Origin of the sequence: Burkholderia sp. 9775_39 (genome assembly GCF_015712225.1) — a bacterium.
Classification (GTDB): Bacteria; Pseudomonadota; Gammaproteobacteria; order Burkholderiales; family Burkholderiaceae; genus Burkholderia; species Burkholderia cenocepacia.
On sequence record NZ_JACCQC010000015.1, the window covers coordinates 1 to 55,551 of the forward strand.

The window sequence follows — 55,551 nt, forward strand, 5'->3', positions numbered from 1 at the left end:
GGCCCGCCCCGACCCCGCGCCGCACGACGGCGACGCGTCCGACGGCCTGCGCGTGCAGGATCTCGATCTCAACCTGTTGAAGACGTTTCGCGCGGTGTACGAGGAGCGGCACGTCGGCCGCGCGGCGCTGCGGCTCGGCGTCACGCAGCCGTCCGTCAGCTACGCGCTCGGCCGGCTTCGGCTGATGTTCCGCGACGCGCTGTTCGTGCGCACCGGCACCGGCGTCGAGCCGACGCCGCGCGCGCAACGGCTCGCGATCTCGGTCGACAAGGCGCTCGCGATCCTGCAGGACGTGCTCGACGAAGGCTCGCGCTTCGCGCCCGACAGCACGCAGCGCGTGTTCCGCCTGCACATGAGCGATTTCGCGGCGAGCGCGTTCCTGCCGACGCTGCTCGCCGCGTTCGACCGGCGCGCGCCGGGCGCCGTGATCGAGACACTGCACGTCGACGAATGCCAGCTCAACGTCGCGCTCGAATCGGGGCGCATCGACTTCGCGCTCGGGCATTTTGCCGATGCGTCGAGCCACTTCCAGCGCACCGCGCTGCTGCACGAGCGCTGCGTGCTGCTGATGCCGCGCCGCACCGCGCAGCGCGTCGGGCTGCCCGACGATTTCGTGCTCGACGGCACGGCGCCCGATGCGTTGCGCTTCGTCGCGGTCACGTCGCATCCGCAATCGATGCAACTGCTCGAACGGCACGAGCTGATGCCGCGCGTGCGCGCGGCGCTGCCCGATTTTCTGGTGGTGCCTGCCCTGCTGCAGGCCGGCGATTACGCGCTGATCCTGCCGGAGACGATCGCGATCACGTTCGCGGCACGCCAGCCGTGCGTGCTGTACGAGATCGCCGGCGCCGGCGAATGGGCCGTCAATGCGTACTGGCACCGCCGCTTCGACGCGGACCCCGGCCATCGCTGGCTGCGGGCACTGCTGCTCGAACTGTTCAATATCGGCGAGCAGGCGCCGTTCGACGCATGGCTCGCGCCGCAGCCGCCCGCCTGCGCATAGCGGCGCACGCGGGGCCGCCGCAACGCTCAGAACGACGTGAGGATGCCCGCGACGAGCGAGCTGGCGGTCGCCCCCGGCTTCGCCACCGCCACGCCGCCGCCCGCCGCGCCGTTGACGACGAAGCGCGCATGCGCGCCGTTGCGCACCATCGCGGCGCCCGTGTACAGCACCGTGCGCTTCGACAGCGGATAGTCGAAGCGGATGCCGTACGAATCGGCGTTGCCGTCGCTGTCGGCCACCTTCCGGTAATGGCCGATGCTCAGCAGCAGCGACGCGCGCCCGATCGGCACCGTCGCGCTGAGTTCCATGATGTCGCTGTGCGGATACGCGCTCTGGCCGTCGATCGCGGTCGCCACATCGGGGCCGCCGCGATGGCGCAGGTACAGCGCGGCCACTTTCACGACGCTGAAGTCGTACGAAATCGCGCCGAGCGTGTAGTTGCCGTTCGCGGCCGGGCTCGTGCTGCCGAGCGTGGACGACGCGACCGGACTGAACTTCTGCTGCATGTAGTCGACGTCGACCGACAAGCCGCCGCGCACGTAATTGATGCCGGCGCCGTACGTATCGCCGAGCGTCGCCGGCTGCCCGGCCGCGCCGTTGGCGCCGCGTGCAGCCATCGCGCGCAGCATGAAGCCCGCGTAGCGCGGCGACGTGTAGCGCATCGAGTTGCGCACGCGCAGGAACGCGGGCCCGACGAAATTGTTGGTCGCGTTGCCCCAGGCGAGCCCCGCGCCGAGCCCCGGCAGGCTGTACGTGACGAGCGTCGTATGCAGGATCGTGTAGAGCTCGCCGAACTGCACGCCGCCGAACGGCCCGGTGATGCCGACCCACGCTTCGCGGCCGAACAGCGCGCTGCTGTTCGACAACGCGCCGCTCGCCGCGTTGAAACCGTCTTCCAGCTTGAAGATCGTCGCGTAGCCGCCGCCGAGATCCTCGACGCCCTTCAGCCCCCACTGCGACGCCCACAGGTTGCCGCTGCCCATGCGCGTCACGTGGTTCGGCCCGGCGTTCGCGTATTCGATCGCGGTGTCGATGCGGCCGTAGAGCGTCACGCTCGATTGCGCGACGGCCGGCAGCGCGATGCATGCGAGCAGCGCGGCAAGCGGTACGGCAAGCCGGTCGGCCCGCCCGTTCGGATGGTTCATCTGCGTCGTCCCGTAGAAGTTGCGGCGCCTGTCGGCATCGCGCCGCTTGATGTGAAGCGCGTTCGCTTTCAGATGCGAACGCTGCCGATCAAAACCGGGCCGAGTCTAGGAACGACAATTTCGGACGTCGACGCAATGCGCTCTATAACGCTTATAGATGCGCCGCATGACGCGCGCGGGCCCCGCCGCACGCGCGCTGCACGGCGGCCCGTGCGCACGGTCTCGGTGTTTTCTTTATCCGGGTCGGTAAATGTCCGTGTGGCGCGGCTGTCACTCCGGCTATGGCGGCCGAATTTGGCCGACTACGCTGCTCTCCGATCGTGTCGATCGTGTCATCCGCACGCTTTCGCGCCGCGACGGCGCCCGGCCCGCCAGGCCGATGCCGCGCTTTTCCACCGCCCGCTCCTGGAGAACCCGCATGTCCGCATCCACGGCCCGCGCTGCCGACGGCAAGCGCTATACGTACGAATGGTATGTCGTCGTCATCTGCATGCTCGCGTACATCTTTTCGTTCGTCGACCGGCAAGTCCTCGTGCTGATGATCGAACCGATCAAGCGCGACCTGCACCTGTCCGATACGCAGTTCAGCCTGCTCAACGGCTTCGCGTTTTCGCTGTTCTATGCGGTGATGGGCTTGCCCGTCGCGTATCTCGCCGACCGCTATGCGCGCCCGCGCATCATCTCGCTCGGCATCGCGCTGTGGAGCGTCGCGACCGCCGCGTGCGGGCTCAGCCAGCATTTCGTGCAGATGTTCGTCGCGCGGATGGGTGTGGGCGTCGGCGAGGCCGCGCTGTCGCCCGGCGCGTATTCGATGCTCGCCGACTACTTCCCGAAGGAGAAGCTCGGGCGCGCGGTCGCCGTGTATTCGCTCGGCTCGTTCATCGGCGGCGGCATCGCGTTCCTGATCGGCGGCTACGTGATCGCGCTGCTCAAGCATGCGAGCGCATTCACGCTGCCGGTCGTCGGACAGGTGCATGCGTGGCAGGTCACGTTCCTGATCGTCGGGCTGCCGGGCATCCTCGTCGCGCTGCTGTTCGCCGCGACCGTGCGCGACCCGCAGCGCAAGGGGCTCGCGCAGGATCGCTCGGGCGCCGTGCGGCGCGTGTCGATGCGCGATTCGCTGCGCTTCGTCGGCACGCACCGCGCGACCTTCGCGTGCCACTACCTCGGCTTCTCGTTCTACGCGATGGCGCTGTACTGCCTGCTGAGCTGGACGCCCGCGTTCTATATCCGCCGCTTCGGGATGACGGCCGTCGAAGCCGGCTATACGCTCGGCATCGTACTGCTGGTCGCCAACACCGCCGGCGTGTTCTGCGGCGGCTGGCTCAACGACTGGCTGCTGCGGCGCGGCCGCGGCGATGCGCCGATGCGCGCCGGCGCGATCGGCGCCGCGTGCATGGCGATCCCCGCGACGCTGTTCACGCAGCTCGACAGCCTGCCCGCATCGCTCGCGATGCTGGTCGTCGCGATGTTCTTCGCGTCGTTCCCGATGCCGACCTCGACCGCCGCGATGCAGACGCTCGCGCCGAACCAGATGCGCGCGCAGATCTCCGCGTTGTTCCTGCTCGTGTCGAACCTGATCGCGCTCGGCATCGGCACGACCGTCGTCGCGCTGTTCACCGATCGCGTGTTCGGCGCGCCGGCCGCGGTCGGCCATTCGATGTCGATCGTCAACGTCGCGGCGGCCACGCTCGCCGCGCTGCTGCTCGCCGTCGGCTGCCGGCACTATCGCCGCAGCCTCGACCGTGAACGCGGTCACACGTCGGCCGCGACGCCGCAGGCCGCCGGCGCTGGCGACGCGATTGCCGCGCGCTGAACGCCGGGCACGACCGCGCGCCCGAGTATTATCCATCCGGCTGATTCAGGCATCGCTTTTTAATCGATTTGATTTATGCGATGCCCATCCCTATTCTCGATCGCATGAAGGCGCGGGCTCTACCGCGCCGCTTTCCTCTATCCCACGGAATTTCCCATGCAAGCGAACCGCCACCAGGTCCGGATCGACGCGCTGATCGACGCGGCGCAGGACATCCGCTGTTTCCGGGTCTCGCGCGTCGACGGCCAGCCGTTCGACGCGTACGAACCGGGCGCCCATATCGACGTCACCGCGCCGTCCGGCATCACGCGGCAATACTCGCTGTGCGGCAACCCCGACGAGCGCGGCAGCTACCTGTTCGCGGTGAAGAAGGAAGCGCGGTCGCGCGGCGGCTCGCGTTCGCTGCATGACGACGTGAGCGTCGGCGCCGAGTTGTCGATCGGCACGCCGCGCAACCTGTTTCGTCTGACTGATGACGCGAGCGAGCACGTGCTCGTCGCGGCCGGCATCGGCATCACGCCGCTGCTGTCGATGGCGTATGCGCTGCACAAGCGCGGCGCGCGTTATCGACTGCACTATTTCGCGCGCAGCCGCGACCATGCCGCCTTCGTCGACGAACTGTCGACCGGGCCGTTCGCGGCGCACGTGACGTTCCACTACGGCGTCGAGCCCGATGCGCTCGCGGCCGAACTCGGCCGTTGCATGGAATCGATCGACCCGACGGCGCATGTCTATACGTGCGGCCCCGGGCCGTTCATGGATGCCGTCGTCGCGGCCGCGGCCACGCGAATCCCGGAAGACGCGATTCATCTCGAACGCTTCGCGGCGGAACCCGTCGCCGCCGATGCGGGCAATGCCGAAGCCGGTTCGGGCCTGACCGACGGCTTCGAAGTGCGCCTGCAACGCAGCGGCCAGTCGGTGCGCGTCGCCCCCGATACGTCGATCGTCGACGCACTCGCGACGATCGGCATCGAGGTCGACACGTCATGCGGCGAAGGCGTGTGCGGCACCTGCATGGTGCCGGTGCTCGACGGCGAGCCCGATCATCGCGATCACTGCCTGAGCAAGGCCGAGCGCGCGAGCAATACGGTGATCTGCTGCTGCGTGTCGCGCGCACGTTCCGCCGTGCTGGTGCTCGATCTCTGACACGTCGGGCGCGCCGACATGCCGCGGCGCCGATCCAGCGATGGGCCGATGCGCTGGAAGCCGATGCAGGCCGACACCGGCGCGCCCCCTCGGCCGCCCATCGCGCACCACCCGAGCGTCACTCGTCGAAGCGCTCGACGATCTCGGCGAGCAGCGCACGCATCCACGCGTTGCCTTCGTCCTCGTGGAAATGCTCGTGCCAGTGCATCGTCACCGGCGCGGGCGGCAACGTGACCGGCAGCTCATACAGACGAAATGCGTTGTCGCGGTTCAGGATCTGCGCGAGCCGCTTCGGCAGCGTCGCATACAGATCGGTGACCGACAGCACGCTCGGCAGCGCGACGAAGTGCGGCACCTCGAGCGCGATGTTGCGGCCCACGCCCTGCGCGCGCAACGCGTCGTCGAGCGCGTGGTGGCTGTGCTCGACCGATTTCACGTTGACGTGCGCGGCGCGCACGAACTGGTCGAGGCTCAGCGCGGCAGCCGCCGGCAGCCCGCGCCGGCGCCCCGTCATGCACACGTAGGTTTCCTCGAACAGCAACTGGTGGCGCGTGCGCGGCATCAGCTCCGGCAGGTTGCCGATCGCGAAATCGAGCCGGCTCGCGCGCAGCGCCTCCTCGATCTCCTCCACCGGCAGCGGCTGCACGCTGAGCGTCACGCGCGGCGCGCGCTCGCGCAGCGCCTGGCAGATCGCCGGCAGGTACGCCATCTCGCCCGCATCCGACAGCGACAGCCGGAACGTGCGCGTGCTGGCGGCCGGATCGAAGCGCTCCGCATAGCGCAGCGCGACGCGGACCATGTCGAGCGCCTTGCCGACGATGCCGGCGAGTTCCAGCGCGACCGGCGTCGGCTGCATGCCCGAACGCGTCCGCACGAACAGCGGATCGTCGAACAGCGTGCGCAGCCGGCCGAGCGAATAGCTGACGGCCGGCTGCGACAGCGCGAGCCGCTCGCCGGCCTTCGTCAGGCTGCGTTCCTCGACGATCGCCTGGAAAACGCGCAACAGGTTCAGATCGAGATGATCGACCGACGTCATCGTGACCTCCATCATTTGCCGTATTTATTTGATCATCGATTTTAGATCAATTTGACCGATATGTAGCAGAAGACGAGACTGGTCCCTGGACGCTGCGCACGGCGCGGCCCGATTTTCGCGACTCTTTCCCCACGACGACGATGAGCGACATTGCCTACCAGACGATCGACACCCGCGCGTTGCATGGTCTCGCGCAGCCCGACCGCATCGCGCCCGCGATGTATCACGATCCCGCGCTGTTCGAAGCCGAACTCGACCGCATCTTCTACCGCACCTGGATCTGGGTCGCGCACGCCAGCGAACTGCCGAACCCGGGCGACTTCATCACGACGACGATCGGCCGCCAGCCGGTGATCGTCGTGCGCGACAAGACCGGCGAGATCAACGTGCTGCAGAACCGCTGCCGCCATCGCGGCGCGACCGTGTGCGAAGCGCACAAGGGCAACGCGAAGGGCTTCACGTGCCCGTATCACAGCTGGTCGTACGCGCTCGACGGCACGCTGCGCGCGCTGCCGTACGGCGACGGCTACGAAGGCGTGTGCGACAAAGGCGACCTGCCGCTCGTGAAGCTGCGCGTCGGCGTGTACCAGGGGCTGATCTTCGCGAGCTTCAACGATGCGATCGAACCGCTCGAGGATTTCCTCGGCGGCGCGAAGCCGTGGATCGACCTGTTCATGAAACAGGGCGCCGGCTACCCGATCAAGGCGAACGGCGAACACAAGTTCAAGTTCAAGGGCAACTGGAAGATCCAGCTCGAGAACACCACCGACCTCTATCACTTCCCGGTCGTGCACAAGTCGTGGATGAAGTCGATCGACGACGAGACGGCCGCCGCGATCACGAGTTTCATGACGAGCGAGCACGCGTTCTGCCGCGGGCTCGGCAACGGCCACAGCCTCGCGGTGCTGATGCCGGAGTTGATCGATCTCGACGAGGACGACGGCGCGCCGCTGCCCGAGCGTTTCGCGCCGCTCGCCGCGAAGCTCGCCGAGCGCCATGCGCCGGACGAAGTGCGCCGCATCGTGCGCTCGCTGATGGGCGTCGGCTTCAACCTGAACCTGTTCCCGAACCTGGCGCTGTCGATGGCGTTCTTCCGCGTGCTGCGGCCGATCTCCGCGAACGAAACCGAGATCCGCCACGTCGCGCTCGCGATGGACGGCGGCCCCGACGAAGCGAACCGCGAGCGGCTGCGCATCCACGAGCACTTCCAGGGCCCGTTCGGCTTCGGCAGCCCCGACGACGCGGAAGCCTGGGAGCGCGTGCAGCGCGGCGCGCACGCGGGCCCCGACGTGCCGATCCTCGTGAATCGCGGGCTGAACCGGGAGACGACCGCCGCGAACGGCGAAAAGACCGCGCATGCGACCGACGAAACCGGCATGCGCGAGGCCTACCAGCAATGGCGCAAGATGATGGAGCAACAATGATGGACGACCGCAACGCCCTCTTTTCCGAGCAGACCTTCGCCCGCGCGGTCGAATTCGTGTGGCGCGAAGCCGAGATGCTCGACCGCCGCGACTACCGCGCGTGGCTCGACCTGTGGGACCGGGCCGGGCACTACGTGGTGCCGATCGATCCCGACACGACCGATTTCGCGGCGACGCTGAACTACGTGTTCGACGACCAGGACATGCGCGAGAAGCGCGTGCAGCGGATGGTGTCCGGCTATTCGGCGTCGGCGACCGACGCGGCGCGCACGGTGCGCACCGTGTCGCGCTTCACGCTGGAGAGCGGCAGCGCCGATACCGTCGAGCTGAAATCGGCGCAGGTCGTCGTCGCGTACAAGCGCGGCGTCGCGACGCTGTTCGCGGCCGACGTCACGCACAAGCTGCACGTCGATGCCGACGGCGAGATGCGAATCGCGGAGAAAGTCGTGCGCCTGATCGACTCGACCGAAGCGCTGAGCGCGATCGGCTTCCTGCTGTAAGCCCTGACCGGTTCAACGTCGCCAACGCAATGGTGAACCGGGCACCTTCACCTGTGAGCGGCCCACCGGTTCGCCGCCGCCAACGCAAAGGTGAGCCGGTCACCTTCACCTTTCCGGACGACCATGCCCACACTCGAAGTTTTCCTGCCGGCCGGCCACGATGCCGCGCGCAAGGCCGAACTGATCGCCAGGCTGACCGGTGCGACCGTCGACGCGATCGGCGCACCGATCGAATCGGTGCGCGTGTTGCTCACCGAGCTGCCGGCGACGCATATCGGCCTCGGCGGCCGCAGCGCCGCGGACGGCGCGCCGCCGTCGCTGCCGGTGATCGTCGCGATCCTGATCGCCGGCCGCACCGACGCACAGAAGCGCGCGCTGATCGCCGCGCTGTCCGACGCGGGCGCGCACGTGCTCGACGCGCCGCTGCAGGCGACGCGCGTGATCATCAAGGACATTCCGAACACGGACTTCGGCATCGGCGGCCAGACCGCGCGGGCGCTGGGGCGCTGACCATGCGCCGCGCGCCGCTGCCCCGTCGTGACGCCGCGCAGCCGCTAGGCGGACGCGTCGGCGAGCGGCAGCGTCACGCGGCAGTCGAGCCCGCCGCCTGCGGCCGGGCTCGCGGCGATCCGCCCGCCGTGGCGCGTGACGATGCTCTTGCACAGCGACAAGCCGATCCCGTTGCCGCCGGCCTTCGACGACGAGAAGCCGTCGAACAGCCGGTCGTGCGCGCCGGCCTCGATGCCCGGACCATTGTCGATCGCACGCAACTCCGCGTGGCCGGCCACGTTCGCGGTGCCGAGCGTCAGCGTGCGCGGCAGCCGCTCGCAACTGGCGAATGCCTCGATCGCATTGAACGCGAGATTCAGGATTACCTGCCCGATCAGCACGCGTTCGCAGCGGATCGGCAGCGGTGCGTCGGCCTGCACGATCGCGACCGTCACGCCGGCCTCCTTCGCGCGCAGCTCGATGAAGTACGCGACGTCCGCGAGGATGTCGCGCAGGTCGGCCCGCGCGACGACCGGCTCGCGCTTCACGATGAATTCGCGCACGCTCTTGATGATCAGCGCCGCATGCTCGGCCTGCCGGTCCGCGCTGCGCAGCCCCCAGATCGCGTCGTCGACGGCGCCGTCGCCGTTCAGCCGCCGCACCGCGCCTTCGATGAAATTGCGCACGGCCGCGAGCGGCTGGCTCAACTCGTGCGCGATCACGGTCGCCATCTCGCCCATCGCGTTGTAACGGCCCGCGTATTCGAGCATGCGCGCTTCGGCGCGCCGCGCGTCCTCGATCGCGACTTCGTCGCTCACGTCGCGGAACTGCACGAGCAGCCCGTCGAGATCGTCCTCGATCTCGACCTGCCGGCACAGGATGCGCAGCCAGCATGCCGAGCCGTCGCGCCGCACGATCCGGTAGCGCTGCGGTGCGGACGGGTGCGCCGATGGTGCGTCGCGCAACTGCGCGACGAGCCGGTCGCGATCGGCCGCGGAGCAGTAGTCGAGCACCGCGCCGAGCGGTTCGTCGGGCGCGAGCCCGAGCACGCGGCGGCCCGACTCGCTGATGAACTGCACGCCGCCGTGCGGCGTCACGACCGCGATGCCTTCGTCGAGATCCTGCATGAACTCGCGCAGCCGCGCCTCGTAGCGGCGCAACTGCTGGCGGACCGCCTCCTCCGCGCTGATGTCGCGGAACTGCACCATCACGACGTCGCGCCCGCGCAGCGGCACGTAGGTCGCGGTGGCCTCGGACAGCATGTCGACGCCGGTACGCGAGCGATAGCACCACTCGTACACCTGCGGCCCGTCGACGAGCGCACGATCCCATGCGCTCACCGCGATCTCGCGGCGGTACTTCGGCTCGGGACGCGTCATGTCCGGCGCCTTCAGCGGCAGCAGTTCCTCGACCGAAAAGCCGAGCGCGATGCACGCGGCGCGATTCGCCCACACGATTGCCCTGGTGTGCGCGTCGTGCAGCAGCACGCAGGTCGTCAGCGCGTCGAGCAGCCGGTGGAAATCGTCTTCGTCGGGAAAACTCATGATCGGATTCGGAAGAAGGCGCGCGGCGTCGCGCGGCCGGAAACCCAACATAGCACCGGCGCGCGCCGATCGCATCTGAAGATTTCTTTAGGTCGGCACGGAGCGTCACCAGTCGCGCGGCCCAACGCACCAATTGCTGCGTGTTTTCGGCGTTTCTAGACTGGTTGCATCGTCTGGCTCCCCGCAACCGACACAGAAATCGCCCCCCATCCCCAGGAGACAACCATGCCGCAAGCCGCCCTCGCCATCGAATCCGCGCCGACCTCGCCGCCCGCGGCCTCTCCCGCGGCCGGGCAGTTGTCGGCGCTCGACGCGGTGCTCGAAACGGTCGCCGCGCGCCGCGAGGAATTCGACCGGCTGTCGCACGTGCCGCGCGACGTGATCGCACTGTTCAAGCAGGCCGGCATCTATCGCGCAGGCACGCCGCGCCGCTTCGGCGGCGATGCGCTCGCGCCGACCGCATTCCTCGACATGATCGAACGCATCGCGACCGCCGATGGTTCGGCCGCATGGGTCGCGAGCTTCGGCTCCGCGAACGTCTACCTCGCCGCGCTGCCGCTCGAGACCCAGGCCGAGCTGTACGCGGGCGGCCCCGACCAGGTGTTCGCGGGCGGCCTGTTCCCGGTGCAGCCCGCGCAGGACGCGCCGGGCGGCTGGCGCGTGAACGGCACGTGGAAATTCGCGAGCGGCTGCAAGGGCGCCGACTGGCTCGGCGTCGGCATCGCCGTGCCGGGTGTGCAGGACGCCGCGCCGAACAAGCCGCGCACGGCCGTGTTCCGCGCCGCCGAGGTCGAGATCGTCGAGAACTGGAGCGTGGTCGGCATGCAGGGCACCGGCAGCCACGACCTGCGCGTGAACGACCGCTTCGTGCCCGAGGCGTGGACCTTCGTACGCGGCGGCGAGCCGACCGTCGACGAACCGCTGTACCGCTATCCGACCGTCGCGTATGCGGCGCAGGTGCTGGCCGTCGTCAACCTCGGCCTCGCGCGTGCGGCGCTCGACGTCGTGAATCGCATGTCCGGCGGCCGCCAGACGACGACCGGCGCGCCGCGTCCGGCCGATCGCGCGTATTTCCGCATCGAGCTCGCGAAGGCCGAGGCCCAGCTGCGCTCGGCGCGCGCGTTCTTCTACGATGCGACCGACTCGGTGTGGCAATCGATCCTCGCGGGCAACCCGGTGACGCCCGACCAGGTCAGCCTGCTGCGGCTCGCGGCCACGCAGATCGCCCGCGAAGGCGCGAGCGTCGTCGAGCGCGCGTACCGCCTCGGCGGCACGGCGGCGATCTACCGGTCGCATCCGCTGCAGCGGCTGCTGCGCGATGCGATGGTCGTCACGCAGCACGCGTTCCTCGCCGAAGGCAATTTCGACGGCGCGGGCGCGGTATTCACCGGCGTCGCGCCGTTTCCCGGTTATCTGTAACCTGCATCGACCGACGCTTTTGACGAACGCGCATGAAGCCGAACCGGTCGCGCCGTCGCCGGCCGGCTCATGCGCCCGCCTGATTTCTCTGGAGAACCCGATATGTCCGATTCGAATCCGCTGCCGCTGCGCGTCCTGTTCTGCTGCGGCGTGTCGCAGAATTTCTTCGACCTGCCGCGCGAGCAGATCGGCGAAGTGTGGCAGGCGTACGGCGCGATGCTCGCGGCCGTCGAAGCGATGCCCGGCGTGCGCGTGCTCGGCGTGATGGACGACGACCGCCTCGTGGTCGGCCAGGCCGACGGCGCGCCGTGGACCTTCTACATCATGGCCGACGTCGCCGATTTCGACACGACGGTCGCCGTGTGCAACCTGTACCGCACGACGCCCGTCGGCGAATACAACCTGTGGCGCTACGGCAAGATCGAGGCGCGCGTGGGCCGCGCGCTGACCGTGCCGCCGGCCGCGAAGCCCGCGGCGTGAGGCGCGCGATGACCGACCTGTCCCCTGCCGCGATCGACACGCTCGTGCAGCGCGTCGCGGCGCTCGATGCCGAGCGCGCGGTGCGCGCGACGCTCACGCGCTACATGGCGCTGTGCGACGTCCCCGCAGACGCCGGCGCCGGCCCGTCGCTCGCCGACCTGTTCACGGCCGACGCCGTGTGGGAAGGCATCGGCCCGCAATACGCGCGGAAGTTCGGCCGCCTCGAAGGCCCCGCGGCGATCGTCGCGATGCTCGGCCGCTACCTGCCGCCCGATCCGCATTTCGCGGCGAACCTGCACTTCCTGACGTCGGAGTCGATCGAGATCGGCGCCGATCGCGCCAGCGCGCGCGGCCGCTGGATCATGCTGCAGGCGTCGCGCTACGCCGACGGCTCGGCCGAACTGATCGCCGCGCGGTTGACCGTCGATTTCGCGCCGGCCGCCGACGGCGCCACCTGGCTGATCCGCCATTTCCGCACCGAACGCGTGCTCGACGGCCCGTGGCCGCTCGCCGCCGCGCCACGGTCCTGATGTTTCCCGCTGCTTTCGCACGATACCGACCATGACAGGCTTCATCGACACCTTCACGCTCGGCGGCCCCGGCCCGACGATCGCGATCAAGGACACGATCGACATCGCCGGCCATCCGACCCGCGCGGCGAGCCGCGCGCTCGCCGATGCGCCGCCCGCCGCGCAGCACGCGGACGTGGTCCGCCTGCTGCTCGACGCCGGCTGGCAGATCGCCGGCAAGGCGAACATGCACGAACTCGCGTTCGGCATGACCGGCATCAACGACTACACGGGCACGCCCGTCAATCCGCAGGATGCCACGCGCATTCCCGGCGGCTCGTCGAGCGGCTCCGCGTCGCTCGTCGGGCTCGGCGCCGTCGATGCGGCGCTCGGCACCGATACCGGCGGCTCGATTCGCGGGCCGGCCGCGTGCTGCGGCGTGGCCGGGCTGAAACCGACGTTCGGCCGTGTGTCGCGGCGCGGCGTCGCGCCCGCCGACACGACGCTCGATTGCGTCGGGCCGTTCGCACGCGAGATGCGCACGCTCGTCGCGGTGATGGCCGCGATCGCGCCGGGCTTCGATCGTGCGCAGGCGACGGCTGCCGCGGCAGGCTGCACGGTCGCGCAACTCGTCGTCGACGCCGACCCGGCGATCGCCGCCGCGCTCGATGCGGCCGTTCGTGCATCGGGCCTGCGCGCGCACACGGTCGTGCTCGACGAAATGCCGGCCTCGTTCGCGGCCGGGCTGACCGTGATCAATGCGGAAACGTCGCGCGCGTTCGGCCATCTGGTCGAAACGGGGCGGCTCGGCGCCGATCTCGATGCGCGACTGCGCATGGCCGCGACGACGACACCGGCCGCGCTCGCGGAAGCCGAAGCCGTGCGCGCACGCTTCACCGCGCAGGTCGACGCCGCGCTCGAACACGCGGACGTGCTGGTGCTGCCGACGCTGCCCGCGCTGCCGATCACGCTGCAGCAGGCCCGCGACGGCGTATCGGTGATCGCGATGTCGTCGCTGATCCGGCCGTTCAACCTGAGCGGCCATCCGGCGCTGAGCCTGCCGCTACCGCTCGCCGGTTCACCGCTGAAAGCCGGCTTGCAGATCGTCGGGCGCAAAGGCGCGGACGAGCGAGTCTGCGCGATCGCGGCCCACTTCGAAGCGGCGCTCGCCGCATGAACCACGATGCGGGCGCCGCTTCCATCGGCGCGCGCCCGCGAACCACGGAATTCCACACCATGTCAGATCGAGTCGTTCTCGTCACCGGCGCCGCGCGCGGGCTCGGCGCCGTCATCGCCGAACGCTTCCATGCGGCCGGCTATCGCGTCGCGCTGGCCGACATCGCCGCCGACGCCGTTCACGCGCATGCACGCGAACTCGACCCGAGCGGCGCACGCGCGATCGCGCTGCCGCTCGACGTCACGTCCAAACGCGATTTCGAAGCGGCGCGCGATGCGCTCGTCGCGCGCTGGGGCACGGTCGACGTGCTCGTCAACAACGCAGGCGCGTCGAAGGTCGTACCGGCGATGGAGATCACCGCCGAGCAGTTCGACCAGGTGATCGACGTGAACCTGCGCAGCGTGCTGTTCGGCTGCCAGGTGTTCGGCCAGTACTTCGCGCAGCGCGGCGCGGGCCGCATCGTCAACATCGCATCGCTCGCCGGGCAGAACGGCGGCTCGGCGACGGGCGCGCACTATGCGGCCGCGAAAGGCGGCACGCTGACGCTGACGAAGGTGTTCGCACGCGATCTCGCCGCGCACGGCGTAACCGTCAACGCGATCTCGCCGGGGCCGCTCGATCTGCCGATCGTGTACGAAAGCGTCGCGCCCGAAAAACTGCGTCAGGTGCTCGCGAGCCTGCCGGGCGGCAAGCTCGGGTCGGCCGGGTTCGTCGCGGATGCCGCCGTGCTGCTCGCGTCGGGCGACGCGCATTTCGCGAACGGCGCATGCTGGGACATCAACGGCGGGCTGTACATGCGCTGAACGCGCCGGGCCTCATCGCGACGATTCGCCGTCGTCGCCCCATACGACCATCACATCGCGCACCAGCGCGGCGATCGACGTCGCGCCGAGCTTCTCCTTGATGCTCGCGCGATGCACGTCGACCGTCTTCACGCTGATCGACAGATCCGACGCGATCTGCTTGCTGCCCTTGCCGTCCACGACGCCACGCAGCACTTCCTTCTCGCGCGCGGTCAGCGCATCGAGCCGCTGGCGCAGCTCGCGGTGGCGCTGGCTCACCGCGTGCCGCTGCTGCGCGAGCCGCAGCGCACGCTGCACGCGCTCGAGCATCTGCTGCGAGTTGTACGGCTTCTCGACGAAATCGATCGCGCCGTTCTGCAACGCACGCACCGACATCGGAATGTCGCCATGCCCGCTGACGAAGATCACCGGCAGCGTCGCGCCGCGTGCATTCAGTTCGGCCTGCACGTCGAAGCCGCTTTTCTCCGGCATCCGCACGTCGAGCACGAGGCAGGCGGGCAAGTTCACGTCGAAGCGCGCGAGAAAGTCGGCGGCGTTCGCGAATCCTTCGGATGCGATGCCGACCGATTCGAGCAGCCACGCGAGCGACGTCCGCATGCCGCTGTCGTCGTCGACGATGTATACGATCGGTGCGGGTGACGTCATCGCGGGTGTCTCGCTGAATATCGGTATCGGTATCGCACGCGCCGCGCGGCAAACCGGTGGCCGGCATGTCGCGAGCGTCGTTCGCTGGGGGTGTGCGGCACATCATAACGAGCCGAAAACCCGCTGCAAACCCCTGCACGTGCCGCACGAACGCGCAATCGCGGTTTTTTCACACGCGGCGGCACGCATCTAGGTAGAACCTTTAGACGCGTTGGCGGCAACGCCATCCCGATCGCCAATCGTGCGAATGGTCGGCCGCATTTTCGCGACGTACGCTTGGGTCATCGTCGGCGATCCGGCGCCGCGCTCGCCGCGCTGCATCGTTCGCCGCTTTCGTCCAACCAGGAGCGCCCATGTCTTCCACGACCGATATCCAGCGACCGGCGCGCGTCGAACCGACCGACGCGCAGAAGGCCTTCCGCCAGGCGATGGCCCACCTCGGCGCGGCCGTCAACGTGATCACCACCGCCGGGCCGCACGGCCGCTGCGGGATCACCGCGAGCGCCGTATGCTCCGTCACCGACGCGCCGCCGACGCTGCTCGTGTGCCTGAACCGGTCGAGCGCGATGCACGCGACCTTCGAGCGCAACCGTCAGGTGTGCATCAACGTGCTGCCGGCCGAGCACGAACTGCTCGCGCGACACTTCGCGGGGCTCACCGACCTGCCGATGGAACAGCGTTTCCAGTTGCCCGTGTGGGATCGCGGCGAACAGGACGTGCCGGTGCTGCGCGACGCGCTCGCGAGCCTGCAGGGCACGATCGCCGAAATGAAGGAAGTCGGCTCGCATTCGGTGATGTTCATCGAGGCGACGTCGATTCGCGTGCGCGACGACGGCGACAGCCTCATCTACTTCAGCCGTGCGTTTCATCGCGTGTCGCGTACCGCGTGCGTGCGGTGACGGGTGCCTGACTACGCGGACGTGCTGCGCAGCGCGCGCTGCCCGGCCGCGAACGCGGCACCCGCGAACAGTGTCAGCGCGGAATACACGAGCCCGCGCGCGAGCCCCGCGCTGTCCGACACCCAGCCGATCGCGACCGGCCCCGCGATCTGCCCGAATGCGAAGACCGTCGTGAATGCGCTGATCCCCTTCGCCCAGCCGTCGGGCGGCAGGTTGTGCCGCACGAAGGCCGTCGTCGACGCGACCGCCGACAGGAACGTCGCGCCGAACAGCAGGCCCGACGCGAACGCGGCGGCCGGGTGCACGAACAGCGCGGGCATCAGCGTCGCGACGCCGAGCAGCGCGTTGAGCACGGCGAGCGCCTGGCCGCCGCGCATCCGGTCGAGCAGCCCCGACCACAGCCGCGCCGACACGACGGTCGCGATCCCGAGCATCACGTAGAACGCGGCGACCACCGTGCCGCTCATCCCCGCGCCGCGCAGCAGTGCGACGATGAACGTCATGTAGCCGATGTAGCCGACGCCGAACAGCCCGTAGCCGGCCAGCGCGAGCGCGAAGCGGGCCGGGCTCGCGCTCGCCGCCGGTTTCGCGCCGTCGGTCTGTCTGACCGGCGCCGCATGCGCATGCTCGATGCGGCGCGCAGCCGACACGGCCACCGCCGAGAACAGCACGCACGCCGTCGCGAGTGCGAACCACGCGGGCTGCCAGCCGTGCACGCGATGCACGAGCGTGGCCGGCACGAGCAGCGACGACGCGACGATGCCCCATCCGGTGCCGCCGTAATAGAGGCCGAGCAGCAGCCCTGCGTCGCGCGGCGACGCGGACGCGAGCCGCGCGGCCAGCACACCGCCGCTGATGAAGATCAACGCGCTGCCGATACCTGTGGCCAGCCGCTGCGCCAGTAGCGCGTGCATGTCCGACGTGAGCCCGCCCGCGGCCATCAGCACGGCGGTCAGTGCGCAGCCGGCCGCGAGCAGCGTGCCCGCGCGCCAGCGCCGCGACAACAGCGGGAATGCCAGCGCGCCGATCAGGTAGCCGGCCGCGTTCGCCGTGTTCAGCGCGCCGGCCTGCGCGAAGGTCCAGCCGAGATCGGCTTTCATCGGCGGCAGCAGCAGCGCATATGAAAAGCGTGCGAGGCCGAGCGCGATCGCGCTGCCGAGCGACAGGCAGATCGCGAGTCGCCACGCGGCCATGCGGCCGGGATCGGTTGCGCCGGCGTCCGGCCGCGAGCGGCCGGCACGCTCCGGTTGCGGCACTGCGCGCATCGGGGTGTCTCCATCGTTGTTCGATTGCGGGGCTTGCGCCGCCGTCGGTCGATCATACTTGAGCCGCCGTGAACCGGTGCGGTGGCGACAAAAACCCGACGGCCGGCGCAGGCACGCACGATCACGCTCGCCCGAGCCCGGCTGCAAACGCCGTCAGCAGCGCGCGTCCTTCTTGCCATTCCCCCAACCCGGAAGCCGCGTTCAGATGGCCGCGCGCGCCGAGCTGCAGCGGCGTCGCGCCCTGTTGCGTGACCCATTCGAGCGCTCGCCCGGACGGATCGTACGGATCGTCCGCGCTCGCGATCGCCAGCACCGGCACGCGCCCGAACCGGCCGCGCGGCAGCTTCGCGAACGCGGCGGCGGCCACCGGAAAACGCGGCCCTGCCGGGTCCGGCACGGCGACGAGAAACGCGCCGCGCACCGCGCGCGCCGACGCGGCATGCCAATGCGCGAACAACAGACAGCCCAGCGAATGACCAATCACGAGCGCAGGCGCGCCGGCGTTCGCCACGGCCTCGTCCAGCGCCGCCGTCCAGTCGGCCAGGTCGGGCGCATCCCACGACTCAGGCGCGATGCGCGCGGCGCGGGGAAACGCGGTCTCCCAATGACTCTGCCAATGATCCGGTCCCGAATTGCCGATACCCGGCACGATCACGATCGCTTGCTCCATCACGCCCTCCATCAACGAAAGCCGGCAGTGTGACGGGGCGCCGGTCGGCATGGAATGGCAAGTCATCGGTTATTGAGACAAAATGCCGATGAATCAACGGTACCGGAGGACCGTCATGCCGGACGAAGCACTGGATCGCCTGGATCTTGCGATCCTCGAGGCCCTGCAGGACAACGCGCGAACGCCGCTGTCGGAAGTGGGCCGGCGCATCGGGCTGTCGCAGCCCGCGACGTCGGAGCGCGTCAAGCGGCTCGAAGAACGCGGCATCATCGCGGGCTACGGCGCACGGATCGATCCGGCGGCGCTCGGGCTGGGCATGATGGCCATCATCCGGCTGAAGACGACTCACGAGCACATCAAACCGGCGCTGCGCACGTTTGCCGACATGCCGCATGTCATCGAAGTCCATCGCATGACCGGCGACGATTGCTTTCTGCTGAAGGTGCTGGTGCCGACACCGGGCCAGCTCGAAACGCTCATCGACGCGATTGCGCGCTTCGGCGCGGTCACGACTTCGCTGGTGCTGCGCTCCGAACCGACCAAGGCGATCGGCAAGGCGTTGCTCGGATGACGCTCGCGTGCGAACCGCGCGCGGTGCGTGACATCGCGGACCGGTTCGATCGCGGATTCGAACGCCACGCGAATGCGTATGCGGCTTTCGTCAATGACATAAAACGCAGCAATCCGGACAATTGAATTCGAATTAAAAATAGCCGAATTCATTTCGTCGATCCGGATTCCGTCCTCTAAAAAAATGATGCGTGATCTGTCGCCCGTTTTATCCGGTTTTTCCAGTATGTGAAGCGCAAACGCTGCGTGTTTAGCACGTGTCGGCTAAAAACATGGCAACGCATTGCATTCGAAAATTCGTCAGACTAATATCGACGCCACTTGTCCGGGATTCACAAAATGCCGAACGAGGAGCGGCAATTTTTTTGTCGCGCTTTCATGTTGAATCACTCATGTTCACCACAGGAGAATTGACATGCAGGAAACCCAGCAAATCGAATTGCTTGACTGGATGCAGGAAGATACGCACCCCGAGGCCGTCGACATGATGGTCGAGGACGCCGTGGTGCCGTTCGGCACCGCGCTCTGGCCGGTCTGAGCGGGCCACCCGTTCTCGCGGAAGGGCCTCGGCCCTTCCGCCGCTTCCGGAGATACGCATGCTGAACCTGCACCGCGCGCTCGGTTTTCACCCGGCGCTGCGCGCCAAGCTGGCCCGCGGCGAATCGGGAAAACTGCTGGTCGGCTATGACACCCGCAACCGCGACATCGCGTTGCGCGCCTTTTCCGCCCTGCCCGATTCGCTCGACGCGACCACCCTCTGCCTCGAAAGCACCGCGCCCGCCGACATCGCCGTCGCACTCGACAACGCCGACCTGTTCGTGCTGCTGTACGACTCGTCGTGCCTGCCGACGCCGTCGCCGAGCGGGCCGCCGTTCCTCGCCGCGATCCGCCCCGCGATCGTCGAACACTGGAGCAAATCGGTTCTATTCAAGGATTACGGCCCGCATCTCGACGAAGCGTTCGCCGAATCGCTCGACGACATCGCCGCCCGCAACGGCCGCCTGATCGAGGCGGCCTCGCGCGCGTCACAGATCCGCTTCATCGACGAAGCCGGCAACGCGCTGACGGGCGCGCTCGCGCCGGACCAGAAATGGACGAGCGTGGACGGCATGGGCAACCTCGACGTCGTGCCCGGAGAGATCGCGACGCACGTGACGGACCTGAACGGCACCGTCGTGTTCAGCGGCACGTTTCTCGGCACCGTGCCGTTCGCGATCAAGTACAAGGTGGCCGAGCGGCTCGCGACGCTGCATGTCGAACACAGCACGATCGTCGATTTCGACACCGACGATGCGGGCTTCCGACGCGATTTCTCGACCTATCTGGACCGGCACGCGAATCACCGGCGGATCGAGGAATTCGGCATCGGCACGAACCTCGGCATCCGCGGCCTGTACGGCCGCAACGCGGGATTCGAGGAACGCCATCCGGGCCTGCATCTCGGCCTCGGCGGCGGCGAAAACGGCAGCCACCATCTGGACCTGATCTTCGCGCGCGGCACGCTCGCGCTCGACGAGCGGATCGTGTTCGACGGCGCGTTCGCCGTCTGACGCGGCGCGCAGGTGACTCAGGCTTCGGCGGCGGCCGCGTCGCCGAGCCACTTGAACATCACGAGGCAGTCGACGAAGCCGAGCCGCGCGTGACGGTATGCGCGCGGCAGCCGGCCGACGATCTCGAATCCCAGCTTCTGCCACAGCGCGACCGCGACCTCGTTGGTCGCGACCACCGAATTGAACTGCATCGCGAGAAAACCGTGCTCGCGCGCGACCTGCTGCGAGTGCTCGCACATCAGGCGCGCGACGCCGCGGCCGCGCGCGGCCTCGTTCACCATGTAGCCGCAGTTGCTCACGTGCTTGGCCGGCCCGGCCGCATTCGCCTTCAGGTAATACGAGCCGAGCACCACGCCGTCCTCCTCGGCGATCCACGTACAGAGCGGCGCGTCGAGCCACAGTGCGCGTGCCGCTTCGGGCGTCGACTCGGGATCGAATGCGTAGGTTTCCTGAGCAGCGACGATGGCGCGGTAGGTCGGCCAGAAACGTGCGAAATCGTCGTCGGTCATCGGGCGGATCGTGATCATGCGGGGGGTCTCGTGAGGGTGATGTCAGCAGGCAAGGCAGGCGAACGAGCGATCGTACCGCGATTCATCGCGGGTCGCCCGTTCGCCGCGCCGCGCTGCGATACGCGCCCGGCGGTACGCCGTACCAGCGCTTGAATGCCTGCGAGAAACTGGACAGATCGCTGAAACCGAGCCGCTCGGCCACCTCCGCGAGCGACAGCCGCGCATCGGCGAGCAGCGTCTCGGCCATCGCGCCGCGCGCCTGCGCGAGCAGCGCGCGAAACGTCGTGCCTTCGTCCTGAAGCCGGCGCTTGAGCGTGCGCGGGCTCGTGTTCATCAGCCGCGCCATGTCCTCGAGCGAGAACGGCGCGCTGCCCGGCGTCGCGTTCAGGTACTGGCGCACCATCTCCGACGTGCCCACGCGTGCACGCCGCGCTTCGACGAGTTGGCCGCACATCTGCTCGCACATCGACACCGTCAGCGGATTCGCATGCGGCAGCGGCCGGTCGAGAAACGCGCGATCGAACTCGAGGCTGTTCGCACGCGCCGCGAACGTCGGCTCGATACCCGCGATGCGCGGCGCGACAAGCGCCGGCGAACGCGCGGCCTGCAGCGTGAAGCGCGACAACGCGAAATCGCCGCTGGCAATTTCCTGCAGCAGCACGGCCGCGGCCGTCATGTCGCGCTCGACGAGGAACCGGCTCAGGTCGGCGTCGAGTTCCGGCGCGCCGAAGTTGAGCACGCCGGTGTCAGCGGCCTCGCGGTACGTGATGACGGTGTACGCATACGTGAGCGGCAAAAAGCGCATCGCCAGCGCGAGCGCATCGCTCCCGGTCGCGCTCGAGATCAGCCCGTAGCCCCACACGCCGTACGCGGAGAAGTGATAACGCAGCCCGACCTCGAACCCGAGGCCCTGCGCCCGGCCGAGCGCGCGCAGCAGGTTGCCGGTCAGCCGCAGCTCCTGCGCGGCCGTCACCTCGACTTTCGGGTCGTCGAGCTGCGCGCTCGCGAGGCCGGTGCCGGCCAGCAACGTGGCAGGCGGCACGCCGCGTTCGTCGCCGAAATCGGCCAGCAGCCGGGCGCTGGCCGGACTCCGGGTGAAATCCCAGAAGCTCATGCGGAGAAACCCTCGAAGCGCCGATTTGGCCCAAATACTAAAACAATTGTCCCCGAGCAGCATTGGTGTTTTCCCACGCGGCCCGCACCATCGGCGTCATCCGGTCGTCGCCCGAACGACGCCATCGCCCCAGGAGGAGACACCATGCGACCGAGTCGCCCGATCGATCCCGCCGCCCGCTTCGCCCACCGGCGCGCCGCCCGTCCCCGCATGCCGACGTGCATCGCGTGACCCACCGATTACCGAGGAAAGGAGACGATTCCATGAGCAGGACTTTCGACTACATCGTGGTTGGCGGCGGGTCGGGCGGCTGCGTCGTCGCGGGGCGGCTGACCGAGGACCCGGCCGTGACCGTCTGCGTGCTCGAAGCCGGCGGCCGGGGCGACGGCGCGGTCGTCAACGTGCCGACCGGCGCGGTCGCGATGATGCCCACCCGCCTGAACAACTGGGCCTTCGACACGGTGCCGCAGCCGGGGCTCGGCGGGCGCATCGGCTATCAGCCGCGCGGCAGGACGCTCGGCGGTTCGTCGGCGATCAACGCGATGGTCTATATCCGCGGCCATCGCGTCGATTACGACGGCTGGGCCGCGCTCGGCAACGAAGGCTGGGCATACGACGACGTGCTGCCGTACTTTCGCCTGAGCGAACACAACGAGCGCTTCGACGATGCGTGGCACGGCCGCGACGGCCCGCTGTGGGTCAGCGACCTGCGCACCGGCAACCCGTTTCACGCGCGCTATCTGGAAGCCGCGCGACAGGCCGGCTTGCCGCTCACCGACGATTTCAACGGCGCGCAGCAGGAAGGCATCGGGATCTACCAGGTCACGCAAAAGCACGGCGAACGATGGAGCGCGGCACGCGCGTACCTGCTGCCGCACGTCGGGCGACGCGACAACCTGACGGTCGAGACACATGCGCAGGTGCTGCGCATCCTGTTCGACGGCACGCGCGCAACCGGCGTCGAAGTGCGGCAGCACGGCGAAATCCGCACGCTGCGCGCGCGGCGCGAAGTCGTGCTCGCGGCCGGCGCGCTGCAGACACCGCAATTGCTGATGCTGTCGGGCGTCGGCCCGGGCAGTGCACTCCAGCAGCGCGGCATCGCGGTACGGGCGGACCTGCCGGGCGTCGGCCGCAACCTGCAGGATCATCCGGATTTCATCTTCGGCTACCGCACGCGCAGCGTCGACACGATGGGCGTATCCGTCCGCGGCGGGCTGCGCATGCTGCGCGAATTCGCGCGCTTTCGCCGCGAACGGCGCGGGATGCTGACGTCGAACTTCGCGGAAGGCGGCGGCTTCCTGAAAACGCGCGCCGATCTCGCCGCACCGGACATCCAGCTGCATTTCGTCGTCGCGCTCGTCGACGACCATGCGCGCAAGCCGCATGCCGGTCACGGGCTGTCGTGCCACGTCTGCCTGCTGCGGCCGCGCAGCCGCGGCTCGGTCACGCTGAACGGCACCGATCCGCTCGCGGCGCCGCGCATCGATCCCGCATTCTTCGACGATCCGCGCGATCTCGACGACATGGTCGCGGGCTTCCGCCTCACGCGTCGCCTGATGGACGCACCGGCACTCGCCAGCTGGACCACGCGCGACCTGTTCACCGCGAACGTGACGACCGACGACGAGATTCGCGACGTGCTGCGGCGGCGCACGGACACCGTCTATCACCCGGTCGGCACCTGCCGGATGGGACGCGACGCGCTCGCCGTCGTCGATCCGCAACTGCGCGTGCATGGCCTGCAAGGGCTGCGCATCGTCGATGCATCGGTGATGCCGACGCTCATCGGCGGCAACACCAATGCGCCGACGATCATGATCGCCGAGAAGGCCGTCGACCTGATGCGCGGCGTATGCCGCGTAGCGGTAGAGCCGCATGCCGAAGCAATCGTCAGGACAGCGACGGATTTCGACGCTACCCTTGCACCCCACGCCGCGCACGATACCGCCCAGCCCGAGGAAACCCGCCATGCTGTCGCCTGATCCTTCCCGTTCCGCCGGCTCCGCCACGCCGCTTGCCGCGATCATCATCGGCGCCGGCTTTGCCGGCATCGGCATGGCGGTCGCGCTGCAACGCGCCGGCATTCACGATTTCGTGATCGTCGAACGCTCGCACGACGTCGGCGGCGTGTGGCGCGACAACCGCTATCCGGGCGCCGCGTGCGACGTGCCTTCGCACTTGTACTCGTTCTCGTTCGAGCCCAATCCGGCGTGGTCGCGCGTGTTCGCGCCGCAGCCTGAAATTCATGCGTACCTGCAACACTGCGCGCGCAAGTACGGCCTCGCGCGATATCTGCGCTTCGGCGCCGAAGTCGAACACGCACGCTACGACGAAGCCGGCGCGCTGTGGCACGTCACGCTGCGCGACGGCACGACGCTGAGCGCCGCGCTGCTCGTCAGCGGCACCGGCCAGCTGAGCCGCCCCGCCATGCCGGACCTGCCCGGCATCGACACGTTTCGCGGCCGTGCGTTTCACTCCGCACACTGGGATCACGATTACGCACTCGCCGGCAAACGTGTCGCCGTGGTCGGCACCGGTGCATCGGCGATCCAGTTCGTTCCGGCGATCGCCGGCGACGTGCGGCGCCTCACCGTGTTCCAGCGCTCGCCGGCCTATGTGATGCCGCGCCCCGACCGCGCGTATCGCCCGTGGGAAAAGGCGCTGTTTCGCCGGCTGCCGGCGGCGATGAAACTGCATCGCGCATCGATCTACCTGCGCTACGAAGCGCGCGCGATCGCGTTCACGCGCCTGCACGGGTTGATGAAGGTCGCGGTCGGCCGGCCGTTTCGCAAGCTGCTCGCGCGCGACGTGCCGGACCCCGCGCTGCGCGCACGGCTCACGCCCGACTATCCGGTCGGCTGCAAGCGCATCCTGTTGTCGAGCGACTATCTCGCCGCGATGAGCCGCGACCATGTCGAGCTCGTCACGCAGCCGATCCGGCGCGTGACCGAGGACGGGATCGAAACCGCCGACGGCGTGCATCATCCCGTCGACGCGATCGTCTACGGCACCGGGTTCGCGGCGACCGAGTTCCTGTCGCCGATGCGCATCACGGGCCGCGGCGGCCTCGACCTGAACGATGCGTGGCGACGCGGCGCGCAGGCGTATCTCGGGCTCACCGTGCCCGGCTTTCCGAACTTCTTCATGCTGTACGGCCCGAACACCAACCTCGGTCACAACTCGATCGTCTACATGCTCGAAAGCCAGATCGCGCACGTGATGCGCTGCGTGCATGCGATGCGTCGCGACGGCGCGCGCGAGATCGACGTCGACGCGCGCCGCTACCGGCGTTTCAACGTGCACGTGCAGCAACGGCTCGCAGGGTCGGTATGGAGCAATTGCAAGAGCTGGTACGTCGATGCGTCGGGACACAACAGCACGAACTGGCCGGGCTTCACGCTGACCTACCGGTGGATCACGCGCTTCACCGGCATGTCCGCGTACCGCTTGTCGCAACCGCTGCCCGCGGCGGCCGCGCCGCTGCACGGCACGATGGTCGCGCCGCCCGCCGGCAGACTCGAAGCCTTCACGGCCGCTTCGTTGCGCGGATTCCTGCGCGTCGCGTTCCGGCCGCTGATCGGGCCGCCGTTCGGCGCGCGCATGCAGCGCCGCGTCGTCACGCTGCTGTCGCCGCTGATGCCCGGCGCGGGCGGCACGCTGCGCTACCGCACGTCGGCGCAACGCGTGCCCGTCGAAGTCGTCGCGCCGAAGCGTGGCGATACGGGTGGCGCGATCCTCTGTCTGCACGGCGGCGCGTTTTGTCTCGGCGGGCCGCATACGCATCGCGGCGTGACGACGCGCCTCGCGATCGACGCGGGCCTGCCGGTGTGGGTGCCCGATTACCGGCTCGCGCCCGAGCATCCGAGCCCGGCCGCGCTCGACGATGCACTGGCCGCATACGATGCGATGCGCACGCAGGGCTATGCGCCGCACCGGATCGTGATCGCCGGCGACTCCGCCGGCGGCGCGCTGGCGCTGGCGCTCGCCATCGCGCTGCGCGAGCGCGGCGAGCCGGCTGCCGCCGCGCTGCTGCTGATCTCGCCCGTGACCGACCCGGCGCTCGGCGGCGCGACGCTGGCCTCGCGCCGCCACGACGATCCGATGATCCGGCGCGGCTGGCTCGAACAGGGCCTGCGCTGGTATCACGGCACGGGGTCCGCCGCGGCGCGCGGCCCGCTCGACACCGACCTGCGCGGCTTGCCGCCGATGCTGATCCAGGCCGGCGACCAGGAAGTGCTGCTGTCCGATGCGCAGCGGCTCGCGGAGCATGCGCATGCGTGCGGCGTGCCGTGCCGGCTGGAGATTCATGCGGCGCGCTGGCACGTGTTTCATCTGCAGGCGTTTTATCTGCGCTCGGCGCGGGATGCGTTGCGTACGTTGGCGGGGTTTGCAGCGGAACGTGTCGCCTCGCCGGCATGACGATGAAGCGGCGACGTACGACGCTCGGCGCCGGCCCGAGCGTCGCACCCGCTTGCAACGAAGCGACACCGACTTGCGAAAACCGGCCGTTTATTTTTTTCCGCCGCATGCGGCCGTCATGATTTCCCGCAAACCCCGGTGCGTCACCGGGGCGAGCAACCACCCCACCCTGGCGGAGACATCATGAAAAGAAGGCACACCCTCGGCACGCTTGCGCTGCTCTGCGGCGTCGGCATCCAGTGCGCGACGTCGGCATGGGCCGACGAACCGAAGAAGGTCGCGTTCGTCGACACGGGCAACACCGGGCGCAGCGTGATGGCGGAAGCGATTGCCGGCCAGTTGATCGCGCAGCGCCACGCGCATGTCGCGGTAATTTCGCGCGCGGTCGACGAGGATCCGTACGACGAAAAGCCGGAGGAGAACGGCGTGATCCTGATGAAGCGCCGCGGGATCGACACGTCCGCGCATCGCGCGGCGCAGTTGAACGCGAACGACGTCAAGCATTCGGACGTCATCCTGACGATGACCGACAAGCACAAGGAAAAGGTGCTCGCGCTCTATCCGGCGGCAGCCGGCAAGGTGTTCACGCTGGCCGAGTACGCGAGCGGGAAACACGTCGACGTGCCCGACGCATGGGGCAAGCCGATCGACTTCTACGAATCGGTGACCGCGCAACTCGATACGTACATTCCGGCGGCACTCGACAAAGTCGCGACCGCCGTGCCGGCGAAGCAGTAGCGCGGGAATCTGCCGGCTCGCGGTACACATCGCGAGCCGGCAAACCCTCCACCCAGTCGTTCCTCTCGCTCTCCGTCTCCGAGCGCATCCCCCCTCATCACGCCATCGATACCGGCCATTTGGCCGAATCGTCGCGCGCCCGACCGGATGAAACAATGATCGTCGTCCGGGAGGTCCGCTCCATGCCCTGACAGCCGAACCATGAAGACGCTGCATGCGCGTCGGCTGTGAAGCCATTGCATGCGACCCGATTCGTTCCATTGATTTTTTGTAGCTTATAAGTTACAATGCTCTCCAAGTTCGAACTGCTTCGCTATCAGCGCGACGACGGTCGCGAGCCTTTCACCGAATGGCTGAACGCCGTGCGTGACAAGCTCGCGCAGGCACGCATCCGCGAGCGCCTGCGCCGCGTACAGACCGGCAATTTCGGCGACTGCGAGCCGGTCGGCGAAGGCGTGATCGAACTGCGCGTCCATGTCGGCGCCGGCTATCGCGTGTACTTCGGCCGGCACGGCAGCGCCCTGGTGCTGCTGTTGTCAGGCGGCGACAAGGCGAGTCAATCCGACGACATCCGGCGCGCAAAGGAACACTGGTCGAACTGGAAACGGAGGCAAATGTGAACAAGCTCAAAGGCGCGGCATCGCACCACGACGCAGAGGTCGCCGAACTCGGCGCCGACCGCGAGCTCGCGGTCGCCTATCTGCGCGTCGCGATGGAGTCGCTCGACGACCCGGACAACCGCGCGGCCGGCCTGCTCGCGCTGCGCACGGTCGCGGAAGCGTATGGCGGGCTCGGCGCCGTCGCGGCCGAAGCCGGCATCAGCCGCGAATCGCTGTATCGCACGCTGTCCCCGAACGGCAACCCGACGCTGAAGACCCTGCTCGCGGTGCTCAAGACCGTCGGCCTGCGCCTGTCCGTCGTTCCCGCGCAGCCGTCGCACGCGTAAGGGGCGCACGGCACGCGCACCCCCTCACGGCCTCACCATCCACACCAGCAGCATCTCGTCCGGCGCGACCGTCACTCCCGCCGGCCGATGCGCGATCGTCGGCTCGACCGCCAGCGCCTGCGCGATCGCCGCCGCATCGTCGATCGTCGTCGTGCGCACGATCGTCATCAGCCGCGCCGGCCGGCGCAGCGTCTCGCGATACAGCGCGCCGTACCACAGCGGCCGCGTGCCGAGCGCATCCTGCAGCACGTACGGATAACGCCACAGCCGCAGCACGAAACGGCTTTCCGGGTGGGCCGGGTCGATATGGACGAACACGCGCCGCGTGCTTTCGCCATGCGTATAGCGCGGCAGCACGGGCAGCGTATCCGCCGGCGCCTGCGGCAACAGCCAGCGCAGCGCGGTGGCCGGCGACCACGGCGTCGCACGCTGCCAGCCGGCCTGCGCGAGATGCCGGTCGAGCGTGTCCGACGTCGCGCTCCATTGCAGCGGCAGGTATTCCTCGCGGTCGCCGCCGATCTCGGTACGCCGCGTCGGCACGCGCTGCCAGCCGCCGCGCAGCCACTGGTCGACGGTCATCGCGACCACGTCGCCGACATGCGGACGCGCCGCGCGATCGAGCTGCCATTGCGCGGGCACCGTCCATACGCCGGCCGTCGCGAGCACGACGACGACCGCGACGAGCGCGCCTCTCGGCTGCACATGCTCGCGCACGCGCCAGTACGCATAGGCACCGGCGAGCAACGCGAACCACGCGAGCCCGAGGCTCCATCCGCCCAGCAGGCCCGACAACCACGTATCGCCGACGTACAGCCGCGCGAAACCGCCGAGCACGATCCACAGCACGACCGCGGTCACGACCGGAATGCGCCACAACGCGGGCCGGTCGCGCGTGAGCACCCAGCCGAGGCCGCTGCTCGCGAGGATCGCGAACGCGGCGTCGGCGTCGGGCAGCGCCACGTGCGGCGCGCCGGGCGGCAGGCTCGCGGGTGTCGCGCCCGGCACGCCCCCGCCGAACACCGGCACGAGCACGACGGCGACGCCGACCGTCGCGAGCCACCACGCAGCCGACAGCCAGCAGCGATGAATCATCAGCCAGACGAGAAACGCGGCCGCGACGATCAGCCCCGTGTCGTGCCCATGCAGCACGGCGAGCGCGCTCATCGCGGCGTCGACGGGCGGCGTGCGCAGGTTCTGCAGGAACGCGTACAGCGCGATGTCCGCGTGCATCAGCGGATCGTTCGCGACGACGTCCTGCACGATGCCCGCGAACAGCCACACACAGCCGATGAACAGCAGCGCGAGCACGGGCACCGCGCCCGGCAACCCGCGCAGGTACGCGATCCCGTCGTGCAGCCGCGCGCCGAACCGCGGCCAGCGGCGCGCGCAGGCATGCAGGGCTTCGGCGAGCGCACGGCACAGCAGCGGCCAGCCGCGCCGCAGCGCGACGCGCACGCCGATCCACACGAGCGCGACCAGCGCGGCGACGACCAGCAGGATCGCGGCGACCCGCACGCTGATCGCCGCGGCCAGCGCGGCCGACGCGCCGAACAGGATGCCGGGCGCGACGTGGACAGGCGCCCACACGAGCGCCGAGATCACGTTGACCGGATAGAACGACCGGCGCGGCAGCGTCGCGCAGCCGACGACGACCGGCACCACCGCACGCACCGGCGCGAGAAAACGCGCGAGCACGATGCTCTTCATGCCGTGACGCAGCACGAATTCCTCGCCGCGCGCGTAGGCGTTCGCATAGCCGAAGCGCGCCCATGCGTTGCGGATCATCCCGCGGTAATGCCGCCCGAGTTCGTAACTGATCCCGTCGCCGATCACCGCGCCGACGGCCGCGACGCCGATCGTCGCCCACGCGTCGAGCGCGCCCGCGCCGATCAGCGCGCCGGCCGCGAACATCACGGCGCCGGCCGGCACGATCGTGCCGATCAACGCGATCGCCTCCGCGCAGGCGGCCACGAACACGATCGCCAGCACGAGCAGCGGATGCGCGCCGATCGCACCGATCCACGCATGGATCGTGTCGCTCATCACACGCTCCCGAACGGTGCGGCCCGGCGCGCGAACGGCGGGCCGGCAGGGGCATTGGATACGTTCATCGCGACATGCGCACGCTCGCGCCGGTGTCGGGGTCAGGGGTCAATCGAATTCGTGTTGTCGCGCGTCGGCCTCGAGCGGCGCATCGTGGTAGCCGACCGTCGCGACCTCGTGCAGATAGCGCGCAAGAAACGCGCCGATCGAGCCGGCGGCCTCGTATTGATGCACATGCCGGAATTCGTGAGTCAGCAGGCGGCGCGTGTCCTGCCCGCGCAGCACGTACACCGCATGGCCGAGCGTGAGGCCGATCGTCCCGGGCGCGAGCAGCCCCGTGTCGCGGGCGAGCGCGGCAAGCGTCGGCGTGTCGGGAAACGGCATGCGATCGACGGCCGTCACGCGAATCCGCTCCGGTTGCGCGACGCCCACCGTGCGCGCGTCGTCGGCTTGTGCCGGCGTCAGCGGCGCGCCCCGCGCGAGCCCGCGCGCCGCCTCCGCTTCGGCCCACGCGACGGCGGCGGGCAATGCGGACGGCAGGATATCGGCAAGGTCGGTCATCGCAGGACTCCTTGATTGACGCGAGTGGCATCGGGCACCAGTTTAGTCCCGAATCGGACCGGTTCGCGGACCGGTTGCCGTGATGCCGCGCCGGCCCCGCGCGGGTGCAACGATCACCCGGGAATACCCGGATCCGGATGCGCGTCGCGCCGTACCCTTTCCCGTGAATTATTTCGTTTCAGTGCACATTCCGCGCTCAACCCTCCCGAAAATTTCTCGAACGAGTACCGTTTTCGGGTCCGGGGGCATATATTGGTCAGAAGAACGGCCGCGGCGACAACCGGACGGCAACACGCGGCGTCATCCCGAAGAGGATCGCTGGAAGATGATCAGGGTAATTCTGGCTGACGATCACGCAGTCATGCGGGACGGACTGCGTCACATCCTGGAGATGGCCGGCGGTTTCGAGATCGTCGGCGAGGCGAGCGACGGCTCGGGCACGCTCGCGCTGGCCGAGCGCACCGTCGCCGACGTGCTGCTGCTCGACCTGTCGATGCCCGCGCCGACCGGCATCGAGCTGATCCGGCTGGTCAAGCGCCAGGCGCCGTCGCTGCGCACGCTCGTGCTGACGATGCACGCGGAAACGCAGTATGCGGCGCGCGCATTCAAGGCTGGCGCCACCGGCTACCTGACGAAGGACAGTGCGACCGCCGAGCTCGTCGAAGCCGTCGGCAAGGTGGCCGCGGGCGGCATCTACGTGAGCCCGTCCGCGGCCGAAAGCCTCGCTCGCACGCTGCGCGCGCCGGCTCAGGTATTGCCGCACGAGCGACTGTCCGCGCGCGAACTCGACGTGATGCGCCGCATCGTCGCCGGCCAGACGGTCACGCAGATCGCGTTTGAACTCGCGCTGAGCGCGAAGACGGTCAGCACGTACAAGACGCGCATCCTCGACAAGATGGCGCTGCCGCACGAAGCCGCCCTGATCCGCTACGCGGTGCGCCACGATCTCGACCTCGGCGCCGACGACGCATGATGGCCGCCTTCCGCGTCCCGTCCGCACCGCCGCCGCCGAACGACGACGATCCGGATACGTCGCGCCTGTTCATGTCGTCGCTGCCGCCGGGCCGGCGCGAGCGGCGGCTCGCGCTCGCGACGGTGCTCGTCTCGGCCGTGATCTTCGCTGCGCTCGCACCATTCGCCACCCTGCCGCTCGCGCCGGGCTGGGCGTTCATTCCCGTGTACCAGTCGGCGATCGTCGTCAACGACATGGTGACGGCCGGCCTGCTGCTCGGCCAGTACGCGATCCTGCGCGAGAAGCCGCTGCTCGTGCTGGCGGGCGGCTACCTGTTCACGGCGTTCATGGCCGGCATGCACATGCTGACCTTCCCCGGCCTGTTCGCGCCGCGCGGCCTCCTCGGCGCCGGCGAACAGACCACCGCGTGGCTGTACCTGTTCTGGCACGGCGGCTTTCCGCTGTCGGTCGCCGCGTACGCGCTGCTGCGCGCAGCGTCGCGCGGGCGCCCGGCTCCGGCCCCGCAGCGCCGCGCGGCGATTCCGGTCGTTCTCTGCATCGCGGCCGCGATCGGCGCGACGGTCGCGCTCGCGCTGCTCGCGACCGCCGGCCACGACCTGCTGCCACGCATCATGAGCGGCAACCGGATGACCGCGACGATGACGAACGCGATCACGGTCGTCTGGGGGCTGAACCTCGTCGCGCTGATGCTGATGTGGCGGCAGCGGCGCCGCCATTCGGTGCTCGATCTGTGGGTGATGACGGTGCTCGTCGCGTGGCTGTTCGACATCGCGCTGTCGTCGATGCTGAATCACGGCCGCTTCGACCTCGGCTTCTATGCGGGGCGTGCGTACGGTCTCGTCGCGTCGGGCGTCGTGCTGTTCGCGATGCTGTTCGAGAACGGCCGGCTGCATGCGCAGACGGTGCGCGCGCTGGCCGGCGCGCGCTACCAGCATCTGCTCGTCGCGCAGAAAAGCGCGCAGTTGAACGAGGCGAACGAACGGCTCGAACAGCGCGTCGCCGCGCGCACCGCGCAGCTGAGTGCGTCGAACCGCGACTTGCGACGCGAAGTCGAGGAACGCGTGCGCGCGGAGCGGGCGCTGCAGGCGTCGCGCGAGGAGTTGCGCGAGATCGCCGCGATCAGCGCCAGCGCGCGCGAAGCCGAGCAGCGCCGCATCGCGCGCGAACTGCACGACGAACTGGCGCAGACGCTCGCGACGCTGAAGAACGATCTCGAATGGCTGATCGACCGCGTGCCGCAGGACGACGCGTCGCTCGCGCGCAAGATCGCGGCGATGCATGCGCTCGCGCGCGGCGCGGTGGCCGCGACCCGCCGCATCGCGTCGGACCTGCGCCCGCTGATGCTCGACGATCTCGGCTTCGCGGCGGCGATGCAATGGCTCGTGGAGGATTTCCGGCACCGTCACGGGATCGCGTGTGCGCTGCACGTCGAGCCGCCCGAATTGCAGCTCGACGAGCCGTATGCGACGGCCGTGTTCCGCATCGCGCAGGAAGCGCTCGCGAATGTCGCCCGGCACGCGGCCGCGTCGCATGCGGACGTCGAACTCGTGTGCGGCGGCGAAGCGATCGCGCTGACGATACGCGACGACGGCGCGGGCTTCGATCCCGCGGTGCCGCGCAAGTCGAGTTCATTCGGGCTGGTGGGGTTGCGCGAGCGTGCGTACCTGGTCGGCGGCACGCTGCGGATCGCGACGACGCTCGGCGAAGGCACGACGGTCGAGGTGGAGATTCCGCGGGTGCCCGCGCCTGTGGCGGTCGCGCATGGCGTGGACGGGGATTCGCGAATCAATCGCTGACCAACGCGGCAACGACAACCACCGCATCGTCACGTATCAGTGGTAATCATCTTCCCGTTGGCGTCGTGCGGCTAAAATCGTAACTTGCTCGGCTGCTTCAATCTCGAACAGCAGGACATAGCCCGACGTGCCGAAGGACACGATCAGCTCGCGCAAAAATGGATTTCCGTGATCGACCTTGCGGCATGTGAACGGAAACATGCGGAGCATGGCGACACCTTGTTCGATCGCGTCCACAGCCCGCGCCGCCGCATCCACATCACATTCGAGCAAGTATCGATACATCCCTACCAGATCCTCACGGGTCGCACGTGTATATCGGACCCGATAGATCAATCAGCCGCCTTCGCTGCACGCGCAGCCTTCAGCATGCCCTCGAGTTCGGCCTGCACGTCGGCGGCATCGACGTATTCACCGGTACGACGCGCCTCGTCGCGCGATGCGAGGCCACGGGTTACAAACTCGCGTTGCAGACGGCGACGCGCGATCCCGTCGCGCAGCGCCGACTCCATGAACGCAGACAACGTCTCGTTTTCTTCAAGGACCGACTCTGCCTCCTCCCGCAATTGCGGATCGACACGCAGCGCCGGCATGGTCGCGGTTTTCATCGCACACTCCATGCATTACATATGTAATGCATGGTAGCGCACCCGCTTTTTCGCGTGCAGTCGGCCGTTCGGCCTAATCCACGTATCCCGGGGCCACAACCCCGGCCGTCCATCACGCCTGCGCCGCCACCATCCCCCGCTCCGAGCGCGTCCACGCGACCAGCGCGCCGACGCCGAGCAGCGCGAGGCACACGATCGGCACGATCATCGGCCCGAACGCAGTGCCCGTCACCTTGCCCGCGAACGGCATCAGGTTCTGGCTGAAGAAGCCGCCGAGGTTGCCGATCGAGTTGATCGCCGCGACGCTCGCGGCCGCCCGCGCGCCGGTGAAATAGCGCGGCGGCATCGACCAGAAGCACGGATACAGCAGCGGGATGCACGCGCCGCCGAGCACGAGCGCGATGAAGCGCAGCGGCGTCGACGGCAGCACGAGGCTCAGCAGAAAACCGAGCGCACCGAGCGCCGCGACGATCGCGATCGTGCGCAGGATGCTCTTCGCGCGCCGCAGCTTCGACGGCAGCCACACCAGCAGCACCACCGCGAGCGCCCACGGCAGCATGCTCAGGAACCCGTTCGTCGTGCTCGACACGCCGAACGACTTCACGATCGTCGGCAGCCAGTACGTGACGCCGTACAGCGACGTCGACATCAGCATGTAGGTCGCCGCGAACAGCATCACGCGCGGATCGAGCAGCGCCTTCCACGGCTGGCCGTGCTCGGCCTGCGCGGGCTTCTCGCGCTCCAGCGCGGCCGCGACGATCTGCTTCTCGCGCTCGTCGAGGAACCGCGCTTCGCGAAACGATGCGGGCAGCACGCGGAACACGACGATCGCGACGACCACGGCCGGAATGCCCGTCGCGACGAACACCCACTGCCAGCCCGCGAGCCCCCACACGCCGTTCAGGCTCAGCAGCAGGCCGCCGACGAGCGAGCCGAGCATGTTCGCGAGCGCGCTGCCGAGCGTGAAGATGCCGAGCACCTTCGCGCGGTAGCTCTGCGGGAACCACAGCGTCAGGTAATAGATCACGCCCGGATAGAAACCGGCCTCGGCGATGCCGAGCACGAAGCGCAGCGAACAGAACGCGGGCATCGACGTCGTGAAGCCCATCAGCACCGTGATGAGCCCCCACGTCAGCATGATCCGCGCGAGCCACACGCGTGCGCCGTAACGATGCAATGCGAGCGTGCTCGGCACCTCGAACAGCAGGTAGCCGATGAAGAACAGCGACGACGCGAGCCCGAACGCGGCTTCCGTCATCCCGAGGCTGTGCACCATCTGCAGTTTCGCGAAACCGACGTTCTGCCGGTCGATGAACGCGATCAGGAACATCACGACGAGGATGGGCAGCAAGCGCCGCGCCATCTTCGACATGATGCGCTGTTCTTCGGCGGACGCGGGGTCCAGGGTGTCGGTAGCGTTCACTTCAGGCTCCTTGCGTGAATCGGTTGCATATCGGTTGAATCGGCGGGTTGATTCGGCGTCGCGCGTGACGAATGCGCCGGCGTCAGCGGGTTCGATGAATGGATTCGGTTGGCCGCAGGCGTGGCTCAACCCGACCGGTAGTCGTCGAGCATCGGCGCGAACATCTCGTGCCACGCGCGCGGCTTCGCCTTGATCGTGCCGGCCAGGTACAGGAATTCGACGTAGTCCATCAGCTGGTTCGGCAGCACCGAGAAGCGCGTGTCGGGCGCGGCGAGCATCCGCATCACGTCGTCGTGCGACACGCCGACGCCCGACGACGTCGCATACAGCGCCGCCGCCGCACGCGGGTCCTGCGCGATCAGGCGATTCGCTTCGTCGAGCGCGCCGAGGAACGCGACGGCGAGCGCGGGCTCCGCATCGACGAGCCGCTTCGGCGCGAACACGACGTCGAGCGTCATCGGGCCGAGCACGTCGACCGAGCTCACCACGCGATGGATGCCCGGCTGCCGCAATTCGAGCGTCGAGAACGGCGGCGACGTGAAGTGCGCGGTCACGCCGTTCTCGCGGCGGATCAGCGCCTGCATCGCCTGCGGATGCGGCAGGTTCACGGTGATCGAATCGAGCTGCGCGAAATGCCTGGGGCCGAGCTGCCGGCTCGCGACCATCTGCAGCACGACCGCCGACAGCGACGTGCGGATGCCGGGCACCGCGATCCGGTCGGACGGCGCGAAGTCGCGCAGCGACACGAGGCCCGGCCGGTTCGCGTTCAGCGACAGCGACGTGGTCGACAGCCCGCTGATGCCGATCACCTCGACGTTCGGAATGCCGCGCGCCCGCGCCCACAGCTCGATGAAACCCGGCGCGCCGGCGCCCGCGAAATCGAGCGTGCCGGCCATCATCGCGTCGTTGACGGAATTGCCGCCGTCGAGCAGCACCCATTCGACCGCGACGTCGCGCACGCCGTGGCGCGCCGCATGCCGCTCGAACAGCCGCTGCTTCTCCATCACGAGCAGCGGCAGGTACAGCACGCCATAGCCTTTCGAGATCCGCACCGTGCGCGGCTTCGCGCGCACCAGCGCCGGCGCCCCGAGCACGCCCAGCACGCCGAGCCCGGCGGCGATCAACGCGCGGCGACGCGGCGACGTCGTCATGCACGCACCGTCGACGTGCGGCGAACGGCCAGCCGCCACGCGCGGGCCGGCGTAGCGCCGCGGCGCGCGTTCGTCGTGCCCGTGACATGCTGCATGTTGCCGTCTCCTTGAATATTTCTGGTATTAATGCCGTCCTTGCATCCTGCTTCCGGCTCGACACAGGTTATCGACCGAGTCTGAGAAAATGCTGACATCCCGGCCTCGGGAAAACCCCTAACCCCTCTACCTGCAAACGGCACCATGCGTATTCTCGTCGTGGAGGACGATGCCGAAATCGGCGCGGCGATCCGCGGCCGCCTGGCCCGGCTCGGCCACGCCGTCGATCTCGAAACCGACGGCGCGACCGCGAACGGGCTGCTGCGCGTCGAGCGTTTCGATCTCGTCGTGCTCGATGCGAATCTGCCCGGCATGGACGGCTTCACGGTCCTGCGCAACCTGCGCGCGTCGGGCAGCACGACGCCCGTGCTGCTCGTCACCGCGCGCTCGGCGATCGACGACCGTGTGAGCGGCCTCGGCCTCGGCGCCGACGACTACCTCGTGAAGCCGTTCGACTACCGCGAGCTCGACGCACGCGTGCAGGCGCTCCTGCGCCGCAACAGCGGCCACGCGAACGACGTGCTGACGCTCGGCGGCCTCGTGATCGACCGCAGCAGCCGCCTCGCGGAACTCGACGGCCAGCCGCTGTCGCTGTCGCGCCAGGAATTCGCGCTGCTCGAAATCCTCGCGAGCCGCCCGCAGCGCATCTTCTCGAAGGAAGAACTGCTGAACCAGTTGTTCAGCTTCGGCAACGAGCCGACCGCGAACGCGGTCGAGCAATACGTGACGCGCGTGCGCAGGAAGCTGCAGGGCAGCTCGGTCGAGATCCGCACCGCCCGCGGGATGGGGTATCAGATTGCCGCGCATTGACTGGTTTCCGAAGACGCTGTTCGGGCGCACGCTGCTGTTCATCGCGCTCGTCGTCGCGACCGGCGCGCTCGCGCTCGCGGCGATCGCGCGCTACTACGCGGGCGTCGCGGCCGAACGCGCGTACGACCAGTTGCTGGCGGGCGCGTCGATCCAGGTCGCGGAAAACCTCTACGTGCAAGGCGGCGTGCTCGCGCTGAATCCGCCGGTGGCCGCGCTGTCGACTCTGTCGCGCTACGACCTCGTCTATTACAAGGTGGTCGATTCGCGCGGCGTCGTCGTGGCCGGCTACGACGACCTCGCGAGCCCCGCGACGCTCGCCGCCGCGAAGCAGGGCCCCGCGTTCGCGAACGCCGTCTACCAGGGGCACCGGATCCGCACCGCGACGATCGCACGGTACATGCCCGAGGAAAGCACGCCCGGCTGGGCGCTCGTGACGGTTGCGCAGACAACCAACGCGCGCCAGCAGCTGACGAACGACATGAGCCTCAAGGTGTGGACGTTGATCCTGCTGATGAGCGTGCTCGCGGTCGGTGCGAGCGGCCTCGCGATCCGGCGCGGCCTGCGCCCGCTCGCGCAGATCGGCGCGATCATCGCCGCGCGCGACCCGGCCGACCTGCGGCCGGTGGCCGTCGATACGCCGAGCGAAATCGACGCGATCATCGGGTCGATCAATGGCCTGATGCACCGCCTCGCCGAGCGGATCAACGCGATGCAGCGCTTCATCGCCGACGCCGCGCACCAGATGCGCACACCGCTCGCGCGGCTCGACGCGCAGATCGAGCTGCTCGACGGCGAATCCGACCCCGCGCGTCACGCGGCGCGGCTCGATGCGCTACGCGCGACCTCGTCGGACGTCGGCCGGCTCACCGGGCAGTTGCTCAATCACGCGATGGTGATTCATCGCACCGAGGCCGTGCCGCTGCAACCGGTCGACCTCGTCGCGCTCGCGAAGGAGGTCCTGGGCCGCACGATTCCGCTCGCCGGCGAGCGCGACGTGGCCGTCGCGTTCGCGAGCGACGCGCCGCACGCGTGGATCGACGGCGATGCGATCAGCCTGCAGGAAGCATTGTCGAACGTGCTGCACAACGCGCTGCTGCATGGCCACGCGGACGACATCGTCGTGTCGGTCGCGACCCAGGGCAACGCGGATCAAGCGGTGACGCTGACCGTCACCGACAACGGGCGCGGGATACCGCGCGAGCACTGGGACGCGGCATTGCAGCCGTTCGTGCGGATCGCGCCGGACGGCAGCGAGCGGCGCACGGGGTCCGGGCTCGGGCTCGCGATCGTGCAGGAAGTGATGAAGGCGCACGGCGGGCGCGTCGGGTTCGCGTTTCCCGATGCGGGCGGGTTCGCGGTGGTGCTGACGTTTCCGCGGCCGGCGACGACGCACGCCGCACGCGACGCTTAGACAACCGCGGATCCGGCTCAGGCCCGCTCGATCGAACGCCGCCGGGCGACACGCGTTCAGTCGTCGCTGTCCCGATCGTCGCCGGCGTTGCGCTGCGCGTGTCGCGCAACCCGTTGATCCAGCGCGTCGTACTGGCGGTCGCAGAACAACCGGCACAACGCATCGACGTCGACGCGCCTTCTCACGTCGATCGTCTCGACGTGCTGCTCCAGCTTTCCCTTGCCGATCCCGAAGAGCCCCTTCTTCATCCGCATGGACACCACATTCAGCTGGAAGCCGTCCGAATGCGCATCCGTCAACGCAGTCACCCACAGCTCGCGCTGATCGTCGGCCTGCTGCAGCACGAGCGCCGGCAGCGGGCCGTCCTGCGTCTCGTTCCATTCGACGTGCTGGGCCGCCCAAGGGAACGCATCGAATGCGTGAACGAACGACGCGTAGTCGGTCGCGCCCTGCTGATCGAGCTGATTGAAATCGTAGCCGACTTTCTGGATGGAACAGGTCAACATGGCGCGGCAACCCCGTGGTGTTCGAAATCAGGAGAGCGGCAATCTACCGCGAATTTCGGTATCCGTTACGATTTTTCCGGTCGGCTCATGAACGCACATTCGCCGTCGCCGAGCGGTGATCTTCGAGGTAAGTGCCGGCCAGCCTGACGAGCTCGCGCTTCAGTTTTGGATCCCCCAGCAGCCCGCGCCGAGCCGCGTTGTGCACGACACCTTCGAACGCGGACGACAGCACCTGCGCGGTCAACGTATCGGCCTTGACCGGCGCACGCCCTCGACACGCGGCAACGATCAGCGCATACCGGCGCAGATATTCCTTCTGAAATGCGTCATACGCGTCTTTCGCACCGCCCGGATCGGGGAGATCGAGCAGCACCCGGTGCAGCGCAGGGTAATCGCGGTGCGCGGCGATCAGGTCGCCGATCAGACCTTCGAGCCGACGCCCGGCGCTCGCCTGACGGTCATGCGCGCGCTGCAGCACGGCGAGCACGTCGTCGAAATGGCGACGCCGAATCGCATCGACCAACGCGAGCTTGTTCGGGAAATACTGATACACGGAGCCGATGCTCACCCCAGCGACTTGCGCGACCTCGTTGGTCGTGAATCCGGCCCATCCGTGCTTGTCGAGAACGCGAGCCCCGGCCGTGACGATCACGTCCACCGTCGCACGCGAACGAGCCTGGCGCGGGGCTTTGCGCATCGCGGCGGCGGCATTGGAAACGCGAGTGGACATGCGGGCTCCCACTGAAAATAATGGTGACGAAGCTCACATATTAGGTGAACCCGACGAGGAAACGACCATGAGCGCGAACGCACTCCTGTCCCGCATGCTGCGCTACCAGGCATGGGCCAATGACGAAATGCTGAAGGCGATGTCGGGGCTCGACGCGGAGCGGCATGCGCAAGCACGTCATCTCGCGCTGCGGCTGATGAACCATTGCCTCGTGGTGAACCGGATATTCGCCGCGCATCTGAGCGGCGAGCGTCACGGCTTCGTGTCCGACAACACGCCTGACACGCCGGAGCCGGAAGCGCTGCGCGCGGCATTCGCCACGCTCGATCGCTGGTATCTCGACTATGTGGCAACCGCCACACCCGACATGCTGTCGGAATCGATTCCCTTTCTGTTTACCGATGGCGACAACGGATACATGACGCGCGAAGAGATGCTGACCCATGTCGTCACGCACGGCGGCTATCATCGTGGCGAAGCGGGCAGACTGATGGTTCAGGCGGCTGCGCTCTCGGCACAGGATATCGAGCTCCCGTGGGACACGTACGCGGTTCACTTGCATCGGGCAGAGCCCGAGCGCAGGCTTCAAGGCAAGCTCGGCGACGCGCACTCAGCGAATGCCGGGCGATGAAACGCGCCACGCCCACTACACCGCCACCGCCTCCCCACCGAGATACGCATCGCGCACGCGCTCATCGTCGAGCAGCGTTTTCGCGGGCCCTTCCAGCACGACGCGCCCCGTCTGCAGCACGTACCCGTAGTGCGCGATCTCCAGCGCGAGGCTCGCGTTCTGCTCGACCATGAACACCGTCACGCCTTGCCGGTTGATCGCGTCGATCAGTTCGAGCACCTTGTCGACGTAGAGCGGCGACAGTCCCATCGTCGGCTCGTCCATGCAGATCAGCTTCGGCCGCGCCATCAATGCGCGCGCCATCGCGAGCATCTGCTGCTCGCCGCCCGACAGCGTGCCCGCGCGCTGCGCAAGCCGTTCGCGCACCCGCGGAAACAGGTCGAGCACACGCTCGTAGTCGTCGGCCACCGCCGCGCGATCGCCGCGCGTGTATGCGCCCATCAGCAGGTTCTCGCGCACGCTCATGTCGGCGAACAGCCGCCGCGCCTCCGGCACGGCCGCGATCCCGCGCCGCACGCGCTGCGGCGTCGCGAGCGCCGTCACGTCGTCGCCGTCGAAACGCACGACGCCGCGCTTCGGCCGCATCAGCCCGAGAATCAGCTTCATCGTCGTCGACTTGCCGCTCGCGTTGCCGCCGAGCAGGCTGACGATCTGCCCGCGGCCGACTGCGAAGTTCACGTCGAAGTGCACCTGCACCGGTCCGTAGAACGTGTCGAGATGTTCGAGTTTCAGCAGCGCATCGGTCATGGTCGTATCGGGTTCCGGGGATAGTACGCTCATGCGGCCGCCTGCACGGTCCGATCGGCCGACGTGCCGCCCGCATGACGGCGGCCGAGATAGGCCTCGATCACGCGCGGATCGTGCCGCACGTCGCGCGGCGCGCCCTCGGCGATCTTCACGCCGTTGTCGAGCACCATCACGCGGTCGGACACGCGCATCACGAGTTCGAGCTTGTGCTCGATCAGCAGGATCGTCAGGCCGCGCGCCTTCAGCGACTGGATCAGTTGCAGCATCTCGGCCGTCTCCGTCTCGTTCATCCCGGCCGTCGGCTCGTCGAGCAGCAGCAGGCGCGGATGCAGCGCGAGCGCGCGGCCGATCTCCACGCGCCGCCGGTTCGCATACGACAGGCTGTGCGCCGGATGATCGATGCGCGGCGTGAGCCGTTCGCCGAAGCCGGCGACGATCGCGCGCGCTTCTTCGCGCAGTTCGGCTTCCTCGCGCCGCACCGACGCGGGCCGCACGAGCGCGCGCAGCACTTCGGCGGCCGCGCCGAGCGCCGGCCAGCCCGGCCGTGCCGCGCGCAGCCGCGCATGCGCGCCGATCAGCACGTTGTCGAGCACGCTCAGGTTGCCGAACACGCGACCGTGCTGGAACGTGCGCGCGATGCCGAGCGCCGCGAGCCGTTCCGGTGCGGTGCCGGTGATGTCGCGTCCGTCGAACGTCACGCGGCCGGCGTCGGGCCGGTCGGCGCCCGCGATCAGGTTGAACAGCGTCGACTTGCCCGCGCCGTTCGGGCCGATCACGCTCAGCAGTTCGCCGTCGGCCAGCGTCAGGCTCGCGCCGTCGAGCGCGGTCACGCCGTCGAAGCGGCGCGTCAGGCCCTGCACGTCGAGCAGGGGTCGAGTGGTGATCATCGCATTCCTCCTCACACCGTGCCGAGCAGGCCCTGCGGCCGGAACCGGACGAGCAGCAGCAGCACGAGGCCGTAGATCAGCATCCGGTAGTCGGCCGCCCAGCGGAACAGCTCGGGCAGCCCGATCAGCGCGATCGCGCCGACGATGCCGCCGAGCACGTTGCCGAGCCCGCCGAGGATCACCATCGTCAGCGCGAGGATCGACACCTGCGAATCGAAGGTCTGGTGATTGATGTAGCTGTACAGATGCGCGGCGATGCCGCCGCTCACCCCGGCCGCGACGCCGCCGACCGCGAACGCGATCGCCTTGTAGCGGTTCGGCGCGATGCCGTGCGCACGCGCAGCCACATCGTCCTCGCGCACCGCGCGCAGCGTGCGGCCGAGATGCGAACGCAGCAGCCGCACCTGCACGAGCGCGAACACGACGAGCACCGCGAACGTGAACCAGTACGCGGCGCGCGCGGTGGTCGCCCACGGCAGCGGCGCGATGCCGGTGATGCCGAGCGGGCCGCGCGTCAGGCCGTCCCAGTTCAGGATCACGAGGCTCACCACTTCGCCGATGCCGAGCGTCGCGATCGACACGTAGTGCCCGCGCAGCCGGAACGCCGGATAGACGAGCAGCGTGCCGAGCACGGCGGTGATCACGCCCGCGCACGGAATCGTCACGGCCGGCGACCAGCCGAGATCCGACGACAGCAGCGCCGACGCATACGCGCCGATCACGAGCAGCGCGGCGTGGCCGAGCGAGATCTGCCCGACCGTGCCCGCGACGAGCGTGAGGCTCAGCGCGAGCAGCCCGTACAGCCACGCGTTGGTCAGCGTCTGCAACACGTACGGCGATGCACCGAGCCACGGCAGCACGGCGGCCGCCGCGATCAGCGCGACGAGCAGCGGGCGCGGCACGCGCACCGCTTTCGCGGCGGCGAGGAAGGTGCCCGTCATCGGCTCGGGCGGCAGCGCGCGATTCGCGCTGAACAAGCCGTTCGGCCGCCACACGAGGAATACGATCAGCAGCCCGAACGCGAACAGGTCGCGATAGCTGGTGCCGAACAGCGCGACGCCGTAGCTTTCGACGAGACCGAGCAGCAGGCTGCCGGCGATCGCGCCCGGCACGTTGCCGAGGCCGCCGATCAGCAGCGCGACGACGCCTTTCAGCGTCGCCTGGAAACCCATCGCCGGATCGATGCTGTTGTAGTACATGCCGACCAGCAGCCCGCTCACGCCGCCGAGCGCGCACGCGATCGCGAACACGGTCTGGTTCACGCGATCGACGTCGACGCCCATCTGCAGCGCCGCGTCGCGATCCTGCGCGGTCGCGCGCACGGCCCAGCCGAGCCGCGTGAAGCGCAGGAAACCGTACAGCAGCGCGGCCGCCGCGATGCCGATACCCGCGATCAGCAGGTCGAGCGAACCGAGCGTCGCGCCGGCGATCCGCACGTGCCAGTCGGGCAGCGGCGTCGGCACCGCGCGCGGGTCCGCGCCGAACGCGAGTTGCGCGAGCTGGTCGAGGATGAAGCTGATGCCGATCGTCGCGAGCAGCGGCGCGATGCGCGCGGCATGGCGCAGCGGCCGCAGCCCGATCCGTTCGATCGCGATGCCGAGCGCGCCGCAGCCGACCACGACCGCCACGAGCGCGACGGGCAGCGGCAGCCCGAAGCGCGTCAGGCACAGCCAGCCGATGAATGCGCCGACCATGTACACCGAGCCGTGCGCGAAGTTGATCAGGTGCGACACGCCGAAGATCAGCGCGAGCCCGACCGCGAGCAGCGCGTAGATGTTGCCGACGATGAGGCCGTTGAGCGTGTAGTCGAGCCAGGAAGCCATTACGATGCGTCCGTCAGGTGCAGGCGGTTCAGGTCGGGGTCAGCGCGCCGCGAGCTGCGGCTTCGCGCCGTCCCACAGCGCCCACTGCCCCTGCTTCACCACCAGATACACGGTGCGCGCGCCCGCCACGCGGCGCGTCTGCGGATCGAAGCGCACCTTGCCGAAGATCACGCTCGGCACGTCGCTGATCTTCGCGAAGCCGTCGTGCGCGGCCTGGCGCGTCGTGCCGTAGCGGCGCAGCACTTCCGCCGACAGGATCAGCGCGTCGTACGCGCGCGCCACGAACGAATCGGGATCCGCGTGGAATTTCGCGCGATAGCGCTGCACGAACGCCTGCACCTCGGGGCGCGGTTCGGCCGGGAAGAAGTTCGATTCGGTGTAGACGCCTTCGACGGCCGTGCCGCCCAGTTCGAGGAACTTCGGCGAATACACGGAGCCCACCGCCGCGATCGGCAGTGCCACGCCCGACGTGCGCGCCTGACGCACGATCTGCGCGCCGTCGGCGTAATAGGAGATCAACACGATCGAATCGGGCTTCGATTCACCGATCCGCACGAGCGTCGAGCGGAAATCCTTCTCCGCCGGCTGGTAGCCTTCGGCCGCGACGACCTGCGCGCCGAGCCCCGCCACCGCCTTCGCGAAGATGTCCTTGCTGGTGCGGCCCCAGTCGGTGTTCAGGTACAGCACCGCGATCCGCTTGAAGCCGAGTTCCTTCACCGCATAGCGCGCGAGCAGCGGCTGCTCCTCGGCCTGGCTCAGCGCGGTGCTCCACAGATAATCGCCGCCCTTCGTGAAATCCGGGTGCGAATTCGTGAAGCCGAACTGGATCAATTGCCCACGCTGATAGATCGGCGACGCGGCCATCGACGTCGCGCTCGAGAAATCGCCGAGCTCGATCGCGATACGCGGATCGGCGACGAACTTCTGCGCGATCGCCACCGCCTGGCGCGGATCGCTGCGACTGTCCTGGAAGTCGATCGCGAGCGGCCGGCCGTGAATGCCGCCGCTGCCGTTGATCTCGTCGAGCGCGAGATCGAAGCCGCGCTTCCACTGCTCGCCGTACTGCGCGTCCTGGCCCGTGAGCGGTCCGCTCACGCCGATCACCACCGGCTCACCGGACACCCCGGCCGCGAGCGCGCCGCCCGTCGACAGCCCCCATGCGGCAGCGAGCGCCGCCACCGTGCCCAGCACGCGCCGCCATGCGCCGCGTGCGTCGTTCCCCGAAACGTTCATGCGTCCCCCAGCTTCAGTCAATCGAAAAGAGTGAGGGCATGTAACCATCCGGTTCAGGACGATCCAACGAAGTTTTGCGCATATCGATATCGCATGCGGCGCGAAGCAAGCGACGCTCGCGAACGGTCGTCTGTCCGTCGCGCATCAGGCGAAGTACGGGCCTGCATCGCATCGCATTGATTCGATTGGCGTTTCGTTCTCGCGACCTCGCGCAACCGGCGCGCATACGCGCACCACCGGCCGCCGCGACGATCGCGCCCTTCGCAGTTTTCCCGCTGTCGATAGCAAAAATCATTATATGAATCACGCATGCTCGCGCTCCTACAATGCGCAAATTGCATCATCGGAACGCGTCATGGAGCTGCATCAACTCGAAGCTTTTTCCGCGGTCATGTCGGCCGGCAGCGTGACCGGCGCGGGCGAACTGCTCGGCCGCTCGCAGCCGGCCGTCACGCGGCAGATCCAGGAACTCGAGGCCGATCTCGGCTACGCGCTGTTCGACCGGCATGGTCCGCGCGTCACGCCGACGCGCCGCGCGTTCCTGCTGTACGAGGAAGTCGAACGCTCGCTGGTCGGCCTGCGTGCGATCGAGGCGCGGGCGCGCGCGCTCGGCGACGAAACCGCCGAACCCGTGCGCATCGCGGCCACGCCGTCGCTCGCGGCCACGCTCGTGCCGGCCGCGCTCGCCGCGCTGCCCGACGACGCGCATGCGCCGCACTATCAGTTGCGCAGCGAATCGGCCGAGCACGTCGTGCACGAGGTGCTGGCCGGCACGGCCGATGTCGGCGTCGTCACGCTGCCGATGGCGCATGCCGGGCTCGACGTGCACTGGATCGCGCAAACGCCGTGCGTCGCCGTGCTGCCGGCCGACGATCCGCTCGCGGCGAAACCGCGCATCGCACTGCGCGACCTCGCGCGGCGCCGTATCGTGACGGTCGCGAACCGGCATCGGCTGCGTCAGCGGATCGACGCGGCATTCGCGGCCGCGCGCGTCGATGCGCGCGTGTTCATCGAAACCAATGCGTCGCTGAATGCGGTGATGGCCGCGCGCGCGGGCATCGGGATCGGCATCGTCGATCCGGCCACGGGCGTCGCGCTGCCGGTGGACGGCGTCGTCGCACGCCCGCTCGACGTCGACATCCCGTTCGCGTTCGGCGTCGCGACGCCGGCCGGCAAGACGCGCACGGCGGCCGTCGAGGCGCTGCTCGACGCGCTGCATCGCACGACGCGCGCGCTGCTCGACGACGTGATCTTTCACGACGCCGCCGCGCACGATGCGCTGCTGCGCGGCGACCGGCTGCGCACCGACCGCACCGCGCGCCCGCCTCGCCCGACCCGTGCGCGCCGCGCGCGCCCGGAGGCCGCATGACGGCCCAGCTCGACGCACTCGAAGCGCGGCTCGCGCAGGACCTGCGCTGGCTCGACCTGCCCGCGCCGTCGTGGGTGCCACCGCGCGAAGCGGATGGCGTACGCGTGCTCGACGTCGCGATCGTCGGCGGCGGAATGGCCGGGCTCGCGGCTTCCGCCGAGCTGCGCCTGCTCGGCATCGACAACCAGTGCGTGATCGACCGCGCGCCGGCCGGCTACGAAGGCCCGTGGGTCACGTTCGCGCGGATGGAGACGCTGCGTTCGCCCAAGCAGCTCGCGGGCCCCGCGCTCGGCCTGCCCGCGCTGACGTTCCGCGCCTGGTTCGAAGCGCAATACGGCCGCGACGCGTGGGACGCGCTCTACAAGATCCCGCGCCCGCAATGGATGGACTACCTGCGCTGGTATCGGCGCGTGCTCGACCTGCAGGTACGCAACGACACGACGCTCGTCGCGCTGCGCCCGCGCGACGACGGGCTGCTCGCGCTCGACGTGCGCGGCAACGGCGAAGCACAGACGCTGCTCGCGCGGCACGTCGTGCTCGCGACCGGTCGCGACGGGCTCGGCGGCCCGTATGTGCCGCCCGTCGCGCAACGTGCGCCGCGCACGCGCTGGGCCCATTCGTCCGAGCCGATCGACTTCGCCGCGCTCGCGGGCAAGCGCGTCGGCGTGGTCGGCGCGGGCGCGTCCGCGTTCGACAACGCGGGCACCGCGCTGGAAGCGGGCGCCGCGCGCGTCGACCTGTTCTTCCGTCGCGCGGACATTCCGCGCATCAACAAGCTGACCGGCATCGGCAGCCCGGGCCTCGTGCACGGCTACGCCGATCTCGACGACGCAACGAAGTGGCGCTTCATGCACTACGCGCTGACGTCGCAAACGCCGCCGCCGCGCGACAGCGTGCTGCGCGTCTCGCGCCACGACCATGCGCACTTTCATGCGGGCAGCCCGATCGAGACGCTCGCCGACCATGCGGACGGGCTGGAAGTAACGACGCCGCGCGGCCGCTACACGGTCGATTTCCTGATCTTCGCGACGGGTTTTCATTCGGACTGGACGACGCGCGACGAATTCGCGTCGTTCGGCGCGCACGTGCGGCGCTGGAAGGATCGCTACCAGCCGGACCCGGCGCTGCGGCTCGACGAGCTCGCCGAGTCGCCCGATCTCGGCCCCGCGTTCGCGTTCCAGGAGCGCGAGCGCGGCGCGTGCCCGGCCGTCACGCGGATTCATTGCTTCAACCATGCGGCGAGCCTGAGCCACGGCAAGCTGTCCGGCGACATCCCGGCGATCAGCGCGGGCGCAGAGCGGCTGGCACGCGGAATTGCGAGCCGGTTGTTCGATGCCGATCGCGACCGCCACTACGACGCGCTCGTCGCCTACGCGAACGCGGAGTTGCAGGGCGACGAATGGCGCGACGCCGACGCCCTCGATCACTTTGACGACGAAGGAACACCGAAACGATGACTGACTCCATCACGCCGGCCGTCGGGCCGGATACGATCGACGCGGCAGCCGGCCTGCGGGAAGGCGACGCCGTCGCCGCGCTGCGCCGCGCCCGCGACAAGGTGCTGCTGCCGACACAACTGAGCGAAGCCGCGCTGTTCGATCCCGCGTTACCCGATCTTTCGCTGATCGAGCGGCTGCATGCGGCGCGGTATGTCGCACGGCAGTCGAATGCGCACGCGCTGGCCGACATCTATCGCGCCCGATTGCTCGACGCGGGCGGCACGCTCGACGACATCGAACGGGCGGATGCCGACGCGCTCGACGCACTGCCGCGCCGCCTCGGCGCGATCCTGTTGCACGCGAAGCGCCTGACGCACGCCCCGGCCGACGCGCGCGCATCCGATCTCGACGCGCTGAAATCGGCCGGGCTCACGACATCCGCGATCGTCGCGCTGTCGCAGCTCGTCGCGTTCGTCGCGTATCAGTTGCGCGTCGCCGCGGCCGCGCGGGCACTTCAGGCACGTGCCGCCAGGGAGGCCGCATGACGACGGCAGCCCACGGCTTCACGTCCGACACGCTCGGCTGGCGTGCGTGGCTCGACACGGTATCGCTCGACACGGCGACACCCGATCAGCTCGCGGTGCTGGAAGCGAGCCACCCGCAAGCGAAGACGTCCGACTATTACCTGCTGCTCGTCCACCTTCCCGACATCCTGCGGCAACGCTCGGGCGTATTCAACGCGATCATGTACGGTCCCGGCGGGCTGTCGCGCGCGGAGCGCGAACTGGCGAGCACGGCCGTATCGCGCGTGAACGGCTGCGTGTACTGCGCATCGGTGCATGCGCAGCGCTTCGCGCAGCTCGCGAAACGCACCGATGCGATCGAACAGGTGTTCGAGGATCCGGCGACGGCCGGCACGACGGCGCGCGAACGCGCGATCGTCCGCTACGCGATCGCGTTGACCGAACGGCCCGACGCGATCGGCGAAGATGACATTGCGGCGCTCGAAGTCGAAGGGTTGACGCACGAGGAGATTCTCGACCTGTCGCACGCCATCGCGATCTTCGCGTGGGCGAACCGGTTGATGCTGACGCTCGGCGAGCCGGTGTTCCCGGCACCGGCGGCCACGGCCTGACCGCAGCGAAAGAGGTGGCGCGGGCCCCCGCCCGCGTCACGCCTTGTGCGTCGACAACAAGATGCTCGTCTCGGTATTGGCGATTCCGTCGATCAGCCGGATCGCGCCGAGCACGCGATCGAAGTGTTCGAGCGAATCGGCATGCAGTTCGGCGACGAGATCCCAGCGCCCGTTCGTGCTGTGGATCGACGCGACGTTCGGATGCCCGCGCAGCACCTTCACCACCTCCGCGCCGCGATTGCCCTGCACCGCGATCGACATCAGCGCGCGAATCCGGTGCCGTTCGGCGGCCGGCTTGAGCCGTACCGTATAGCCGACGATCACGCCGTTTTTCTCGAGCCGCGTGAGGCGGTTCTGCACGGTCGCGCGCGCCACGCGCAATTCTTTCGCCAACGCGACGACGGGCAGTCGCGCGTTGTCGCGCAGCAGCGCGATGAGCTGACGGTCGACGTCGTCGAGCGTGATCATGAACGGCTTTCCTGTTGAGCGTGAACCGGCCGCCAGCGTGCCGGAGGCCGCCCGTTCCGGCCAGCGTGAACTGTTCAAAGTGCCGGAAATGGCTGGCAATTTGTCAAGTCTATCGAGAAATCTGCCACTTTTGCCGTCTTTTTGTTGGCTCGACTCACGGAAATAATGACTCCATCGACCGGCCGACCCGCCGCGCCGCTGCTTTCTCAGCAAGCCCGGATTCGCGCCGACACCCCGCCCGGTCGACCAGAACGCCCGGACACCCGTACCGGCACCGAATATGGAGACAGACCGATGACTCGCTTCCTCGACGTTCCCGCCACCGCCCGCCTGATCGCCAGGACCGGCGTCACGACGTTCCTGCGCGAACTCGTCGACACGCTGCGCGCCGACTACCTGCACTGGGCCGATTTCGACAAGTCGCCGCGCGTCGCGTGCCACTCGCGCGACGGCGTGATCGAGCTGATGCCCGTCGCGAACGCGTCGCTGTTCGCGTTCAAGTACGTGAACGGCCATCCCGTCAATGCGGCGCGCGGGATGCACACGGTGATGGCGTTCGGCGCGCTCGCCGAAGTCGATACCGGCTACCCGCTGCTGCTCGCCGAACTCACGCTCACCACCGCGCTGCGCACGGCCGCGACGTCGGTCCTCGCCGCGCAGGCGCTCGCCCGGCCCGATTCGCGCACGATGGCGCTGATCGGCAACGGCGCGCAAAGCGAATTCCAGGCGATCGCGTTCCACACGCTGCTCGGCATCGACGAAATCCGCGTGTTCGACGTCGATCCGCGCGCAACCGACAAGCTCGTCCGAAATCTCGCCGCGTACCCGAAATTGCGGGTCGTGCGCGCGGCCTCGACCGCCGACGCCGTGCGCGGCGCCGACATCGTGACGACCGTCACCGCCGACAAGGCATATGCGACGATCGTCACGGCCGACATGATCGAGCCCGGCATGCATCTGAACGCCGTCGGCGGCGATTGCCCGGGCAAGACCGAACTCGAGGCGGGCGTGCTGCACGCGGGCCGCGTGTTCGTCGAATTCGAGCCGCAGTCGCGCATCGAGGGCGAGATCCAGCAGATGCCGGCCGACTTCCCCGTGACCGAGCTGTGGCGCGTGCTGCAGCGCGAAACGGCTGGCCGCGAGCGCGCGGACGAAGTCACGGTGTTCGACTCGGTCGGCTTCGCGCTCGAGGATTACTCGGCGCTGCGCTACCTGTACGCGCTCGCGCAGCAGCACAACGCGGGCGTCGAGATCGCGCTGATTCCGCCGGCCGTCGATCCCAAGAACCTGTTCGCGCTGATCGACGACCCGGCCGCGATCGCGCACGGCCACGCGGCGTTCGTGACCGAAGCCGTCGCCGCGTTCGCGCGCTGACCGTCAGCTGGGGGCGGCCCCTGCGCCGCCCGTTTTCCTCCCTCCGCTCCCGCCCTTCATGAATCTCGTATCGATCCAGGCGCCATCCGCCGTCGTGATGATCCGGCCGCACCGCTTCCTGCCGAACCCGCAGACCGCGGCCGACAACGCGTTCCAGTGCACGGCCGCAGGCGGTGCGTGCGACACCTCGTCGATATCGGCCGCCGCGCGCGACGAAGTCACGGCCGCCGCGCGCACGCTCGCCGATGCGGGCGTGCGCGTGCACGTGTTCGACGACCACGGCGAGCGCGACACACCCGACTCCGTGTTCCCGAACAACTGGTTCTCGACGCATCCGGGCGGCCATGTCGCGCTGTATCCGATGCACAGCCCGAACCGTCGCCGCGAGCGGCGGGCGGACGTGATCGAGATGCTGAAGGCCGAGTACCGCGTGCAGGACGTGATCGACTACTCGGGCCTCGAATACGACGACGTGTTCCTCGAAGGCACCGGTGCGATGGCGCTCGACCACGTCGCGCGGATCGCGTACACCGCGCGCTCGCGCCGTGCCGATCCGGTCGCGCTCGAACGCTTCTGCACGCACTTCAACTTCGAGCCGATCTGCTTCGACACGGCCGACGCGAACGGCAAGCCGATCTATCACACGAACGTGATGATGAGCGTCGCGACCGAGTTCGCGATGGTCGGCCTCGACCTGATCGCCGACAGCCGCCGCCGTGGCGAGATCGCGCAACGCCTGACCGAAACGGGGCGTGCGGTGATCGCGCTCGACCACGCGCAGATCGTGAATTTCGCGGGCAATACGCTGGAATTGTCGGGGAAGGATGGGCGCGTGCTCGCGCTGTCGCGGCGTGCGTTCGACTGCCTCACGCACGACCAGCGCGCGGTGATCGAACGCTCCGCGCGGCTGCTGCCGCTCGACGTGCCGACGATCGAGCTGGCCGGCGGGTCGGTGCGCTGCATGCTCGCGGGGATACATCTCGCCCGGCGTTCGATGGCGGCACGCGACGGCGCGGCAATCGAACCGATGGAACGGGAGCGTGAAGCGGTGTCGCACGCCTGACTGTAGCGGGTTCTGACGTCGCGCTACCGTTGACGCGACCGGATGCTTCGATCTGCGAACGAGATCGAAGCATCCGGTCGTGCCTTCAATCGGCCAGCAACTTCAACCCCGCCGGCAGCGTTTCGCCGAATACGCGCGCCGTATCGGCTTCGTCGAACGCGATCGCTTCACGGACCATGTCGATCCACGCCGCCGATGCATTCGCGGCCGACAGGCGCTTGATGACGGCCTCGCGCGTGTCGTCCGGCAAGTCGCGCGAGCGGTCGCCCGTCATCCGCGCGATCTGCGCGGCCGCGAACGCGGCCGGCTCGACCTGCTTCCAGTCGAGCGCGAACAGCGCATCGAGCCAGCCGCCAACGATTTCCGCCGGCACGACACTGTGCGCGCTGCCATAGAACGGCCGCCGCGCACCGATCCGCCCGAGCGCCCATGCGCACAACGCGCGTTCGGCCGGCTTCTGCAGCTGCACGATCAGGCGCTCGGCGAGCTCGACCTTGCGCTCGACGGGCAACCGTTCGAGCGACGCCGACAACCGCGTCATGTCGGCCGGCCCGACCTTGGCCGGATCGAACGGCAGCTTGCGCCGCTTGTCGTCGGACGGTTCGAGGAACGCGATCGCGTCGCGCACCTGCGTCTGCGCATCGTCGTCGAGGCCGCCGGCCACGCGCCGCCACAGCGTCCACCACTCGGACCACACCTGCGCATCGGTCACGTATTGAATGCCGTCGTCGAACAGCGGCCACAGTTGCTCGATGCGCCACGCGTCGAGCGGATGACCGAAGCCCGGACGCAGGCAATAGCCGGCGAGATTCAGCCACGCGCGCTCGTGATCGGCCGAGCGACGGCGCCGCCGCGCCCGTGCGAGCAATGCGTCGAACAGTTCGCGCGCGAGCGCGACGTCCCAGTCTTCGCGGGCGCCGAGCACCTGTTCGAGTTGCGCGCGCAACCGGCGCGTGTCCTTCGGCGTCACGCCCGCGGCCTTGCTGCCGAACGAGCGCTCGATCAGCTCGATCGCCTGGTCGAGCCGCGGATGCCGCGCGGACGCCGCATCGTCGCCGTGCCCCGGCGCATCGCCGCGCAACTGGAATTCGAGCCGCCAGCGGCGCGCCGCGTCGTCGGTCGCGATGCAATGCATTTCGAGCGTGCCGACCTCGGTCAGCGACGCGGTGAGCTTCACCGGCGTTTCGCGCGCGTCGCCACCCGCCTTCGCGTCGACGACCGTCGCGATCGGCGGCAGCCGCACGAAATCGCCGCCGTCGAGATCGACGAGATCGCCGGGCCGGTACTTCGTGTCGGCCACCGTCGATACGAGGTGGAACCGCACCGGCTGCCCGAGCTGCAGCGCGAACGTGCGATCGTCGAGCCGGATCTCGCGTCCCTCTTCCGCGCCGCGCGGCAGCAGGCAGACGCCGCGGGCGGCGGAATCGTCCGCACCGTCGTCGAGCACGAGGAAATAGCTGCGCGCGGAGCCGCCGCCGATGCGCGGCGCATGGCCGGCACGCGCGAGCCCGTAGGCCACCGCGCCACGCGCGACGGCCACGTCGGGATGCGCGTTGTGCAGCACGTCGAGCGGCGCGCCGCGCCACGCACCGAGCGTCTGCGCAAGCCGGCCGGCGAGCGCGCCCGCGCGGAACACGCCGCCGTTGAGCAATAGCGTGTCCGGCAGCGGGCCTTCCGCATGACGATTCAGGAACGCGGCGACGTGGCGCGTGACGGCCGCGTCGCTCGCATACGGCAAGCCGAATTCGACGATCGCCGCGCGCGCCCGGCGCGGCAGTTCGCCGGCCTCGACCTGCGGAAAGAACCCGTCGACGACGATCTGCTCGACTTCCTGCCGCGTCAGCTCGGCCGAGCGCGCGCCGCCGACGAGCTTGCTGCCCGCGCCGAGCAGCGTGACGGTGGCGGACGCCGGCGCGTCGTCGCCGAGCAGCCGCTCCTTCGCCGCGCGGCAGCGCTCGACGAGCTGCGACAGGCTCGCGGCCGACAGCCGCGTACCGGGCTCGGTCAGCCGTGACTCGACCAGGCGCGCGAGCGCGAGGTCCATGTTGTCGCCGCCGAGCATCAGGTGGTTGCCGACGCCGACGCGCGTGAAGGTCGGCTCGCCATCGTCGCCCGGCGCGACGTCGACGAGCGTGAGGTCGGTCGTGCCGCCGCCGACGTCGCAGATCAGCACGCGCCGCGCCGCGGCGAACGTCTCGCGCAACGTGTCGCGCTGGCCGTACAGCCAGTCGTAGAACGCGGCTTGCGGCTCTTCCAGCAACCGCAGCGCCGGCAGCTTCGCGCGCCGTGCGGCCTCCACGGTCAACGCGCGCGCGCCGTCGTCGAACGACGCGGGCACCGTCAGGATCACGTCCTGCCGCGCGAGCGGCGCGTCGGGAAAATGCGCGTCCCACGCGTCGCGCACATGCGCGAGATAGCTCGCGCTCGCCTCGACCGGCGACACCTTGTCGACGCCGTCGGCCGCGCCCCACGGCAGGATCGCCGCGAGCCGATCGACCGACGCGTGCGACAGCCAGCTCTTCGCACTCGACACGAGCCGGCCCGGCACCTGCGCGCCCAGCGTGCGCGCGTAGCGGCCGATCACGGCCGGCGGCACATCGGTCTTGGCCGATTGCGCGTTCGCCTTCGGATCAGCCGCCCACGGCAGCCGCAGCGCGTCCGGCGGCAGCTCGCCCGCCGCCGGGTGATAACGCACCGACGGCAGCAGCGGCTGCGCGGCCACCGCGCCGGGCCCGACCAGTTGCTCGACGTCGAACACGCGGATCGCGTCGGAACCGGCCTCGACGTACGCGACGACCGTATTACTGGTGCCGAGGTCGATGCCGACCGTATAACGCTTCATCGCGCTCAGGCGGCGCCGCGCACGTCGAACTCGACCTTCCAGCGCTCGTTCGTGCCGCTCGGGATCGCCTCGAGTTCGAGCGTCCCGGCTTCGGTCACGCGCGCATGCAGCTTCACCGGCACGACTTCGCCGACGGTGCGCCCTTCGGCGGGCAGCGTCGCCTGGATTTCCTCCAGCTCCTGCAGCTCTTCCGGCGACCAGTAGTCGAGCAGCGTGCCGACCTGGTCCTGGCGGCGCACCGACGACCCGAAGAAGCGGAACTGCACCGGTTCGCCGACGACGAGGCCGAACTCCTGCGGCGGCAGCGCCGCGTCCGAGCCTTCCTCCATCCCGAACGGCGCGACGCACAGCGCCTGCACCGGCGGCTCGAGCCCCGGCACCGCGGGCATCGCCGATTCGATCGCGACGTAGTACGCACGCGCCGTGCCGCCGCGAATGCGCACGCCACGGCCGCGCTTCACGTAGCCGTAGTACGCCGCGCCGCGCGCGACCGCGAGATCGAGATCGGCGCCTTCGAGCAGGCGCGCGGGCGGCGCACCTTCGGCGGCGAGCCAGTTGTTGAGCGTGTCCAGCACGCGCTGCGTGAGCAGCGTCGACTTGAACACGCCGCCGTTGA

General features: G+C 69.0%; 55 protein-coding genes (1 of these 55 only partly in view). 32 read left to right on the forward strand and 23 right to left on the reverse strand.

All coding sequences use genetic code 11. The features are described 5' to 3' along the window. A partial coding sequence (locus tag H0X90_RS20435; protein WP_077191047.1) for a LysR family transcriptional regulator occupies positions 1-1,003 on the forward strand: 1,003 nt, incomplete at its 5' end. A 26-nt stretch (positions 1,004-1,029) separates the two neighbouring features. Here H0X90_RS20435 and H0X90_RS20440 read toward each other — a convergent pair. After that, complete coding sequence (locus H0X90_RS20440) at positions 1,030-2,148, reverse strand: porin (protein ID WP_077191046.1); 1,119 nt, start codon at positions 2,146-2,148, stop codon at positions 1,030-1,032. 418 nt (positions 2,149-2,566) lie between these two features. Here H0X90_RS20440 and H0X90_RS20445 point away from each other — a divergent pair, with 418 nt between their 5' ends. Together H0X90_RS20445 and H0X90_RS20450 are read left to right on the forward strand one after the other, a co-directional pair. Next, complete coding sequence (locus H0X90_RS20445; protein WP_034202737.1) at positions 2,567-3,964, forward strand: MFS transporter; 1,398 nt, start codon at positions 2,567-2,569, stop codon at positions 3,962-3,964. A gap of 156 nt (positions 3,965-4,120) precedes the next feature. Next, on the forward strand, positions 4,121-5,110 hold the full coding sequence (locus tag H0X90_RS20450) for a PDR/VanB family oxidoreductase (RefSeq protein WP_062885314.1): 990 nt from the start codon (positions 4,121-4,123) through the stop codon (positions 5,108-5,110). Positions 5,111-5,228: 118 nt separating this feature from the next. On the opposite strand, the gene H0X90_RS20455 is transcribed toward H0X90_RS20450, so the two are convergent. Further along, positions 5,229-6,146 carry a LysR family transcriptional regulator gene (locus H0X90_RS20455; RefSeq protein ID WP_021033498.1) on the reverse strand — a complete coding sequence of 306 codons (918 nt, stop codon included), beginning with the start codon at positions 6,144-6,146 and terminating at the stop codon, positions 5,229-5,231. Positions 6,147-6,286: 140 nt separating this feature from the next. Between H0X90_RS20455 and H0X90_RS20460 the strand changes: the two genes are divergently transcribed. The 3 genes from H0X90_RS20460 (at position 6,287) to H0X90_RS20470 (ending at position 8,580) form a co-directional block, all read left to right on the forward strand. After that, positions 6,287-7,570, forward strand: coding sequence for a Rieske 2Fe-2S domain-containing protein (locus tag H0X90_RS20460; protein WP_006483596.1), 1,284 nt, complete (start codon positions 6,287-6,289; stop codon positions 7,568-7,570). Beyond that, the gene (locus H0X90_RS20465; protein ID WP_074804201.1) at positions 7,567-8,070 is read left to right on the forward strand and encodes an aromatic-ring-hydroxylating dioxygenase subunit beta; all 504 of its coding nucleotides are present in this window, start codon (positions 7,567-7,569) and stop codon (positions 8,068-8,070) included. The genes H0X90_RS20460 and H0X90_RS20465 overlap by 4 nt, the downstream gene beginning before the upstream one ends. Positions 8,071-8,193: 123 nt before the next feature. Next, the gene (locus H0X90_RS20470; RefSeq protein ID WP_077191045.1) at positions 8,194-8,580 is read left to right on the forward strand and encodes a tautomerase family protein; all 387 of its coding nucleotides are present in this window, start codon (positions 8,194-8,196) and stop codon (positions 8,578-8,580) included. A gap of 44 nt (positions 8,581-8,624) precedes the next feature. Here H0X90_RS20470 and H0X90_RS20475 read toward each other — a convergent pair whose 3' ends face one another. Next, the gene (locus tag H0X90_RS20475) at positions 8,625-10,178 is read right to left on the reverse strand and encodes a sensor histidine kinase (protein ID WP_043205028.1); all 1,554 of its coding nucleotides are present in this window, start codon (positions 10,176-10,178) and stop codon (positions 8,625-8,627) included. Positions 10,179-10,328: 150 nt separating this feature from the next. Between H0X90_RS20475 and H0X90_RS20480 the strand changes: the two genes are divergently transcribed. The 5 genes from H0X90_RS20480 to H0X90_RS20500 all read left to right on the forward strand — a co-directional run bounded on the left by H0X90_RS20480 (position 10,329) and on the right by H0X90_RS20500 (position 14,491). Further along, positions 10,329-11,522 carry an acyl-CoA dehydrogenase family protein gene (locus tag H0X90_RS20480; protein WP_077191044.1) on the forward strand — a complete coding sequence of 398 codons (1,194 nt, stop codon included), beginning with the start codon at positions 10,329-10,331 and terminating at the stop codon, positions 11,520-11,522. A gap of 102 nt (positions 11,523-11,624) precedes the next feature. After that, positions 11,625-12,002, forward strand: coding sequence for a hypothetical protein (locus H0X90_RS20485; protein ID WP_006490490.1), 378 nt, complete (start codon positions 11,625-11,627; stop codon positions 12,000-12,002). 8 nt (positions 12,003-12,010) lie between these two features. After that, entirely contained in the window at positions 12,011-12,532 is a 522-nt protein-coding gene (locus H0X90_RS20490) for a nuclear transport factor 2 family protein (protein ID WP_006490491.1), read from the forward strand. A gap of 31 nt (positions 12,533-12,563) precedes the next feature. Further along, a complete protein-coding gene (locus H0X90_RS20495) occupies positions 12,564-13,688 on the forward strand; it encodes an amidase (RefSeq protein ID WP_077191043.1) in 1,125 nt (374 codons plus the stop codon). A gap of 59 nt (positions 13,689-13,747) precedes the next feature. Continuing rightward, entirely contained in the window at positions 13,748-14,491 is a 744-nt protein-coding gene (locus tag H0X90_RS20500) for an SDR family NAD(P)-dependent oxidoreductase (RefSeq protein ID WP_006495645.1), read from the forward strand. Positions 14,492-14,503: 12 nt separating this feature from the next. On the opposite strand, the gene H0X90_RS20505 is transcribed toward H0X90_RS20500, so the two are convergent. Then, a complete protein-coding gene (locus H0X90_RS20505; RefSeq protein WP_006479687.1) occupies positions 14,504-15,136 on the reverse strand; it encodes a response regulator transcription factor in 633 nt (210 codons plus the stop codon). Between the two features lie 353 nt (positions 15,137-15,489). Here H0X90_RS20505 and hpaC point away from each other — a divergent pair, with 353 nt between their 5' ends. Next, complete coding sequence (gene hpaC / locus H0X90_RS20510) at positions 15,490-16,035, forward strand: 4-hydroxyphenylacetate 3-monooxygenase, reductase component (RefSeq protein WP_006490502.1); 546 nt, start codon at positions 15,490-15,492, stop codon at positions 16,033-16,035. An 11-nt stretch (positions 16,036-16,046) separates the two neighbouring features. Here hpaC and H0X90_RS20515 read toward each other — a convergent pair whose 3' ends face one another. Together H0X90_RS20515 and H0X90_RS20520 are read right to left on the reverse strand one after the other, a co-directional pair. Beyond that, on the reverse strand, positions 16,047-17,300 hold the full coding sequence (locus H0X90_RS20515; RefSeq protein WP_058902754.1) for a YbfB/YjiJ family MFS transporter: 1,254 nt from the start codon (positions 17,298-17,300) through the stop codon (positions 16,047-16,049). Positions 17,301-17,421: 121 nt separating this feature from the next. Continuing rightward, positions 17,422-17,970 (reverse strand): alpha/beta hydrolase, encoded by a 549-nt coding sequence (locus H0X90_RS20520; protein WP_062885647.1) that lies wholly within the window; start codon positions 17,968-17,970, stop codon positions 17,422-17,424. Between the two features lie 115 nt (positions 17,971-18,085). Between H0X90_RS20520 and H0X90_RS20525 the strand changes: the two genes are divergently transcribed. The 3 genes from H0X90_RS20525 to H0X90_RS20530 all read left to right on the forward strand — a co-directional run bounded on the left by H0X90_RS20525 (position 18,086) and on the right by H0X90_RS20530 (position 20,090). Then, positions 18,086-18,541: an Lrp/AsnC family transcriptional regulator gene (locus tag H0X90_RS20525; RefSeq protein ID WP_006490496.1), complete on the forward strand. Its 456-nt coding sequence runs from the start codon at positions 18,086-18,088 to the stop codon at positions 18,539-18,541. Positions 18,542-18,955: 414 nt separating this feature from the next. After that, entirely contained in the window at positions 18,956-19,078 is a 123-nt protein-coding gene (locus H0X90_RS36045; RefSeq protein ID WP_006479692.1) for a hypothetical protein, read from the forward strand. A 58-nt stretch (positions 19,079-19,136) separates the two neighbouring features. Further along, on the forward strand, positions 19,137-20,090 hold the full coding sequence (locus tag H0X90_RS20530; protein WP_006490492.1) for a hypothetical protein: 954 nt from the start codon (positions 19,137-19,139) through the stop codon (positions 20,088-20,090). Between the two features lie 17 nt (positions 20,091-20,107). On the opposite strand, the gene H0X90_RS20535 is transcribed toward H0X90_RS20530, so the two are convergent. Both H0X90_RS20535 and H0X90_RS20540 read right to left on the reverse strand, forming a co-directional pair. Next, a complete protein-coding gene (locus H0X90_RS20535; RefSeq protein WP_058902752.1) occupies positions 20,108-20,617 on the reverse strand; it encodes a GNAT family N-acetyltransferase in 510 nt (169 codons plus the stop codon). A 64-nt stretch (positions 20,618-20,681) separates the two neighbouring features. Beyond that, the gene (locus H0X90_RS20540) at positions 20,682-21,713 is read right to left on the reverse strand and encodes an AraC family transcriptional regulator (protein ID WP_062885312.1); all 1,032 of its coding nucleotides are present in this window, start codon (positions 21,711-21,713) and stop codon (positions 20,682-20,684) included. A 263-nt stretch (positions 21,714-21,976) separates the two neighbouring features. On the opposite strand from H0X90_RS20540, the gene H0X90_RS20545 reads away from it, so the two are divergent. The 5 genes from H0X90_RS20545 to H0X90_RS20565 all read left to right on the forward strand — a co-directional run bounded on the left by H0X90_RS20545 (position 21,977) and on the right by H0X90_RS20565 (position 27,816). Beyond that, complete coding sequence (locus tag H0X90_RS20545) at positions 21,977-23,695, forward strand: GMC family oxidoreductase (RefSeq protein WP_048988371.1); 1,719 nt, start codon at positions 21,977-21,979, stop codon at positions 23,693-23,695. Beyond that, positions 23,682-26,132 carry an alpha/beta hydrolase fold domain-containing protein gene (locus H0X90_RS20550; protein WP_077191042.1) on the forward strand — a complete coding sequence of 817 codons (2,451 nt, stop codon included), beginning with the start codon at positions 23,682-23,684 and terminating at the stop codon, positions 26,130-26,132. Before H0X90_RS20545 ends, H0X90_RS20550 begins: the two co-directional genes overlap by 14 nt. Before the next feature lie 183 nt (positions 26,133-26,315). Next, entirely contained in the window at positions 26,316-26,870 is a 555-nt protein-coding gene (locus H0X90_RS20555; RefSeq protein ID WP_006490500.1) for a protein-tyrosine-phosphatase, read from the forward strand. Positions 26,871-27,157: 287 nt separating this feature from the next. Continuing rightward, positions 27,158-27,490 (forward strand): type II toxin-antitoxin system RelE/ParE family toxin, encoded by a 333-nt coding sequence (locus H0X90_RS20560; RefSeq protein WP_006490499.1) that lies wholly within the window; start codon positions 27,158-27,160, stop codon positions 27,488-27,490. Continuing rightward, positions 27,487-27,816: a DNA-binding protein gene (locus H0X90_RS20565; RefSeq protein ID WP_077191041.1), complete on the forward strand. Its 330-nt coding sequence runs from the start codon at positions 27,487-27,489 to the stop codon at positions 27,814-27,816. The genes H0X90_RS20560 and H0X90_RS20565 overlap by 4 nt, the downstream gene beginning before the upstream one ends. 24 nt (positions 27,817-27,840) lie before the next feature. Here the strand turns inward: H0X90_RS20565 and H0X90_RS20570 are convergent, their stop codons facing one another. Continuing rightward, positions 27,841-29,859 carry an LssY C-terminal domain-containing protein gene (locus tag H0X90_RS20570; protein WP_077191040.1) on the reverse strand — a complete coding sequence of 673 codons (2,019 nt, stop codon included), beginning with the start codon at positions 29,857-29,859 and terminating at the stop codon, positions 27,841-27,843. Positions 29,860-29,967: 108 nt separating this feature from the next. Beyond that, a complete protein-coding gene (locus tag H0X90_RS20575; RefSeq protein WP_062885308.1) occupies positions 29,968-30,420 on the reverse strand; it encodes a hypothetical protein in 453 nt (150 codons plus the stop codon). A 325-nt stretch (positions 30,421-30,745) separates the two neighbouring features. Here H0X90_RS20575 and H0X90_RS20580 point away from each other — a divergent pair, with 325 nt between their 5' ends. Further along, complete coding sequence (locus tag H0X90_RS20580; protein ID WP_006495658.1) at positions 30,746-31,393, forward strand: response regulator transcription factor; 648 nt, start codon at positions 30,746-30,748, stop codon at positions 31,391-31,393. Further along, a complete protein-coding gene (locus tag H0X90_RS20585) occupies positions 31,390-33,189 on the forward strand; it encodes a sensor histidine kinase (protein WP_077191038.1) in 1,800 nt (599 codons plus the stop codon). Before H0X90_RS20580 ends, H0X90_RS20585 begins: the two co-directional genes overlap by 4 nt. 36 nt (positions 33,190-33,225) lie before the next feature. Here H0X90_RS20585 and H0X90_RS20590 read toward each other — a convergent pair whose 3' ends face one another. The 4 genes from H0X90_RS20590 to H0X90_RS20605 form a co-directional block, all read right to left on the reverse strand. Further along, on the reverse strand, positions 33,226-33,525 hold the full coding sequence (locus tag H0X90_RS20590) for a type II toxin-antitoxin system RelE/ParE family toxin (RefSeq protein WP_077191037.1): 300 nt from the start codon (positions 33,523-33,525) through the stop codon (positions 33,226-33,228). Next, positions 33,522-33,797 (reverse strand): YlcI/YnfO family protein, encoded by a 276-nt coding sequence (locus H0X90_RS20595; protein WP_006482105.1) that lies wholly within the window; start codon positions 33,795-33,797, stop codon positions 33,522-33,524. The genes H0X90_RS20590 and H0X90_RS20595 overlap by 4 nt, the downstream gene beginning before the upstream one ends. 112 nt (positions 33,798-33,909) lie before the next feature. Then, positions 33,910-35,220 carry an MFS transporter gene (locus tag H0X90_RS20600; RefSeq protein WP_077191036.1) on the reverse strand — a complete coding sequence of 437 codons (1,311 nt, stop codon included), beginning with the start codon at positions 35,218-35,220 and terminating at the stop codon, positions 33,910-33,912. Positions 35,221-35,345: 125 nt separating this feature from the next. After that, a complete protein-coding gene (locus H0X90_RS20605; RefSeq protein WP_006495662.1) occupies positions 35,346-36,371 on the reverse strand; it encodes an ABC transporter substrate-binding protein in 1,026 nt (341 codons plus the stop codon). Between the two features lie 240 nt (positions 36,372-36,611). On the opposite strand from H0X90_RS20605, the gene H0X90_RS20610 reads away from it, so the two are divergent. Both H0X90_RS20610 and H0X90_RS20615 read left to right on the forward strand, forming a co-directional pair. Beyond that, the gene (locus H0X90_RS20610) at positions 36,612-37,277 is read left to right on the forward strand and encodes a response regulator transcription factor (RefSeq protein ID WP_006486117.1); all 666 of its coding nucleotides are present in this window, start codon (positions 36,612-36,614) and stop codon (positions 37,275-37,277) included. After that, positions 37,264-38,688, forward strand: a complete 1,425-nt coding sequence (locus H0X90_RS20615; protein WP_077191035.1) for a sensor histidine kinase — start codon at positions 37,264-37,266, stop codon at positions 38,686-38,688. Before H0X90_RS20610 ends, H0X90_RS20615 begins: the two co-directional genes overlap by 14 nt. Before the next feature lie 56 nt (positions 38,689-38,744). Here H0X90_RS20615 and H0X90_RS20620 read toward each other — a convergent pair whose 3' ends face one another. Both H0X90_RS20620 and H0X90_RS20625 read right to left on the reverse strand, forming a co-directional pair. Further along, positions 38,745-39,194, reverse strand: a complete 450-nt coding sequence (locus H0X90_RS20620; RefSeq protein WP_077056736.1) for a hypothetical protein — start codon at positions 39,192-39,194, stop codon at positions 38,745-38,747. Positions 39,195-39,279: 85 nt separating this feature from the next. Beyond that, positions 39,280-39,852: a TetR/AcrR family transcriptional regulator gene (locus H0X90_RS20625; RefSeq protein ID WP_230463863.1), complete on the reverse strand. Its 573-nt coding sequence runs from the start codon at positions 39,850-39,852 to the stop codon at positions 39,280-39,282. Between H0X90_RS20625 and H0X90_RS20630 the strand changes: the two genes are divergently transcribed. Then, on the forward strand, positions 39,836-40,555 hold the full coding sequence (locus H0X90_RS20630; RefSeq protein ID WP_230463862.1) for a DinB family protein: 720 nt from the start codon (positions 39,836-39,838) through the stop codon (positions 40,553-40,555). The genes H0X90_RS20625 and H0X90_RS20630 overlap by 17 nt on opposite strands. Before the next feature lie 15 nt (positions 40,556-40,570). On the opposite strand, the gene H0X90_RS20635 is transcribed toward H0X90_RS20630, so the two are convergent. From H0X90_RS20635 to H0X90_RS20650, 4 genes are read right to left on the reverse strand one after another with little or no spacing between them, the layout of a single operon-like run. Then, on the reverse strand, positions 40,571-41,335 hold the full coding sequence (locus H0X90_RS20635; RefSeq protein WP_062885302.1) for an ABC transporter ATP-binding protein: 765 nt from the start codon (positions 41,333-41,335) through the stop codon (positions 40,571-40,573). After that, positions 41,332-42,189 (reverse strand): ABC transporter ATP-binding protein, encoded by an 858-nt coding sequence (locus H0X90_RS20640; protein WP_034202754.1) that lies wholly within the window; start codon positions 42,187-42,189, stop codon positions 41,332-41,334. The genes H0X90_RS20635 and H0X90_RS20640 overlap by 4 nt, the downstream gene beginning before the upstream one ends. An 11-nt stretch (positions 42,190-42,200) precedes the next feature. After that, on the reverse strand, positions 42,201-44,012 hold the full coding sequence (locus H0X90_RS20645) for an ABC transporter permease (RefSeq protein ID WP_077191032.1): 1,812 nt from the start codon (positions 44,010-44,012) through the stop codon (positions 42,201-42,203). A 39-nt stretch (positions 44,013-44,051) separates the two neighbouring features. Further along, positions 44,052-45,245, reverse strand: a complete 1,194-nt coding sequence (locus tag H0X90_RS20650) for an ABC transporter substrate-binding protein (protein WP_048988388.1) — start codon at positions 45,243-45,245, stop codon at positions 44,052-44,054. 355 nt (positions 45,246-45,600) lie between these two features. Here H0X90_RS20650 and H0X90_RS20655 point away from each other — a divergent pair, with 355 nt between their 5' ends. The 4 genes from H0X90_RS20655 to H0X90_RS20670 are packed head-to-tail and all read left to right on the forward strand — an operon-like array spanning position 45,601 to position 49,188. After that, entirely contained in the window at positions 45,601-46,614 is a 1,014-nt protein-coding gene (locus tag H0X90_RS20655; protein WP_077191031.1) for a LysR family transcriptional regulator, read from the forward strand. Then, positions 46,611-48,071, forward strand: a complete 1,461-nt coding sequence (locus H0X90_RS20660) for an NAD(P)-binding domain-containing protein (RefSeq protein WP_077191030.1) — start codon at positions 46,611-46,613, stop codon at positions 48,069-48,071. Before H0X90_RS20655 ends, H0X90_RS20660 begins: the two co-directional genes overlap by 4 nt. After that, positions 48,068-48,598, forward strand: coding sequence for a CMD domain-containing protein (locus tag H0X90_RS20665; protein ID WP_077191029.1), 531 nt, complete (start codon positions 48,068-48,070; stop codon positions 48,596-48,598). The genes H0X90_RS20660 and H0X90_RS20665 overlap by 4 nt, the downstream gene beginning before the upstream one ends. Next, a complete protein-coding gene (locus tag H0X90_RS20670) occupies positions 48,595-49,188 on the forward strand; it encodes a peroxidase-related enzyme (protein ID WP_006491072.1) in 594 nt (197 codons plus the stop codon). The genes H0X90_RS20665 and H0X90_RS20670 overlap by 4 nt, the downstream gene beginning before the upstream one ends. Positions 49,189-49,224: 36 nt before the next feature. Here H0X90_RS20670 and H0X90_RS20675 read toward each other — a convergent pair whose 3' ends face one another. Continuing rightward, the gene (locus tag H0X90_RS20675; RefSeq protein ID WP_006479718.1) at positions 49,225-49,656 is read right to left on the reverse strand and encodes an Lrp/AsnC family transcriptional regulator; all 432 of its coding nucleotides are present in this window, start codon (positions 49,654-49,656) and stop codon (positions 49,225-49,227) included. Here H0X90_RS20675 and H0X90_RS20680 point away from each other — a divergent pair. The 3 genes from H0X90_RS20680 (at position 49,655) to ctlX (ending at position 52,093) form a co-directional block, all read left to right on the forward strand. Then, a complete protein-coding gene (locus H0X90_RS20680) occupies positions 49,655-49,822 on the forward strand; it encodes a hypothetical protein (protein WP_155123388.1) in 168 nt (55 codons plus the stop codon). The two genes, H0X90_RS20675 and H0X90_RS20680, sit on opposite strands and share 2 nt — an antisense overlap. Before the next feature lie 128 nt (positions 49,823-49,950). Beyond that, a complete protein-coding gene (locus H0X90_RS20685) occupies positions 49,951-51,030 on the forward strand; it encodes an ornithine cyclodeaminase (RefSeq protein ID WP_006494134.1) in 1,080 nt (359 codons plus the stop codon). A 58-nt stretch (positions 51,031-51,088) separates the two neighbouring features. Further along, complete coding sequence (ctlX, locus tag H0X90_RS20690) at positions 51,089-52,093, forward strand: citrulline utilization hydrolase CtlX (RefSeq protein ID WP_077191027.1); 1,005 nt, start codon at positions 51,089-51,091, stop codon at positions 52,091-52,093. 85 nt (positions 52,094-52,178) lie between these two features. Here the strand turns inward: ctlX and H0X90_RS20695 are convergent, their stop codons facing one another. Further along, on the reverse strand, positions 52,179-54,935 hold the full coding sequence (locus H0X90_RS20695) for an Hsp70 family protein (protein ID WP_077191026.1): 2,757 nt from the start codon (positions 54,933-54,935) through the stop codon (positions 52,179-52,181). Between the two features lie 5 nt (positions 54,936-54,940). Further along, positions 54,941-55,551: the 3' portion of an Hsp70 family protein gene (locus H0X90_RS20700; protein WP_077191025.1), read on the reverse strand. The gene runs 1,231 nt beyond the window's last position; 611 of the gene's 1,842 nt are visible here — the last part of the coding sequence; its start codon lies beyond the right edge, outside the window; it ends in the stop codon at positions 54,941-54,943.

Coding starts and splice junctions, on each gene's coding strand:
- H0X90_RS20680 (WP_155123388.1), top strand. CDS start 49,655: ATGAACGGCTTTCCTGTTGAGCGTGAACCGGCCGCCAGCGTGCCGGAG.
- H0X90_RS20520 (WP_062885647.1), bottom strand. CDS start 17,970: ATGGAGCAAGCGATCGTGATCGTGCCGGGTATCGGCAATTCGGGACCG.
- H0X90_RS20665 (WP_077191029.1), top strand. CDS start 48,068: ATGACTGACTCCATCACGCCGGCCGTCGGGCCGGATACGATCGACGCG.
- H0X90_RS20460 (WP_006483596.1), top strand. CDS start 6,287: ATGAGCGACATTGCCTACCAGACGATCGACACCCGCGCGTTGCATGGT.
- H0X90_RS20500 (WP_006495645.1), top strand. CDS start 13,748: ATGTCAGATCGAGTCGTTCTCGTCACCGGCGCCGCGCGCGGGCTCGGC.
- hpaC (WP_006490502.1), top strand. CDS start 15,490: ATGTCTTCCACGACCGATATCCAGCGACCGGCGCGCGTCGAACCGACC.
- H0X90_RS20505 (WP_006479687.1), bottom strand. CDS start 15,136: ATGACGTCACCCGCACCGATCGTATACATCGTCGACGACGACAGCGGC.
- H0X90_RS36045 (WP_006479692.1), top strand. CDS start 18,956: ATGCAGGAAACCCAGCAAATCGAATTGCTTGACTGGATGCAGGAAGAT.
- H0X90_RS20475 (WP_043205028.1), bottom strand. CDS start 10,178: ATGCGATCGGCGCGCGCCGGTGCTATGTTGGGTTTCCGGCCGCGCGAC.
- H0X90_RS20655 (WP_077191031.1), top strand. CDS start 45,601: ATGGAGCTGCATCAACTCGAAGCTTTTTCCGCGGTCATGTCGGCCGGC.
- H0X90_RS20595 (WP_006482105.1), bottom strand. CDS start 33,797: ATGAAAACCGCGACCATGCCGGCGCTGCGTGTCGATCCGCAATTGCGG.
- H0X90_RS20535 (WP_058902752.1), bottom strand. CDS start 20,617: ATGATCACGATCCGCCCGATGACCGACGACGATTTCGCACGTTTCTGG.
- H0X90_RS20530 (WP_006490492.1), top strand. CDS start 19,137: ATGCTGAACCTGCACCGCGCGCTCGGTTTTCACCCGGCGCTGCGCGCC.
- H0X90_RS20455 (WP_021033498.1), bottom strand. CDS start 6,146: ATGACGTCGGTCGATCATCTCGATCTGAACCTGTTGCGCGTTTTCCAG.
- H0X90_RS20620 (WP_077056736.1), bottom strand. CDS start 39,194: ATGTTGACCTGTTCCATCCAGAAAGTCGGCTACGATTTCAATCAGCTC.
- H0X90_RS20470 (WP_077191045.1), top strand. CDS start 8,194: ATGCCCACACTCGAAGTTTTCCTGCCGGCCGGCCACGATGCCGCGCGC.
- H0X90_RS20445 (WP_034202737.1), top strand. CDS start 2,567: ATGTCCGCATCCACGGCCCGCGCTGCCGACGGCAAGCGCTATACGTAC.
- H0X90_RS20580 (WP_006495658.1), top strand. CDS start 30,746: ATGATCAGGGTAATTCTGGCTGACGATCACGCAGTCATGCGGGACGGA.
- H0X90_RS20640 (WP_034202754.1), bottom strand. CDS start 42,189: ATGATCACCACTCGACCCCTGCTCGACGTGCAGGGCCTGACGCGCCGC.
- H0X90_RS20555 (WP_006490500.1), top strand. CDS start 26,316: ATGAAAAGAAGGCACACCCTCGGCACGCTTGCGCTGCTCTGCGGCGTC.
- H0X90_RS20550 (WP_077191042.1), top strand. CDS start 23,682: ATGCTGTCGCCTGATCCTTCCCGTTCCGCCGGCTCCGCCACGCCGCTT.
- H0X90_RS20490 (WP_006490491.1), top strand. CDS start 12,011: ATGACCGACCTGTCCCCTGCCGCGATCGACACGCTCGTGCAGCGCGTC.
- H0X90_RS20610 (WP_006486117.1), top strand. CDS start 36,612: ATGCGTATTCTCGTCGTGGAGGACGATGCCGAAATCGGCGCGGCGATC.
- H0X90_RS20675 (WP_006479718.1), bottom strand. CDS start 49,656: ATGATCACGCTCGACGACGTCGACCGTCAGCTCATCGCGCTGCTGCGC.
- H0X90_RS20485 (WP_006490490.1), top strand. CDS start 11,625: ATGTCCGATTCGAATCCGCTGCCGCTGCGCGTCCTGTTCTGCTGCGGC.
- H0X90_RS20440 (WP_077191046.1), bottom strand. CDS start 2,148: ATGAACCATCCGAACGGGCGGGCCGACCGGCTTGCCGTACCGCTTGCC.
- H0X90_RS20605 (WP_006495662.1), bottom strand. CDS start 36,371: ATGACGACGTCGCCGCGTCGCCGCGCGTTGATCGCCGCCGGGCTCGGC.
- H0X90_RS20540 (WP_062885312.1), bottom strand. CDS start 21,713: ATGAGCTTCTGGGATTTCACCCGGAGTCCGGCCAGCGCCCGGCTGCTG.
- H0X90_RS20560 (WP_006490499.1), top strand. CDS start 27,158: ATGCTCTCCAAGTTCGAACTGCTTCGCTATCAGCGCGACGACGGTCGC.
- H0X90_RS20450 (WP_062885314.1), top strand. CDS start 4,121: ATGCAAGCGAACCGCCACCAGGTCCGGATCGACGCGCTGATCGACGCG.
- H0X90_RS20585 (WP_077191038.1), top strand. CDS start 31,390: ATGATGGCCGCCTTCCGCGTCCCGTCCGCACCGCCGCCGCCGAACGAC.
- H0X90_RS20670 (WP_006491072.1), top strand. CDS start 48,595: ATGACGACGGCAGCCCACGGCTTCACGTCCGACACGCTCGGCTGGCGT.
- ctlX (WP_077191027.1), top strand. CDS start 51,089: ATGAATCTCGTATCGATCCAGGCGCCATCCGCCGTCGTGATGATCCGG.
- H0X90_RS20515 (WP_058902754.1), bottom strand. CDS start 17,300: ATGCGCGCAGTGCCGCAACCGGAGCGTGCCGGCCGCTCGCGGCCGGAC.
- H0X90_RS20660 (WP_077191030.1), top strand. CDS start 46,611: ATGACGGCCCAGCTCGACGCACTCGAAGCGCGGCTCGCGCAGGACCTG.
- H0X90_RS20575 (WP_062885308.1), bottom strand. CDS start 30,420: ATGACCGACCTTGCCGATATCCTGCCGTCCGCATTGCCCGCCGCCGTC.
- H0X90_RS20480 (WP_077191044.1), top strand. CDS start 10,329: ATGCCGCAAGCCGCCCTCGCCATCGAATCCGCGCCGACCTCGCCGCCC.
- H0X90_RS20525 (WP_006490496.1), top strand. CDS start 18,086: ATGCCGGACGAAGCACTGGATCGCCTGGATCTTGCGATCCTCGAGGCC.
- H0X90_RS20650 (WP_048988388.1), bottom strand. CDS start 45,245: ATGAACGTTTCGGGGAACGACGCACGCGGCGCATGGCGGCGCGTGCTG.
- H0X90_RS20685 (WP_006494134.1), top strand. CDS start 49,951: ATGACTCGCTTCCTCGACGTTCCCGCCACCGCCCGCCTGATCGCCAGG.
- H0X90_RS20495 (WP_077191043.1), top strand. CDS start 12,564: ATGACAGGCTTCATCGACACCTTCACGCTCGGCGGCCCCGGCCCGACG.
- H0X90_RS20695 (WP_077191026.1), bottom strand. CDS start 54,935: ATGAAGCGTTATACGGTCGGCATCGACCTCGGCACCAGTAATACGGTC.
- H0X90_RS20570 (WP_077191040.1), bottom strand. CDS start 29,859: ATGAGCGACACGATCCATGCGTGGATCGGTGCGATCGGCGCGCATCCG.
- H0X90_RS20645 (WP_077191032.1), bottom strand. CDS start 44,012: ATGGCTTCCTGGCTCGACTACACGCTCAACGGCCTCATCGTCGGCAAC.
- H0X90_RS20545 (WP_048988371.1), top strand. CDS start 21,977: ATGAGCAGGACTTTCGACTACATCGTGGTTGGCGGCGGGTCGGGCGGC.
- H0X90_RS20465 (WP_074804201.1), top strand. CDS start 7,567: ATGATGGACGACCGCAACGCCCTCTTTTCCGAGCAGACCTTCGCCCGC.
- H0X90_RS20635 (WP_062885302.1), bottom strand. CDS start 41,335: ATGAGCGTACTATCCCCGGAACCCGATACGACCATGACCGATGCGCTG.